The organism is Isoptericola haloaureus, assembly GCF_036689775.1.
Classification (GTDB): Bacteria; Actinomycetota; Actinomycetes; order Actinomycetales; family Cellulomonadaceae; genus Isoptericola; species Isoptericola haloaureus.
The window spans coordinates 57,256-111,285 of record NZ_JBAGLP010000116.1; the positions used below are offsets into that span (position 1 = coordinate 57,256).

Here is a 54,030-nt window from a genome sequence, read left to right on the forward strand (position 1 = left end):
AGCGGCAGGTCCGGCGTGTTCTCCAGCGACTCCTCGGTCAGGCCGGCCCCGGCCAGGACCTGGCGGGCCACCTCGACGTGCCGGGGGGTCCCGTCGTGGCTGGCGGCCGCGAGCGCGAGCTGCTCGGGCGGGAGCTCCAGCCCGGCGCGCAGCATCGCCAGCGCCTGGACCGGCTTCAGCGACGACCGCGGCCAGATCTCGACGTCGGGGTCACCGGCCGCGAGGACGACCGCACCGTCCGGGTCCAGCACGACGAGGTGGCCCAGGTGCACCGACTCCACGAGGTCGCCGCGCACGACCTCCGCCAGGGGGACGGCTCCGCGCGCGACGTTCACCACCCGTTCGACCCCTGCGACCGGCCGGAGCCGCGGCCGGTGCCGTACGGCTTCAGCCGCGGCCGGACGTCGACGAGGTAGACGATGGCGGCGACCACCGCGACGATGCTGAGGAACCCCAGGGAGCTGATCGCGCCGCCGGACGTGGGCAGCGCCAGGAAACCGAGCGCCGTGGCGACACCCAGGATGATCAGCCAGATCGGCTTGGACAGCTTGCCCTCGGCGGTGTACGCGTGAGCGGGCCGTCGCACCGCGTCGACGAGGGCGAAGACCTCGATGACGAAGATGACGACCGCCAGGATGACGAAGACGTAGAACTGCAGGCTCGCGATCACGGGCCCAGGCTACGGCAGCACGTGCAGTCCGTGGCTCCGCGCGGCGGCGGCCACCCGGTCGTCCCAGGCGGCGACCAGACCGCCGTCCCGGGTCACGGCGATCGCGCCGGCGACGTGCACGGCGTCGCCGCCGCGCAGGGGTGCGGGCCCGGCCGCCAGCACGGCGGCCTGCTCGGCCAGCTCCTCGGTGAGCTCCACCCGGTGCAGGGCGGGCCACAGCTCCTCCCACCGGGCGACCGCCTCCTCGTGCGCGGCGGCGTCGAGCACGCCGGCACGCAGGCCGGCCGCCAGCGTCGCGCGGAGCTCCACGTCCGCCAGCCGCGAGGTGACCACGAGGTCGGCACGGTTCCACAGCGCGCTGGCCAGCTCGGAGCCGGCCTCGGGGACGCAGAGCTTCACCAGGGCGCTGGCGTCGAAGTAGACGAGGGCCATCGCGGTCTCCCGTCCCGGTCAGCGCCGGATGCGGCGGACGAGACCCGACAGACCGGACCCGGAGGCGGCTCGGGACGAGCCGTTGCCCGCCCCGGCCGGTTCCGCCGTCGTCGGCACCTGGTGCTCGGGACGCGGCTGGTCCGCCGGGGAGACCAGCCCGTCGCGCACGAGCTGCGTGACCAGGTCGGCGCTCTGCACCCCGCTGAGGCGGGCGACGGGAACGCCACGCTCGGTGATGATGACCTCCTCGCCGGCGCGGGCCTTCTCGATCCACGACTTGAGCTCGGCGCGCAGCGTGCTCACGGGGACGTCCATGAGCGACGACGCTACCGCAGTCCGGCCCGTCGGAGGTAGGTCGGCGCCCCTGGACCTGCTCGTGCCGCTCCCCGCGCGCCCCGCCGGCGCGCGTGGCAGGCTGCCGACGAGGCGACCCAGGGAGGGCGACCCGGTGACGACCGCACGGACCGACGACCCACCGGTGCTGCCCTCGTCGAGGGTCTGGGCGGTCTTCGGCGGGCTCATGCTCGCGATGCTGCTCGCGGCGCTCGACCAGACGATCGTGGCCACCGCCCTGCCGACGATCGTCAGCGACCTCGGCGGCGCCGAGCACCTGTCCTGGGTCGTGACGGCCTACATGCTCGCCACCACCGCGACCACGGTGCTGTGGGGCAAGCTCGGCGACCTGTTCGGTCGCAAGGTGCTGTTCCTGGTGTGCATCGGCATCTTCCTCGGCGGATCCATGCTGTGCGGGACCTCGGGGTCGATGGGCGAGCTCATCGCCTGGCGCGCGCTGCAGGGCGTGGGCGGCGGCGGTCTGATGGTGCTGAGCCAGGCGATCATCGGCGACGTGGTCTCCCCGCGCGAGCGCGGGCGCTACCAGGGCCTGTTCGGCGCCGTGTTCGGCGTCGCCTCGGTGGCCGGCCCGCTGCTGGGCGGCTGGTTCGTCGACAACCTGTCGTGGCAGTGGGTGTTCTACGTCAACGTGCCGATCGGGGTCGTCGCGCTGGTCGTGGTGGCCGTCGTGCTGCCGCCCATCACGCCGCGGGCGCGGCCGCGGATCGACTACGCGGGCATCGTGCTGCTCGCCACGGTGTCGACGGCGATCGTGCTCGTCACCAGCCTGGGCGGGACCGCCTGGGGCTGGGGCTCGCCGCAGGTCCTGCTCACCGGCGCGGTCGCCGTCGTCGGGATCGTCGCGTTCGTGCTCGTCGAGCGGCGCGCCGCCGAGCCCGTGCTGCCGCTGCGCCTGTTCACGAACCGGGTGTTCTCGGTCGCTGCTGTGGTCGGCTTCGTCGTCGGGTTCGCGATGTTCGGCGCCATCACGTACCTGCCGCTGTACCTGCAGACCGTCAAGGGATCCTCCCCGACCGTGTCGGGGCTGGAGATGACCCCGATGATGCTCGGGATGCTGCTGACCTCGATCGGCTCCGGCCAGCTCATCACCCGCACCGGCCGGTACAAGGTGTTCCCGGTCGTGGGTACGGCCGTGACCGCCGTCGGGCTGTTCCTGCTGTCGCTGATGGACCGCACGACCACGACCACGCAGGCCGGCCTGAGCATGTTCGTGCTCGGCACGGGGCTCGGCATGGTCACGCAGGTGCTGGTCATCGCCGTGCAGAACGCCGTCGCCTACCGCGACCTCGGCACCGCCACGTCCGGTGCCACGTACTTCCGCACGATCGGGTCCGCCGTGGGCGTCGCCGTCTTCGGCACCGTCTTCGCCAACCGTCTCGCCGCCAACCTCACCGCCGCTCCCCCGGCGGGCGCCACCGGGCCGTGCGGGCCGGCGACCCTGGAGTCGTCGGTGGAGACCCTGGCCCAGTGCCCGCCGCCGGTGCAGGAGTGGTTCCTCGACGGCTACACCGACACCCTGCAGACGGTCTTCGCGTGGGCGGTGCCGGTCGCCGTCGTCGCCTTCGCCCTGTCCTGGCTGCTGCCCCAGGTGGAGCTGCGCACCGCCACCCGCGAGGCGGACCTGACGGACGTCGCCGGGCAGGCCGCGGGGGACGCCTTCGCGCTCCCGGCCGCGCGCACCTCGCTGGAGGAGCTGCGCATGATCCTGTGGCGGCGGGTGGGGGTGCGCGACCCGCTGCGGGTCTACGCCGTCACGGCCGCCGACGCCGACCTCTCGCCCGAGGAGGCGTGGATGGTCACCCGCGTCTCCCTGAAGCGCCGCCGCGCGGTCTCCGTCATGGCCGAGCGCAGCGGGGCGTCCGTCGCCACCGTGCGGCACGTCGCCACGGGGCTCGCCGCCCGCGGCCTGCTGCGGTTCGACGGGGACACCGTCGTGGCCACGGACCAGACGGACCTCGCGGCGGAGGTGCTGCGCGAGAGCGAGCGGCGCCGGCTGCAGCAGATCGTGCGGGAGTGGCACGACCACGAGCCGGACGTCGAGGAGATCGCCGCCGAGGTCGAGTCGATCCTGTTCCACCAGGCGGCCGACCCGGCCCCCTGATCCCCGGGACCGCCGCACCACCGCCTCGCCGCACCACCGCCTCGCCGCCCCGTTGTGGGCATGAAATCTGCAGCCTCGGCGCGCGTCCGGCTGCAGATTTCACGCCCACAGCGGCGTCGCGCGGCGGGGTCAGAGCTCCGGCAGCGCGGCCCGGGCCTCTCCCCCGGGCACGCCCGCGGCCTCCAGCGTGTCGACGACGGGAGCCCGCAGCAGCACCACCAACGAGGCCACGCCGAGGTCGTCCCCGCCGACCAGCCGAGGGTCCGAGGCGGCGGCGACCTCGAGCAGCAGCGCCCGGGCGTCCTCCATCGACCCTCCGCCCCCGAGCGCCGTCGACAGCAGCCGCACCCCGCCGGCGTAGCGCTCGACGAGATCGGCGGCGGCGGTCACGTCCGGCCAGGAGCCGTCCGGCCCGACGACGGTCGGGGCGCGCCGGGCCAGCACCCGCACGCTGCGCATCGCCCGGTCCAGGAGCACGGCCTGCTCGGCCAGCAGCCGGAACTCGGCCCAGTGGCCGCGGTTGACGCTCACCTGGGCGATCTCGGCGGACCGTCGCGCCCCGTCACGCCACTCGGCCAGCACCGGTTCGCTCGCCCGGCCGCGCACGAGCGCCGCCCCCAGCTCGTCCAGGTCCCGGGCGCGCAGCCCGCGGGCGATCGACTCGAGGGTCTCGGCCAGCTCACCGGTCCCGTTCGCCGCCTGGACCCGCAGCCGGCGCCGCGGGTCCCCCGGCGTCAGGACGGTCACCACCAGGGCGACCAGACCGCCGATCACGGCGTCGGTCCAGCGGCCGAACGCGCCGTCGGCGGCGACGGCGAGCGGCAGCCCCACCACGACGATCGCCTGGACGCCCGCCTGCGTGACGAGCAGCGGCCCGCGGTCGATGAACCGCGCCAGCAGGGCGGAGACGAGCAGCACCACGGTGAGCTGCCACCAGCCGGAGCCGATGACCTCGACGACGAGCTCGCCCATCCCGACGCCGACGGCCACGCCGACGGCGACCTCGGCCACCCGGCGCAGCTCGCGGTCGAACGAGAAGCCGAGACAGACCCAGGCGGCCACCGCCGCGAAGAAGGGCTGGGCGTGCCCGAGCAGGAGGTGCGCGATCCCGTAGGCGGCCCCGGCGGCCAGCGAGGCCTGCACGATGGGCCAGAACCCGGTCCGCACCCGCGCCCAGCCCTGGCGGAGCCGGATCCGCCGCAGCAGGCTCCGCACGGCCGTGCCGGCGGCGGCGCCCGCCCGGCGCGGGTCCGGCCCGGCCCTCACCGCGTGGTCACAGCAGGCTCTGGGCCCCGTCGGTACCCCGCGGGGACAGCCCGCGCATCGTCTCCCCGCGTGCGGCGGGCCGGTCGGCGGAGACGCCCTCGCCGGGCACCACGACCTCCTGGGCGGCGGCGACGGCGATCTGCTCGGCGTCCTCGCCGGCACCCACCGGACCGACGACGGCGAGCGTGGCGTCGGTCGGGACGTTGCGCTTGACCACGGCGAGCGCCACGGGGCCGAGCTCGTGGTGGCGGGCCACGGTCGTGACGTGCCCGACCACCTTGCCGTCCGGGCCGTCACGGCGGACCTCGGCGCCGGCCTCGGGCACCACGTGCTGGGAGCCGTCGAGGTGCAGCATGACGATGCGGCGCGGGGGACGACCGAGGTTGTGCACCCGCGCGACGGTCTCCTGCCCGCGGTAGCAGCCCTTGTGCAGGTGGACGGCGGTGCGCAGCCAGTCGAGCTCGTGCGGGACGCTGCGGTCGTCGACCTCGCGGGCGAGCCGCGGCCGCCAGGCCTCCACGCGCAGCGCCTCGGTGGCCCAGGTGCCGGCCAGGCGCCAGCCCGCGGCCTCGCGCTCGGCCACGGCGTCGGCGAGCTGCTCGCGCGGGACGAGGACCAGACGCCAGTCGCGGTCGGCACCGGGGTGCTCGGCGGCGGGCGGGCCGTAGCGGGTGCCGCCGCCGACGACCTCGGGCCAGGCGTCGCGCCAGGTCACCGGCTCGGTCTCGGTGCCCTCGGCGTCGACGGGCTCCCCGATCGCGGCGTAGGAGTCGGTCACGTCGGTGATCTCGACCCGCATCATGAACTTCATCCGCTCGAGCCAGGCCACCAGGGGCTCGACGTGGTCGCGCTCGGTGATGAACCACGTCGACGTGCCGTCGTCGACGAGCGCCACGGCGTGCTCCGTGCGCCCCTGGGGGGAGAGCACGAACAGCTCGGTGGACGTGCGCGGGGCCAGGTGCTCGACGTCCTGCGAGGTGATCGAGTGCAGCCAGCTCAGGCGGTCGCGTCCGGTCAGCCGCACCACGCCGAGGTGCGACTGGTCGACGACGGCCCCGCCGCGCGCCAGGGCGCGCTGCTCGGCCACCGGGTCGCCGTAGTGCCAGGCGACGCCGGCGTCTGGTCCGGACGCCGCGACGGCGCCGGTGCGGTTCAGCAGGGGGCTGCGGTAGGTCATGCGCGGTCGAGCTCTCCAGACGCGTAGGACCCCATCGGGTGGCCGAAGGCGGCCAGCTCCTCGACCCAGAGCAGGCGGCCCTCGACGTTGCCGTAGAGGCGCTTGGCGGCAGTGACCTCGGCGGCCGTCGAGGTGCGGGCGACGAAGTCCGTGGCCAGGTCCACGCGGCCGTCGCCGACGACGCCGAGGAAGAGCGAGAGCCGCCCCGAGGCGTCGGTGACGAGCACCTCGAGGGGGTGCTGGTTCTCGCCCAGCCCCTCGGGGCGCTCCGAGGCGACGCGCCAGTAGCCGGTCTCGGTGGACCACACGGTGTCGAAGGCGGCGCCCTCGCCGACCTGACCGTCGGTGGTCTCACCGTCCGCGGCGGCGCCGGAGCGGACGGACAGCGTCGACTCGAACCGCAGGTACGGTCCGCCGTCGTGGTCGAAGACGAGCTCCTGGCGGAACTCCGTCTCCTCGATGCCCTCGTACTTGATGACACCGCCCCCGGTCCACCGGCCGACCAGCCAGGCCAGCGGGTACACCTCGGGCGCGAGCCCCTCGGGGAAGGTGAACGGCATCAGCGCTGACCGTGGAAGAGCTTGTAGACGACGTAGGCCGCGAACCAGGTGATCACACCGACGGTGACCACCAGCAGGCTGGTGAAGAAGATCTCGAGCGCGTGGATCGACATGCCTCGATGGTACCCATCGGCGTCGGGCTAGGGTCCACGTATGACCGAGACCACAACGCAGCGTTCGCTCGTCGTCAAGACGACGTCCGGGACGGATCGCCCGGAAGCCGCGAACCAGGCCCTGACGGTGGCCGCCGCGGCCGCCGCCGCCGGGGTCGACGTGTCCCTCTGGCTCACGGGCGAGGCGGCGTGGTTCGGGGTGCCGGGCCGCGCCGACGAGCTGGCGCTCGAGCACGCGGCCCCGGCCGCCGAGCTGCTGGAGGCCGTGCTGGCGACCGGGACCGTGACCGTGTGCTCCCAGTGCGCGGCCCGACGGGACATCGGACCGGAGGACGTCCTGGACGGCGTGCGCGTCGCGGGCGCGCCCGTGTTCGTCGAGGAGTCGCTGCGCCCGGGTGCCCAGGCGCTCGTCTACTGACCGGCGCGGATCAGGAGGAGGCGCGGCGCAGCCGCCGTCCCAGCAGGTAGAGCTCGCAGCCCAGGCACAGCCCGACGGTGGCGTTGAGCGCGGCGGCGACGAACGCGAGCCCGGCGGCCCACGGCAGGACGGCGAGCGCCCCGGCCCAGCCGGCCACGACGCCGACCGCGGTCACGACGAGCCCGACCGTCTGGGCGAAGCGGGGCGGACGGACGTCCTCCAGCTCCTCGGGCGGGGCCAGCCGCGGACGGATCAGCGTCCGGAAGACCCAGCCCTGCCAGGTGGCCTGCGGACCGCGGACCGCGCCGGGAACGAAGCTCAGCGCGACGACGGTGAGCAGCACGAGCGCCGACGTCGTCGTGCCCAGGAGCACGACGACGGCCAGCAGCACCGCAGTGATGCCCGCACCCACGCGGGGGCCGCGGGGGTCGATCCGTGGCGGGGACGAGGTCTCGAGGCTCATGCGGTCCTCCCGGGGACGGGTGCGGCGTCCACGCTACCGAGCGCCTCGCGGGCGCGCGCCGGCGTCATGCCGCCCGAGGCGCGCGCGACCTCGGCACCGGTGCCGTCCAGCACCAGCACGGTGGGGGTGCGGTGCACCTGGGCGCGACGCACCAGGTCGGGACGGTCGTCGACGTCGATCTCGAGGTGCACGACGCCCGGCTCCTCGGCGGCCAGCGACCCGAGCGTCCGGGCGGTGGACCGGCAGGCCGAGCAGACCTCCGCCGAGAGCTGCAGGAACGTCACGCGCTCACCGGGGGCGACCCCCTGGGCGGCGAGCTCGTCGGTCCAGCGTGCGTCGGCGTCGTCATCGCCGGACGGCGCCGTGGCGCGCACCCGGCCCTGCGCCGAGCGCCACGCCAGTCCCAGCACGGTCGTCACCACGAGCAGCGCGACGAGGGCTGTCCACTGTGCGGTCATGCGATGGCCTCCTTCAGATCACCGTCGGGTGGGAACATATCGGTTTGCATGAATGTTCCCGACCGTCGACGACCCGGAGACTACGCGGCCCCGACCGGGACCTCGACGACTGTCCACGACGCCCGTCCACGACGCTGCCCGGCGACGCCGGCCCCCTCAGGAGGAACGATGACCGACGCCCCGACCCGGACCTGGAACGACCTGGTCATCCCGGCACCTGGCACGTACGACCTCGACGAGGGGCACAAGCGCATCGGCTTCCAGGCGATGCACATGATGGTCAGCCCGGTGCGCGGGGAGTTCAGCCGGGGCACCGCGCGCATCCACGTCGCCGAGGACCCGCTGGCGTCGTCCGTCGGCGCGATCATCGACACGACGTCGATCACGACCCACAACGAGGACCGCGACACGCACCTGCGCAGCGCCGACTTCCTGGACGTGGAGAACCACCCGACGATGGAGTTCCGCTCCACCGGGATCGAGTGGCGCGCCGAGCCGGACCCGATCTTCTCCTGGGCGGCCCTCAAGGGACGCTCCCCCGGCCGCAGCGCCCAGGTCGGCCCGGCCGCCGACCGCACCAGCGCGAAGTTCCTCCTGCACGGCGACCTGACGATCCGCGGGATCACCCACCCGATCACGCTCGACGCGGAGTTCGGCGGCGCCGGCGCGGACCCGTTCGGCAACAACATCTTCGGGTTCAGCGCGACCGCGGACTTCGAGCGCGAGAAGTACGGGCTGCTGTGGAACGTGGCGCTGGAGACCGGCGGCGTGCTCGTGGCCAAGACGGTCCGGATCGAGCTGGCCGGCGAGGCGGTGCGCAAGACCTCGTGAGCGCCCCGGACCGGCTACAGCAGCGTGCGGCCCACGACGAACACCAGCATCCCGGTGATCGTCACCGGCGCAGCAGCGGCCGCCACGCCGGCCCGCCACCGCTGCAGCGCCGGCTGGCGCTCGAACAGCAGCCGCAGCGCCGCCGAGACCAGACCGGCCACCAGCCCGACCACGAGCCCGTGGACCGGCTCCACCTCGCGCAGCGCCGACGCGGTACCGGCACCGGCCGCCCCGCCCAGCGCGACGGCGAGCAGCGACCCGATCCAGCCGCCGGCGACGGGCAGCGCCGCCACGGCCGACGCGACGGCCAGCCCGACGGCGCTGGTCACGACCAGCCCTGCGCCGGCGTCCGTGCCGGAGGTGGCCAGCCAGCCGGCGGCCGCGACGGAGACGACGACGCCGGCGGTCATCCCGCTGACGGACTCGACCAGGCGAGGACGCCCGCCGCTGCGGAGCATCTGCGCCACGAACGCCAGCACCAGCGACAGCGCGATGACGGCGGGCAGGTTGCGCAGCACGGGCTCGCCCTCGGTGAACCACGTGACGGCGAGGCCGCCGAGCCCCGCCAGCAGCACCACGGTCGACGTCGCGCCGTCGGCCGGCAGCCGCAGCAGCGGCGCCCAGCCGACCGCCAGCAGCACGACGAGGAGCGCGGACGCGCCGACCGTCCACCAGGGCCCCAGGTAGGCCGCGGCCGCCACGAGCGTGGCGAGCACGGCCGTCGTCACGGCACGGGAGGTCACGGTCACGACGACGAGTCTCCCATGCCAAGACGTTGTGACCTGCGGGGCGCGGCAGGGTACCTTGACGTCAACCCGTCTCGGGAGGAGTGCACGTGGCCGAACTGTTGATCCTGACGCCGGCGACCGGCGGTTCGGTCGAGGTCCTGCCAGCGCTGGGCCTGCTCTCGCACAAGGTGCGCGTGCTGCCCATGGAGCCCTCGGCACTCGTGGACGCTCCCGACTCGGACGTCGTGCTGCTGGACGCCCGCCGCGACCTCGTCGCCGCGCGGACCACCTGCCGTCTGCTGCACGCCACGGGTCTGACGGTGCCGCTGGTGCTCATCCTCACCGAGGGCGGCCTGACCGTCGTCAACCACGAGTGGGGCGCCGACGACCTGCTGCTCGAGTCCGCCTCCCCCGCGGAGGTCGAGGCACGGCTGCGGCTCGTCGTCGAGCGGTCCGCGCACGGCCCGACCGAGGACTCGCCCCAGGAGATCTCCGCCGGCGAGCTGGCCATCGACGCCGGCGGGTACACGGCACGCCTGCGCGGCCGTCCGATCGACCTGACCTACAAGGAGTTCGAGCTCCTCAAGTACCTCGTGCAGCACCCGGGCCGGGTCTTCACCCGCGCCCAGCTCCTGCAGGAGGTCTGGGGCTACGACTACTACGGCGGCACCCGGACGGTCGACGTCCACGTCCGGCGGCTGCGCGCCAAGCTCGGTCCCGAGCACGAGCAGCTCATCGGCACGGTGCGCAACGTCGGCTACCGGTTCGACCCGCCCAAGGAGCCTCGCGAGGAACCCGCCGCGTCCACGGCCGGCGAGTCCTCCGGCGGCGGGACGGACCGCGACGCCCCCGGCTCGCCGCAGGTGTCCTCCGGCGGCTGACCCGGTAGGTTGCGGCCGTGACCGCCATGTCCGACGCCGCCGACTACTCCAGCGCCCTGGTCGACGGACCGTGGCGGCACGAGTTCGTCGCCGCCAACGGCTCCCGCTTCCACGTCGCCTCCGCCGGCCCGCGGCCCACCCACGGCGACCGTGCACCGCTCGTGGTGCTGCTGCACGGCTTCCCGCAGTTCTGGTGGGCCTGGCGCCACCAGATCCCCGCCCTGGCCGAGGCCGGCGTCCAGGTCGCCGCGCTCGACCTGCGCGGCGTGGCCGCCTCCGACAAGCCGCCGTCGGGGCGCGACGTCCCGACGCGCACCCGGGACGTCGCCGGTGTGATCCGCTCCCTCGGCCACGACCGGGCCGTCGTCGTCGGCGCGGGCACCGGCGGCGCGCTCGCCTGGGCGATGGCCGCGCTCCAGCCGGGGGTGACCGCGGGCGTGGCAGCGCTCGGCGCACCGCACCCGGCGCGGCTGCACGTGCCCGGCCGGGGCATCCTCACCCCGGCCGCCCGACGGCTGTTCGCCGCCGCCCAGCTGCCCGGCGTGCTCGAACGGCGGCTGCAGGACGGCGACGGCGTGCCCAGCCTGCTCGACGCGGGGTCCGACCGGCCGCTCGACGCCGAGGCCGTCGCCCGCTATCGCGAGGTGCTGCGCATCCCCTTCGCGGCCCACAGCGCCGTCGACACGCTGCGCTGGCTGTCCCGGACGTCGGCGCACCCGGCGGGCCGGCGGTACCTGGCCGCGCTCCGGCGCAGGATCGACGTGCCCGTGCTGCAGCTGCACGGGGCGGCCGACGGGTTCCTCCGGCGCGAGACCGCCGACCTGGACGGCGCCGCCGTGGCGCGCGACTTCCGGTTCGAGGTCGTCGACGACGCGGGGCACTTCCTCGCCGAGGAGGCGCCCGCGGCGGTGACGGGTCTGCTGCTCGACTGGCTGGCCGACCAGCAGCGCTGACCGTCAGCCGCGCGGGCCGGGGCGCAGCAGCTTCGCCGCCGCCACCGGGTCGGTCTCGCCGACGCCGTTCGACGGGCACCAGCGCGCCACCGGGCACGCGCCGCAGGCCGGACGACGCGCGTGGCAGACCCGGCGGCCGTGCCAGACGAGGTGATGGCTGAGCATCACCCAGTCCTTGCGCTCGAAGAGCTCGCCGACGGCGTGCTCGACCTTGACCGGGTCCTCCTCCCGGGTGAAGCCCAGCCGCCGCGCGAGCCGTCCGAAGTGGGTGTCCACGGTGATGCCGGGGATGCCGAAGGCGTTGCCGAGCACGACGTTCGCCGTCTTACGGCCGACGCCCGGCAGCGCGACCAGGTCCGTCATCCGACGCGGCACCTCGCCGTCGTGCCGCTCCACCAGCGCCTGCGCCAGGCCGACGGCCGAGCGCGTCTTGGCCCGGAAGAACCCGAGCGGCCGCAGGATCTCCTCCACCTCCGCCGGGTCGGCCGCGGCGAGCGCAACGGCGTCCGGGTAGCGGGCGAACAGGGTCGGCGTCGTGGCGTTGACCCGCACGTCGGTGGTCTGCGCCGAGAGCACGGTCGCCACGAGCAGCTCGAAGGGCGTGGTGAAGTCCAGCTCGGCCCGCGCGTCGGGGTAGGTCTCGGCCAGGACGCGGTCGATGCGCCGCGCCCGCCGGACGAGGGCCAGACGGGACTCCCCGGTGGGGGTAGGCTGCTGCGACGTCTCGACCATGCGGGCAGCGTATCCCCAGCCTCCGACGGTGGAACGGGGGCCGAGTCGCGGAACGCGCGGACACTGCCGATCGTTCACCCGGACGTCACTCCGACACGTCGCGTCCAGGCACGATGCCCTGGCGTGAGGCAGACTGAGACCTGGAACACATTTTGTCAGACACGCGCCTCGCCCCGACCGGGCAGAGGCCCGAGAACGTGAGGAATGCTGTGGACGACACCGTCGTGCTCTCCGCCCCCCTGTTCGCCGACATGGACAGCGAGGAGTCGAAGGCGCTCTTCGAGTCGATGATCCCCGTCGAGCTGGGCCGCGGGGACGTCCTGTTCCGCGAGGGCGAACCGGGCGACCGGCTGTACGTGATCGCGCAGGGCAAGATCAAGCTGGGGCGCCGCTCCAGCGACGGACGGGAGAACCTGCTGTCGATCCTGGGCCCGGGCGAGATGTTCGGCGAGCTGTCCCTGTTCGACCCGGGCCCCCGCACGGCCACGGCCTCGTCCGTCTCGGACGCGCTGTGCTACGAGCTGCGTCACCAGGCCCTCGTGCAGTGGGTCGCCGCGCACCCGAACGTCGCCACGACGCTGCTCGGCGCGCTCGCCCGGCGCCTGCGCCGCACCAACGAGACGCTGGCCGACCTCGTGTTCTCCGACGTCCCCGGCCGCGTCGCCAAGGCCCTGCTCGACCTCTCCCAGCGCTTCGGCGAGCCGAACGACGAGGGCGTCCGCGTCGCGCACGACCTGACCCAGGAGGAGCTCGCCCAGCTCGTCGGCGCCTCGCGCGAGACGGTCAACAAGGCGCTGGCGGACTTCGCCACGCGCGGCTGGGTGCGGCGCGAGGGCCGCGCGGTCGTGCTCCTCGACATGGACCGGCTGGAGCGCCGCGCGCGCTGAGTCCTGGTCGTCCGCGGGCGTCGACAGACCCCCGGACGCCGTCACGTTCACGGCCGCTGGGCGGCCTCCACTTCGGGGTGGATGACGGCGTCCGGGGGTCTGTCGTCTCCGCCTGCTGTGCAGTCCGCGGCGAGCGCGGCGCCCGGTGAGCACACACGGGTGGGTGGTGGGGCGTCCCGTCGCGCGGCCGTCAGGCCCGAAGTGGAGGGCGCGCAGCGCCCGTGAACGCGGCCGCGCGCCGGGACGCGTCACCATCCGCCTCAGCAGCGGGACGCGTCACCGCCCGCGTCAGATGTCTCGACTCAGTCGGTGAGCTCGGCGATCAGCTCGACCTCGACCGGCGCGTCCAGCGGCAGCACCGCGACGCCGACGGCGGAGCGGGCGTGGGTGCCCGCGTCGCCGAAGATCCGGCCCAGGAGCTCGCTGGCGCCGTTGAGGACGGCGGGCTGTCCCGTGAAGGACGGGTTGCTGGCCACGAAGCCGGTGACCTTGACGATGCGGACCCCGTCGAGCGTGCCCGTGACACTGCGCACCGCGGCCAGCGCGTTCAGGGCGCAGGTCGCGGCCAGGTCGGCAGCCGTCGCGGGGTCGACGAGCCCGTCCTCGGTGCCGACCTTGCCGACGGTCGCCAGGGTGCCGTCCACGAAGGGCAGCTGGCCCGCCGTGTAGACGTACTGCCCCGAGCGCACCGCCGGCTGGTAGGCGGCGACGGGCGCGGCGACGTCGGGCAGGGCGAGGCCCAGCTCGGCCAGGCGGTCGTCGATGCTCACGCCGGCCTCACTCACCCGAGGGGCGCTTGAGGTAGGCGACGAGGTTCGCGCTGTCGGGACCCGGCACGACCTGCACCAGCTCCCAGCCGTCCGCGCCCCACTGATCGAGGATCGCCTTGGTGTTGTGGATCAACAGGGGGATGGTCGCGTACTCCCACGTGGTAGCCATGCGGCCGATGGTAGCCCGAGCATGTTTCCCGTGAACGTCGGCACGACCCCGCGACCACGACTCCACAGGACCTGCACACGCGCCCCGAGTCCCCGGCGCGACAGCGAGGACCGACCATCTAGGCTGGGAACATGGCGGCTCCTGACTCTCGCGACTCCCGTCGCATCACGCGCACGATCCCGGCCACGCAGATGGTCGCGCTGCTGCTCGCCTTCCTCCTGGCGGCAGGGACCGGCGGCGTGCTGGCGGCGGGCTTCGTGATCCCGGCGGTCGCAGGCGTCAACGCGATGGCCGACAGCACCGTCGAGATCTACGACGAGGTGCCGGCCGAGCTCGAGCCGAGGCCGCTGTCCCAGCAGTCCCGGATCTACGCCTCCAACGGCAAGCTGCTCGCGACGTTCTACTACCAGAACCGCATCGTCAAGCCGCTCGACGAGATCTCCGAGCACATGCAGAACGCCGTGATCGCCATCGAGGACGAGCGCTTCTACGAGCACAACGGCGTCGACGCGCAGGGCATCACGCGCGCCGTGGTGAACAACCTCACCAGCGAGGACACGCAGGGCGCCTCCACGCTCACCCAGCAGTACGTCAAGAACGTGCTCATCGAGGCGGCGCTGCAGGACGGCGACCAGTTCGGAGTCATCGCCGCCCACGAGTCGACGATCGACCGCAAGCTCCGCGAGGCGAAGATGGCGATCGCCCTCGAGGAGCGCATGTCCAAGGACGAGATCCTGCAGGGGTACCTCAACGTCGCCCAGTTCGCGGCCGCGAGCGTTTACGGCGTGGAGGCCGCGGCGCGCTACTACTTCGACACGACGGCCTCCGACCTGAACGTCGTGCAGGCGGCGACGATCGCCGGGATCACCAAGGCGCCCGGGCTGTTCGACCCCACGCGGAACCCCGAGCTGGCCCAGGAGCGCCGTGACCTGGTCATCAAGAACATGTACTCCCTCGGGTACATCTCGCTGGACCAGCGCGACAACGCGCTCGACCAGCCCGTCGAGGAGACGCTGAACGTCACGCCGTCCCCGGCCGGCTGCCAGACGGCGAACAACTCGGCCTTCTTCTGCGACTACGTCATCAAGGAGCTGCTGCTCGACGAGGCCTTCGGAGAGACCCGGGCCGACCGTCAGGAGCTGCTGTACCGCGGCGGGCTGGACATCCACACCACGCTGGACATGAAGAAGCAGCGGGCGGCGTTCAAGACCATCAAGCAGTCCGTGCCCGAGGACGGCAGCAGCGAGAGTCTCGAAGCGTCCATCGTTTCTGTGGAACCCGGGACCGGCAAGATCGTGGCGATGGCGCAGAACGTGCCGTACACGGGCACCAAGGCTGCCAACAACGCCAGTCGTGACACGACGGTCAGCTTCAACGCCGACTACGTGCACGGTGCCTCCGGTGGTTTCTCGCCCGGCTCGAACTTCAAGCCGGTGGTCCTGGCCGAGTGGCTCAAGAGCGGACGCACCCTCAACGACATCGTGAACGCCGACGAACGGACCTGGGACACCGGCACGTTCAACGCACCGTGCAGCCCACTTCCGTCGGAGGAGTGGTCGGTCGGGAACGCCGAAGGCGGCTCCGCCGGACCGATGAGCGTGCTGAGGGCCACCTACCTGTCCGTGAACGCGGCCTATGCCGACATGGGCTCCCAGCTCAACCTGTGCAACCTGCGCAGCACGGCGTACCAGATGGGATTCCGTCCCACCAGCACGAGCCTCCCCACGGAGGACCGGCCGCGGGGGCCGCTGAAGACCACGCAGGTCAAGCAGAGCGACATCAACATCTTCGCGCCGATGCTGCTCGGTACCCAGGAGTCCTCGCCGCTGAACATGGCGGCGATGTACGCGACCATCGCCTCCGGCGGTACCTACTGCTCCCCTGTCGCGATCACCGAGGTCACCGGACCCCGTGGCGAGGAGTACGAGGTTCCGCAGGCCGACTGCGACAAGAACGCGCTGCCCAGCAACGTCGCGGCCACCATGGCCCACGCGATGGAGAATGTCTTCACGCGGGGAACGGCGTACTACGTGGGCGGACTCGACGACGGCAGGCCGGTGGCCGGCAAGACCGGCACGTCCCAGAAGTCGGCGCAGACGTGGTTCTCCGGCTTCGTCCCGCAGCTCGCCACGACTGTCTGGGTGGGATCGGTCGATAACCCCAACGAGGATCACACCGGTCCGGGCACCGTCGCCGGCGAGTACTACGACATCCTGTACGGCTCGACCGTCGCGGCCCCGACGTGGAAGACCTTCATGGACCAGGCTGTGGAGGGGATGCCGGTGGAGGACTTCGGGGCTCCCGATCCAGCTCTCATCGGCACGCCGCCGGCACCGCCGGCTCCGCCGTCGTCGTCGAGCGACGACTCCGACGACGACAGCTCGTCGTCCGACCCCGGCAACAGCGGAGACTCCGGCGGGTCCTCCGACGACGACTCCTCCGGTGGCGGGGACAACCCCGGCAACGGTGGCGGCCAGGGCGGCGGCAACGGCAACGGCCAGGACGACAGCGGGAGCGAGGACTGAGCCCCCGCGCCCTGGTCGGCGGCCTCGCCGCCCTGAGCGTCACCGGACTGGCCTACGCGCACCTCGAGACCAAGCTCTTCGCGCTGCGCCGTGTGTCCGTCCCGGTGCTCGCCCCGGGCGAGCGCGACCTCCGGGTCCTGCACGTCTCCGACCTGCACCTGACGCCCGGCCAGCATCGCAAGATCGAGTGGGTGCGGTCCCTGGCCGCCCTGGAGCCCGACCTCGTGATCGACACCGGGGACAACCTGGCGCACCACGACGCCGTCGACCCGCTGCTGCACGCCCTGGAGCCACTGCTCGACCGGCCCGGTGCCTTCGTCCTCGGGTCCAACGACTACTACTCCCCCACGTTCAAGAACCCGGCGCGCTACCTGCTCCCGGACGCGCGGGGGCCGGTGCGGCACACCCCTGACCTGCCGTGGGAGCGGATGGTCACGGCGATGCGCGAGGCCGGGTGGGCCGACCTCACCAACCGCCGGGACACCGTCGACGTCCAAGGGCGACGCGTCGCCCTGACCGGTGTGGACGACCCGCACCTCGACCGGGACGTCTTCCCGGAGCCGACGGCCGGGACCGACGGCGAGCCGGCCACGCTGCGACTGGGCGTCACGCACGCCCCGTACCGGCGCGTGCTGAACCAGATGCACGCCGACGACGCCGACGCGATCATCGCCGGGCACACCCACGGCGGCCAGCTCTGCGTGCCGTTCTACGGGTCGCTGGTCACGAACTGCGACCTCGACCGCGGGCGAGCCAAGGGGCTGCACGGCTGGCCCGGCCCGCGGCCGGACGAACCGGGTGGCGAGGACTCGACCTGGCTGCACGTCTCGGCCGGCGCCGGGACCTCGCCGTACGCCGCGGTGCGATTCGCGTGCCGCCCGGAAGCGACCTTGATCACGTTCACGGCACGGGGCCGGATCTGAGTTTTCGTTCCGGGGCCATCGTCGGCTATTCTGAGCAGGCTTCCGCACGAGGGATCCGGTTCGCCGGGTCGTCGTGGTGCGGGTGCAGTCCCTCGGGGTGTGGCGCAGCTTGGTAGCGCGCTTCGTTCGGGACGAAGAGGTCGCAGGTTCAAATCCTGTCACCCCGACCAGCCGGAAGGCCCTCTGACCAGCGGAAACGCTGAGAGCAGGGGGCCTTTCGCTTTGCCTCGAGCGCCGCGGAACCGGGGTGCTTCATCAACTGCTTCATTACGGCCCGGGACTCCGGCGCGTCTGGACGGTCTGCGGCGGACCGCTGGCGCGAGTTGCAGCATCCCCACTCCAGGCAACGAGGGCTCGATCGTCCGCGACGATCGAGCCCTCATCCCCGGATGCTCCGTCTGTCACCCGCCATCGTCCGCCTGTCGCACCTGGCCGTTCCCCGGCATCTTGAACAACGGGTCCATGTGCCACTCGGGGTTGACCACCTCCATGCCGGCGAACTCGTTCATGAACGTCGCCCCGGTGTGGATCACCGGGCGCAGCTCGTGGCGGTAGATGCGCTCTGTGGTCGAGGTGTCGGAGTGCCCGACGACATGTGCGATCTGCTCGACGGCCGCTCCCCCGGCAGACATCAGCGAGACGAAGGAGTGGCGCAACTCGGGCGGCGTCCACTCCTTGGCATCCACCGAGGGGACGAGCTTGAGCGCGGACCGGAACGCGCGACGCACGTTCGCGGCGTCGAGCGGAGTGCCGACCGACGCCGTGAACACGTGGCCGGTCCCGGCCCAGTCGGACCCGGCCCTGGCGCGGTCCGCTTCCTGCTCACGGCGACGCCTGCGCAGAGCCTGGACCGCGACGTCGGGGATGGCGAGGGTGCGCCGGGACTTCTTGGTCTTGGTGTCCCCGGATGTCCGCACGGAGCGCCAAACCTCGATCGCGGGTGGGTTCGAGTCGAGGTCGACGTGGTTCCACGTCAGGGCACGCATCTCCTCGGTACGGATGCCGACGAGCATCGACACGACGATGTATGGGTACATCCAGTGCCCCTTGGTCAGCTCGAGGACATCCAGCGCCTGCCTCTCTGTCAGGGACTTCGACTTCCGCCCGGCACGCCCTCTCGGCGTCACTGCGAACTCGACGACGTTCCGCTCGATGAGGTCGCGCGCGACGGCACGCTTGATCGCGCTGTTGAACTGCGCCTTGACGTCAGCGACCGTGCGCGTCGAGCGGGTCTTTGCCAGCTCGGCCAGGAACGCCTCGACGTGCTTGGTCGTCAGTTTCCTGAGCAGCACGTCGCCAAGGCCGTCTACGACGTGCGCGGACAAGTAGGCACGCGTCTTGACCGTGCTCTCATCGACCTGACCTTGGCCGTACCGGAGCCAGTCGTCGACCGCGTCGCGCACGGTGAGTTTCTCGGCGCCCGGCGGGACGCCGTTCTCGTAGGCGCGGACGAGCCTACGCACAGCATCGATTGCCGCCGAGCGCGACTTGCCGTAGCCCGTCTTGCGGACCTCCTTGCCACGGTCGTCGTAGGCGACAACCCGGGTGGCGACCCAGCGTTGCCGCTTCTCGTTCCAATAGACGCCACCTTCGCCCCGCGAGCGACGCGGCGGCTTCTTCGACTGCTCGGTCACGCTGCACCGTCCGAGAGGCTGTCGACGTACTCACGCACCGCCTCGACGGGCACGAGGCGGCGGGTACCGACCTTGACGGTGCGCAGTGCACCGCACCGGATCAGCTCGTAGACGACGGTCCGCCCGACGCGCAGCACCTCGGCAGCCTCCTCGACCCGGTAGAGCAGTGGGGCGACCTGGCTGGCGGTGATCGACTCATTCCTCGACATCTCTCCCCCAAGGGCGTTGTTGCCGGCACCAGCAGTGCCGGCGAGGGAACCTCCCTCACACCCGGGAATGCCTCCCGAGGGCCGTCGGAGTAACAGGCGAACCTGAACTCTATGGGTCGACGACGAACCCGGGCAGACCCGGATGTGTCCATGCGGCGTTACTCCGCGGCCGTGGGACAGGCATTCCTCTGGCGAGGGGCATCCGCCTCGACACCCGTCACGACCGGAGGGATCCAGGGCCATGAGGACCCAGAGAAACAGGGGGTTGCCGTTCGCGCGCCGTTGCGACTCGTGCGACGCCGCCGCCGTCGGGACCGTCACCTTCATCGCCGTCGACCGCGAGCACCGATACGCCGTCTGCCTCGACTGCGCCACCGACGCGCTCACCCACCCCGCCAGGCACGTCCGGGTGCGCTTCACCGTCGCCCGGACCGGTGCCGAGGTGACCCGCGGTGTGAGCGGCGGTGCGGCATGAGCACGCCCACCTTCGATACGGCAGACGTCCTGGCAGCGCTGGAGCGCATGAACAGCGATCAGCGCGCCGAGTGGGTCGCGCTGGTCAAGAACGCTTGCGTGAACCTGTCCAACGCCGAGTACGCATTCGCCGGCGACGTCCCCGACGCGAAGCCCGACCCGGACGCGTGGGCGGCGGACTCGTTCTGGCTCGGCACCTACCAGCTCGGTCGCGCCGTCGACCAGATCACGCCGGACCCGAACGCCGGGAGGACCCAGCCGTGGCCAACCCCGGCGCCCTACGACGCGAACGGACCAAGATCCTCGAAGATGTCCGCGACTCCTTGTGCTGCTACTGCGTCCTCCCGAGTCGACTTCGGCCCACGCCTGGTGCTGACGAGTCCTGAGAAGCGCAGTGGCAAGACGCGCTGCTTGGAGATGATCCACCAGTTGGCGCACAAACCGCCGTCGACGGCGAACGCCTCGACCGCCGCGCTCTAGCTCGAGGAGCTACACGCCGTCGCCCCGTCGTGGTCACCTGGGCTAAGTTGGTCATCTCGCCTAGATCTCCCAGACGTGCATCGGGTCACCGAACGCAGCAGTGAGGTCTCGGATCTCCGGACCAATTGGTGACTGACGTGCCAGGTCGATTACCCCGCCGACCATCGTGCGCAGGGCCTCGTTGTCACCGCTCACTAGCGCGGTGTCGATTCCGGCGAAGAGCGTCTGGATGGTGTCGCGCCGCTCGGTGAACGTGTGCTCCAGATAGGTCCGGATCGTTCGCTCGGAGGCCTTGATGCTGCGGGTTGCGGAGACTCGCTTCGCCTCAATTTCGGCGCGCTTGGTCTTCTCGATCTCGGTGAACTTCCACGCGTCCTGGACCAGCGCGGCGATCTCGCGTACGGCGGCGACCGCGTCGACCGGCACGGCAAGCTGGGCTGCCTTTCCGCGCAGGATCTCACCGATCTGGGCTTCGTTGGTCATTGTTCAGCTCCTCGCCTTGGTGCGGTACTTGACGGCCAGCCCTGCCGACTCGGGGTCGAGTTCGCCCTGTTCGTTGATGACGCGTGCGCCGACGAGTTCGGCGACGCCCTTGACGAGCGCCAGGACAGTGGCGAACAACTCGGCGTGGACGTGAGGGTCGAAGTCGACTGCCTCGAGCTCGTCCATGTGGCGCTCTGCCCTCCGGCGCATGGATCGGAGTGCCACGGTCAGTTCGGACGTGCGTGCGTCGATGCCCGTGAGGATGGACGCCTGGCGCTCCATCTCGGCGACCGCCACGTCAACTCGCGCGGAGTAGGCCGTCGCCTCGGTCAGGGCCTTGCTTCCGCTCTTGTTCAGCTGGATGCCGGCGACGAGGACGCCTGGGCCGACGGTCGCGACGTTGAGCACTGTCGCACCGGCCGCTATACCGCCACCGCCGGCGGCAATCGCGCCGCCACCAAGCGCCGCGAGTGTGGCCTTCTGAGCAGCAGCGCCGCTGAGGGTCTTGATGGCCGTTCCGGTGGAGGCGACGCCGATCTGCTTGACGGCCTGAACCGCCCCGAGCCGTGCGGCGACTCCGAGGCCGACTGCTTGGAGGCCGCCGGAGACCACGTTAACTGCGTTGAGCGACACTACGCCCGGACGGTCGACGACGCGTTGTTGAGCTGCGATTCCTGCCGCGATACCGCGGTCGTGCAACCGAGTCTGCTGTTCGTGCTCGTGGAGCCATCGTGTGAAGCGCTCGCACACGCTTTCGACGGCGTCCTGTTGGGCCTGCCCCAGCCACGCGATGCGTGTGTCGGTGTCAGCGATCCGCTGCTCGTGCGTCGAGAGCGCGTCCTCATACGTCGTCTCCGCCTGGCCGGCGATCGACTTGGCCTTGCTCATGTCGATGACGCCCTTGCCGCCGGCTCCTATGCCAGCCGCGCCGGTCGCTGCAGTGATCGCCCATGCGGCGATCACGATGGGAAGCACCATTGTCGTCCTCAGTTCGGTTCGGCTGTGGGGGCAATCAACAGGTATCGGGCATGGCTCAATGGGAGGGGCGAGGCGCCGAGCGCAGGGCAACTCGTCGCAGGCGAGCTGAGCACGGTCATGCGTCGTCGCGTGTGTAGTTGACGACGAATGTACGGACCCTTCGCTGCTCCGGTCGGAGAGCAGGCGGGCCTGGCCGGTAGATGTCGAGGCCGCGGTCAAGGTCGATTACCCAGCCCGCATCGGACTCGATGAACCGCGGATGCATCTCGGAGGGGTTCTGGAACGTGACCGAGAAGCGGATCCCGGCCGACTTCGCGAAGTCCTGCACCTCTGAGAGACGCCTGAACTGGTTCCGCAGGCCCGAGGGGTCGGACTCCGAAGTGACAAGTTCGACGTCCATCGGGAAGCCGACCCCAGAAGCCGCGATCGCAGCGACGAGCTCGCGCAGGTTGCGGATCTGAGGCAGCGAGTACATGTACTTGTCGGTGATGACGACCCGCCGAGCCCCGCGGAGGTAGGGGACCAAGAGCGTCTCGAAGGAGACCCCGGTCTCGCCGGAGGAGAAGCTGCGACGACCGGCGAAGAGTGGAGGCTCCGGAGGCAGAGGGGACTCACCCGCCTCACCAGGATCCGAAGTCATGCGGTTCTCGACGACGCGGCGATGCATCCGCTCCACGATCGCGAAAGCGGCCAGTGTGGGCAGACCGCCGAGCGCCCCGAGAGCGAAGGAGTGCTTGTCAAGCGGCAGAGAAGCTGCGGTGGACATCGTCTCTCCAGGTCTGCGGCGAGGTCGGCAACGACGACTCTTCTCCGCTGGCTCGTTCGAACGGTGGTTAGTGGCCGGATGAGAAAAAGATAGACGGTTAGTGCGTCCGGCGCAAGAGCCGGGTACGATCGCCTCATGGGGACTCTTCGAGTGACCGTCGCGCCTGTCGCCTTGCGGCCGGTGGTCGACGGACAGGTATCGCAGTTCAGGGTCTCGACCCTGCGTCCAGGAGGGAACTGGCTGAGCGCGGAAGTCTCAGATCCGTCTGACGTGCTGCGACGTGGTCGGGCGCTGGTCGAAGTCGCGCTCACAGACCCAGTGCCCGCGGAGGTCCTTGAAGGGTTGCGGTTGGAGAACGCGGGTGTCGACTACTCCGGCGAGACGCCGAATCTGCTGCTCTCAGTGGTGCTCCCCATCGCGGCAGTCGAGTTGGGCGACGCAGAGGACTGGCCGCTCCTCGCCCCCTGGGATGACGCGGGGGGCGGAGCAGGTCCGCTACTCACCCACGACCCACTGAGAGCGGCATTCGTCGCCTACTGGCGGGAACAGCTGGTACATACGAGTGCCGCGCTGGACTTCTTGCCCACGTACTTCACGATGTCGCAGGCGCGCTCGGTGTACTCCTCCGTGTGGGGCGAGCCTCAGGCAGAGGGCAACTTCCAGCGATGGCTCACGACGGCGAAGGCTGCCGACGGGTCCCCCTTGTGCGAGGAAGCGCTCGATGAAAACGTGAAGCGTCGTACGCAGGAAGAACTTGCGAGCAGGTTGACGAAGGCGGGCCTCAAGGGGCTGTCTGCGGCCGGTGTTGCCAAGGCGTGGACTGATCCGAAGATTGTCGGCGCAAGCTCCGGCGTTACAGCACTCGCTGGCCTTGCTGCGGTGCCCGTCGCCGGGATTGCAGGAGCGATCGTCGGATCTGCTATCGGCTACCAGGCGTCCAAGAGCCCTGGGCGACCCCCGCGCTGGTACAAGCGTTCGACGTCCGAACGGAACCCACTCAAGTCCTGGTATCCCGTCCGTCCTCCTCAGATCGCGCTGCAGAACACCTTCGTCCGTTGACGCCACTGTCCACAGGCGGCTCGAGACGGGGAGTCCCACTCGCACGACTTTGCGCAGGCGGGGTCATACTGTCGCCCAATGGCGGCCGGGCGCTGTACAGCAGAAGGGTCCTTGAGTAGTTCGGGTCTACGCCGCTGCGGTCGCGGGGCCGGCGTGCGATATCCACACGAGCAGATCGGACGCGGCCTCACGGCGTGCTGGCTCGGTACGCCCTAGGTGGTCGACCAGGCCAGAAGCGGCAAGACTGGCGGCGTCGATGAGCTGATCGAACGCGGTGCGCTGCTCGACCCACCACCTGGTCAGGTTGGACGCTGCTTCGGTGAGGGTCGCGAAAAGGCCGAGGTCGACGGCGTCGGGCGGGCGCAGCGGCTCGCCAGCTTCGAGACGTGCCAGGGCCCAGGGCCGCCAGTCAACCCGGCAGCGACGCACGATGGCTCGAGTCGACGGCACACGCCCTGCGGCCACTGCCTGCAGCGCGGCGGCGACGTCGGCGCGCAGGTGCGGTGAGTGGTTGCGACCGATGGCTGCAGCGATCGTCGCCCAGGCGGCGTCTCCGAGGCGTGACTCGATGAGCAGGCACAGCTCGGCGAGCGCGGCCAGTCGTGGATCGAAAGCCGTCGGTTCGCCCCTGCCGTCCAGGAGCGGGACGAGCTCGCTCTTGTGCACATGGGTCGCGTAGGCCTTCTTCGCGCGCCGGGCGACGAGGTTGCGGGCGACGGCGAACGTCCAGCGGCGCTGGTCCTCGTCGCACAGGGTGGTCCACTGGTCGCGCTTGGTCCACAGGATCTCGACGACGTCGCCGACGACCTCGCTCGTAGCATTGGCGAGGTCGCCGAGCTCGTCGCGCACGACGGCGGTGGTTCCGGCAGTGCGAAGGCGCCGGTGCACGTAGCCCTCGACGTCGGCAGCCAGACCGAGCACACGGGCGCCGATCTCGTTGTCATCGCCCATCGAGGCCGCCGGGTCCGCGGGTGGGGCGTGGGTCAGGGTCGTCATGCCTCGGCCTCCTTGCGGTGTGGCATCTGGGATCGCAGGTTTCGTAGCCATCGCCGCCCGGTCGCCTCGGAGCCGGCGAACCCCGCTTCGACGGCCATCCGTCCGGTCGGGCGGACCCCCGCCTTCTCTTGGGCAGCCACCCACGCAGCGAAACCGTCGGCCTTCTCGGCGGCCTGCTCGACATCGGTGCCCGATGGCTCCGCCGCCTGGGCGACCAGGGCGCCCGAGCGCGACTCGCTTGTGTCGGCGCCGGCGACGATCTGCGCCCGCGCGGGAACGCCCGGCCCGTTGGCTCGTGCGGAGACGGCGACAGCGGCAGGTTCAGCGGCGGGTTCGTGGTCGCGTTCCTCGCCGCGCCGTACGGCGATCAACACGAGCATGTGAGTAGTCAGCAGCAGCGACAATGACGGCACCGAGGAGAACAGGGACGCGACCGGACGGGAGAGCTCCATGTGCCCGACGGGAACCGGCTCAGCGTGCAAGAAGTTGCCGGTCCACGAGGCGGCAGCGAAGACGACCAGCAGCACCCAGGCGTACCAGGTGCCGGCAGCGCCGCGGGCGCGGAACCGGAACGCCGCCCACGTGCCGAACAGGATGACAGTGTCGATCGTCAACGGGAACATCCACGCCAGCCGCGAGGTGATGCCCGAAGCGATACCGACGGCCCGCAGTGCGTTGAACGACAGCGTGAACGCCATGACCGCCGCGACCGTGCACAGCAGGACCCCCGGCCACAACGCACCCGCCAGGGGCCGACGCCCGCTCACCGCGCCCGTCCCGCAGTCCGAAGGCCGAGGTCGACGGCGATCCGCTCGAGGTCGGCGATGGCCTCCCCCACGGCATCCGCCGCGAGGCCACGCACCTGCTCCCGGTAGGCGCCGTCGGTGACCCACTCGTCGGCGCCGACGATGTGCTCAGCGAAAGTGTGCGCCGCAGAGCGTAGCGTCGATGCCTTGAGCTCGGCATGCTCGAGGAGCACCTCGACCCTGGACCGTCCGGACGCCGGATCTGCTGACACCAGGTCGACGACCGAGCCGCCCGGGCCGCGCGCCCCGACAGGCATGCGGGCCGGCAGATGCCCGGCCGCGACCAGTGCGCGCTTGTGATCCGAGACGGTCGCCTGACCGATCCCCAGGTACACGGCGACCTGCCGCTGCTTGAGCCCAGCGGCGAGCAGCCCGTGGATCTGCTCTCGCAGTTCGGTCGAGGCCATCGGTTCTCCCTGAAGCCAGCGGATGCGTACACCAGGGGAATGCCCTGAACTCCGGCCCGGAGTAACAGGTGAGATCGCGGCTGGATCTCGCAGGAGACAGTCGGCCGTGATTGAGCCATGCGCCGCCAACCTCCCCGAGTCGGAGTGAACCGCACCTCACGAGCACGCACACCTACCAGCCGGTTGGCGCTGTTCGACCTTCGCGTGTGGGGCTGCGGTTACGACTCCTTCGGACCGGCGCGTCTCAGCGCAAGGGTGGCGCGCCGGCGTGCGACGATGCCGGGATGAGCATTGATGCCTCGAGCGAGCCCGTTTCGCCGCGGTCGGCGGCGGTAACCGATCTCCTCGCCGCACCGGTAACGGAGTCTGTGCGCGCCCGGGCTGATCGGCAGGTGTGGGCCAGGTGGCTCGATGGCATCGACGGCGCCGAAGCAGGGCTCGAGGTTCTGCCCCGTGAACTCGACCGGGCACAGATGTGCCGCCTCGCAGAAATGCTCCTCGGGTCCGATCAGGTCGTCGGCGCATTCGTTGTGACGATGGTATGGGGCCACGGCGACACCGGGTACGGCCCATTCCGCACACGCCAGGCCCTCACCGGCCAGGAGAAACCGCAAGGTTTCGCACTCAGCACAGGAGTGGTGGAGCGGCTGACCGAGTCGGTGGCCATCGCGCGTCGCAATGGGCCCGTGGAGGGTTTCCGCTACTTGGCCAACGACTCACGCGGGCGGATCAAGCACTTGGGTCCGGCGTTCTTCACGAAGTGGCTGTACGCGGCCACGGCACGCGGCGTGCACGACCGTGAAGGGGCCGCACCGGTGCTAGATGATCGGGTGCTGACCTGGGTGAACTCCCACACCGACTTGGCACTACGGCCGTGGCGAACCGACGACTACGCCGCCTACATAGAGGCGCTGACGGCATGGGGAGCGAACGCACAACCGTCACGGACGGCCGTCGGGGTCGAGGGAGCGATCTTCGCAGCGACCGCCAAGGAGTGATCATTCGCCACAGGGCGTAGCCTGCATACGGCCGCGCGTTCTCACTACGCAGACCGAGCACGTCCAGTGCAGAATCTGCCTGTGACTGCCGACTGGATCAGCGCCCTGGCGACGTTCGCCGCCGTCGTCCTCGCTATGCTGCTCGCGCTTCGTGACGGGATACAGCAACGCCGTGCGCGCACGCTGGAGGCAGCCGCGGATCGAGCGCGCACACTCGGCGAACAACAGCTCGCTTGGGAGCGCCGGCGCGCCCAAGCCCAGGGTGTCATCGGCTGGTTTCAATACAGCAGCAGCTCAGGGCGTGCCCTGGAGGCCGGGCCGACGAAGTACCAGAAGGTCGTCCCAAGAGTTCTCGTGGCCAACTACTCGTCACACCCCGTCTTCGACGTGCGTGTAGAGCTCTACAGCACCGATCCTGGGGTCAGCGAGTTGCTCGACGTCACCAGGTGGCAGGTGCTCGGCCCGACACCGGACCGCCCGATGAGGATCAACCCTGAGTTCTTCCACGACAACCAGGACGGCGTCCTCGTTAACGTGAAGTTCCGCGACCTGGCGGGCAACTACTGGCTTCGCAGGCAGGATGCGACGCTCGAGCGGCTTGACACGCACTGGAGACCAATGGCGGATCCGATGCCGACGTCTGGGTGAAATCGCGCCCGGTCGGCTTACGTGATGGCCCCGGCTACTGATGGGCTCCGCACCCAATGCAGGGGACCCCGATCGTGTGTCGTTCAGCGGCCGAACCGCGCGCCCGCAGGAACGTCGTCTCATCAATCGCGCTCGCCGCAGTTTCTGGCTCTCGGTCTGTAGGGCTGCGCCGACCTCGAGGAATCCGCGGCCGACGCCCCGCCCGAGTCAGGCGCTGAAGCGACGTAGAGCACGAAGTCCGACGGCGAGGCCCCAGGATCCTCGGCCGAAGAAGGCGACGGCGAGCGGGCGAGGGACGAGGCTGCGGACGCGAACGCCGACGACGGCATGAAGATCAGGGCCGACAAGGTCCACTGGTTCAACACCGAGCGCACCCACGGATCGATCGACGATCTCACCTCCATCGAAGCCGAAGCGTTCTACTACAGTCAACGAAAGCGCCCAGCGATGCGGCCTGACGCAACCCTCAAAGTCTCCGGACACGCCGGGGCGGCTCACGATGACGAGGAGCGGGCGCCGCCGGTATTTCGGCGGCGCGGCGATCTGGGCGGCCCCCGGCTCGCTGGCGACACCGTTGTGTGCGTCGGTGGAGCGCTGTTGTGTCGTTGTCGTCATGTCTGGGCACCCCATTGCTCAGGACTCTGGTCGACCACGCGTGAAAAGGACACTAACCCCTTGTGATCCGCGCCACATGGCGAGTCGATTGTGGAATCGCTCGGGTTTTCATGAATTCGGATGAGTCGCCGATGCATGGCGACCCGCACCGCGGGCGAGGCGTCCGCGACGACTCGGCGGATCCGGTCCGCCGTGGGCTCGGCCAGCGGAGCCGCCGCGAGAGGTCCGAGCAGACCGCCGACGTCGGCCTCGGCGTGGAAGATCGACTCGAGCTGGTGGGCGAGATCGACGCTCATGACGGACTCCCTCGCCCACCATCTCGCGCAGGTTCTCCCGAACGATTGCGAACTCTGCCCGTCCCGATATGGTCGGGCGGCGTGATCTCGGCACCAGACTCGTCGACGTCGGGCCACGACCAGCGCTGCCAGGCGAACCCGCCGGGCGGGTCCTCGAGCGGGATCTCGCCGTCGGGCCAATAGTCGACGAGGTAGTAGCCGCGACGCTCGGCAATGCGGCTGGCGGCCTCGGCGATGGGTTCGACGTGCTGGTAGTCGCAGGCCCGCGCACGCCATTCGGCGCCGAGTCGTGTGCGGGTCGAGGCGAGCTGGTTGAGCCAGCGGACGGGCTCGGCGAGGTTCGCGCCGTCGTCGTGCGCAAGGCGGTGATACCGCTCCAGCGCCCACAGCTCCTGGACTATTGCGGGGTGCAGGCTCCAGCACGGGGTGATGACCTCACCGAACGCGAAGGTGGCGCACAGCCACTCGACGAACCTGTCCAGGCGCTGCATCGCCGCGGCGCGGGTGGCGACGTCGGCGTCCATCCAGGAGAAGACGCCAGGGTCGTGCTGGACCGGGAACATCGCGTCGACGCGCGCCCAGCCGCCGCCCTTGGCCTTCGCGAACGGTCCCAGGCCGCCGGACCTGCTGAACGGGTCGTTGGCGGGCGGCCCGCCGTCGCCGTGCGACACCTGCGGTGGCCGGCTCACACGTGTCGCGTCTCGACGGGTGCCGGGACCCCAGGCCTGCTCGTTGCCGTCGTAGCCCATCACGCCACCTCGCCGAGAGTCCGGGAGCCGTTCCGGGCCGTGGTCGCGGGCGGGACGGCTTGCCCGTCGTGTTCGGCGTACCAGGTGCGACTCCGGGCGACGGCCTCGGCGTGGGGCCCGTGCCAGTACGGGATGAGGTCGACGAGCATGGGCCGCATCGCCGCTTCGATGACGAGCGCGTGGCCCTTGGGCAGACGGCGCATCTCGCCAGGCTCGACCGTGGCCTGCTGGGCGGTCTGCGTCTGCCAGGAGCGGCTGAAGGGTTCGCGGAGGCTGTAGTTCGCCGAGGTGGTGGTGCGGTCCTCGGCCCCGAGGGTCTGGGAGAGCGCGGACAGCACCTCGGGTGCCTTGACGCCGGGGAGCAGCACGTTGAGGCAGTTGTTCCAGATCGTCTCCTCGACGTCGTCGCCGTAGGCGTCCTGCCCCTGGGAACGGGACTGGAAGACCGCGACGAGCTGGATGCCCTCACCGGACCCGGCCGAACTCATCCGCGCGGCACCCGGCCAGGGGTGGATGTTCGCGAGCTCGTCCAGGACCAGTGTCAGGGGCGGGTCGAGGCGGCCGCCCGGTGAGCGCTGGGCGAGCTCGTGGGCGATGTCGGTGACGTGGTCGAGGAACAGCGAGTAGAAGGTGCCGACCGTGCCGGAGGTCTCCGCGGTGGTCGAGGTGCCGGCCGAGATCATGTAGCAGGTTCCGCGCTCGCGCAGGAAGGCCTCGGTGTCGAAGGTGCCCGGGAGCCGGTGGCCGGCGTCGTCGGTGAGGCGGATGGCGAGGCGGTCACGCACGTGCGGGTCCATGAGCGGAACGAACGCGTTCTCGACGCCGAACCACTTGTTCGCCTTCATCCGCACTTCCTCGCCCATGACGTAGCGGATCGTGGTGTGCCAGTCGCCCTGCTCGCCCGAGGTCGAGCAGTACTGGGGCAGGTGGGCGGCGCGTTCGAGTACCTGCATGGCCTCCTTGCAGGCGTCGGGGCTCTTGGACCACCGGTAGACGTCGGCGATGGTCCGTCCCGAGATCGCCGCCGCGTACAGCAGAGCCATGACGATGCCGCCCGCGCTCGTGGCCCACACGGCGTTGTCCCCACCCAGGCCCGAGGAGCCGACCAGGAGCTTGGCGCGCTTCATCGCGATGCGCGGGACCTCGCAGCCTTCCAGCGGGCTCCACCGGATCGTGTGCGGGCGGCCGCCCGACGCCTCGAGATTGAACACCTCGACCGGTCCGCGCTCCGCCCGGCATCCGGCGGTGGCTTCGAGGTTGTCCGTGCGTGTCGACGTCGTGACGCACGCACCAGGCGCGGCGAGGATGGCCGGGACGACGACGCCGACACCCTTGCCCGACCGGGCCGGGCCGAGGACATAGACCGGGCGCTCCAGGCCGACCCAGACCTCCTCGCCGTAGGTGTGTCCCAGCAGGAACGCGACGTCCTCGGGGTTCACGGTGCGGCCCTCGCTCTGCGCTTCGGCGGTGAACGTCGGGCGGACCGTCTCGGCCGACGCGAGGTGGACGACCGCACCGACCTGCTCGGCGACCTCCCTGCCGCGTGCTAGGTGTACTGACTCGGGACGTTGTTGATGCGGTCGATGGGGCGGAGGCCTCCGATGCCGGTGTGGGGTCGTTCCAGGTTGTAGTGCTTGAGCCAGGTCGGCAAGGCTGCTGTTCGTTCCTCGTTGCTCTGGTAGGCCCGGGTGTAGGCCCACTCGGTGGCCAGGGTCCGGTTGAGGCGTTCGGCCTTGCCGTTGGTCCAGGGGCAGTGCGGTTGATGAACTTCAACCGGATGCCCAGCACGGCGGCGGCGTCGCGGAACGCGAACGACTGGCGGTAGTTCTTCGCGTTGTCGCTCAGGACGCGCTCGATGGTGATGCCGTGGCTGGCGTAGAACTGCGCTGCCCGGGTCAGGAACCCGGCGCAGGTGGCGCCCTTCTCGTCAGCGTGGATCTCGGCGTAGGCCAGCCTGGAGTGGTCGTCGATCGCGGAATGGACGTAGTCGTAGCCGATCCCGCGCCCACGGACCTCTTCGCGGCGCCCGTGGACTCGCCACCCGCCCCCGTGGGGGACGCGGCCGAGCTTCTTGACGTCGATGTGCAGCAGCGATCCCGGATGCGGGTGCTCGTAGCGGCGGGCAGTGCGACGTGAGGCGCGGATGACCTGCCCGGTGATCGGGTCGCACTGGCCGAGCAACGGGGTCTGGTGGCGGGCCAGAACCCGCCCGACGGTCGAAGCCGGCACCCCGACCCGGCGCGCCAGGTCGACCGGCCCGCGCCTGGCCAGGTGCCGCCAGATCCGGATCCTTGCCTCGACGCACGCGCTGGTGCGGTGCGGGCACGAGAGCGGGCGGGAGGACCGGTCCACCAGCCCCGCCCGTCCTTGCTGGCGATAACGACGCCACCACCGCCACGCCGTGGTGCGCGAGACACCCATCTCCGCGGCCACATGCGCCACCGGACGTCCGGCTGCGATCCGTCGCACCATCGTGAGTCTTCCAGCGGGCGTCAGACGGGCGTTAGCGTGGGACACGAGAGACCTCCGTTGGTACGAGCCGGGTTCCTAGACAGCTCCCACTCGACCCGGAGGTCTCTCGCCATGTCAACAACCTGCTGGGTCAGTACAGCTAGGCCATCGCGGGCGAGCATCTGATGGCGAAGCTGCGCCCCCGAACGCCGGTAGCCGAACCACCAGACCAGCGCGACGGCCGTGGCTACCAGCCCCACGATGCCGGACGGGACGATGACGATGACGATGACCGACCATGGGCCGACGACGATCGCAGCGATCACCGCAGCGCACGCGTAGGCGAGCCAGGCAATGCCAAGCGCCTGGGCGACCTCGGTGTCGTTGAGCGCAGCCATGCGCCGGTAGGCGCCGCCGTACCGCCGCAACCACCACGCGAGCCCCGTCGACCGGGTCCGATGCTCGACGCGCTCGAGCCAGGCTCGGCCGTGCTGCTGGACCTCGCCGGTTGCGCCCGAATCCCCGTCGTCGAGTCGGCCGAACAGCGTGGCCGCGGAGCCACCGAGCCGGTCGGAGCGCTCACGGCGCTGCGGAACGTACCCCTGGCTGGTCACGACGGCCCTCTCGACGGCGATGCGCGCCCGCGGATGCGGACTTCACCCCACACATCGCCGTGGTACGCCCAACCTGGCTTCCGATATCGAAGCTGCCACCTCGACCCGGGCGTGGAAGCCAAACGGGCCGTCCCATCCAGGCGGGCCCCTGAGATCGCCAATGCTGTCTTCGAGGCGACAGCCCATGTACCGTTCCGACGTGCCGACTTCGTCCCCACCCGCCAGCAGCTTCCTCGCGACTCGGGTCGTCCATGTGGCCGCCCCGAGTCGGCTCCTGCGGTTCAGCGCGTTCTTCGCGAACGGATGGCAAAAGCCGATTCCTTCGGTCATCGTCGTCGCTCCGGACACCGCCGATGACGCGGCGGCAGTTCTAGTCGACGAAGTCGTTCAGGCCAATCACAACCGGCAAGTCCTCAACCGGAGCGGCGACCGGCTCGGCTGGGCTTCGTCCGGGCTCGTCCTCGCGGCCGTCGTCACCTTCTTCGTGGCCTTCGCGTTCCCCTCGGCAACGAACATCATCCTGGTCGCAGCTGGCGCTTTCGTCGTGGCCGGAGTTGTCGTGGGAATCATGAACGGGCTGGAATACCGGCGAGTGCTCACGTTGCTGAACGCACCCCGGATCCTCTCGGATGATCACGACGTCCTGCGTCGGATCGACCTGCTACCTGGCGCGGATGCCATCGCCCCGGCCCGCTTCGACGTCCCGGTCATCCTCACGGCCGCGTTGGCCCTCCCGGACCGCGACCAGAAGGCCGTCCATGCACTGCTCTGGGAGTACGCCGGGCTCCTGGAGGAAGAAGCGCGAGTACTCGACGAAGCCGACGAGGACGACATCGTTGCCACCATGGAGGAGCTCATCCCGAAGCAGCACCTCGTTGAGGAGCAGCTCAACCTCCGCCTCGGCCGCTCGACAACTCATTGAGCCGAATGCCAGCCAGTTCTTCCGCAACGGACGAGGTCCACACCTCGGGTCTTCTTCGATTGTGCCCTGCTGCCGTCAACGACCCTCGCGACCAGTTCGTGTTGACGAGGTTGCATGCCGTGGCGGCACGCGCCATCGTCGCCGGTCAGTTGATGCGCACAGCCCGCACGACGTCCCGCTCGGTCAGTTCATGCACTGTCGCTTGCAGGGACCGATGGGGCGGGATCGTGGCGAGGTCGAAGATCGCCTCCCACGACGCTTCGATCTCAGCGCGCAGGTCGAGCGGCCAGAGAGCGAGCGCCACGCGGTCGAAGCAACGAGTGCGCTCGTCCCACGCGTCCCACTCGACGTCGAACCGACGTCCCCACTCGGCATCGGTCTCACCGGGAAGCGGAGCGATGTTGATGCACCGGTTGAGTACCTGGTGCCAGTCGATGTAGTCCGACAACAGCACCCGGTCGCGTGCGACCCGGAGGGTCAGCAGAACGGAGCCCGGAACTTGGCGAGCGTGTTCGACGACGGCGGTACGCGGTGTTCGAGCCCAGGCCCAGAGCATGCCGTTTCCGGTGGTCGGAAGTCGGTGGCGCATCTGCTCGGCCATCCAGCCGTAGGCCTCGCTGAAGTCCGGATCCCCCAGCATCGGGTCGCCGCACAGGACACCGTCACGGGCTAGCACCTGGTACGCCTCGCGGGATTGCAGGGTCACCAGCGTCAGCATTCCGCTGGTCAGGTCTGGCGTCCTGAGCCGGGGGACGGTGACGACCCGGGCCAACCGGTGCGGCAGTCGTTCGTAAGGGCGCAGAGACGCCACCGATGTGCGATGAACGCCCGACACGGTCACCGTGCCGACCTGTCAGGCAAGGTCCGGGCGTGGACGCGGAAGCGGCGGAGATTCATCACGGCCGACGGTACGGGCTGCCGCCGACGCTCATCGTCGAAGGTCATCGGATCCAGCCCATGTCGGCGGCATGCGATACGTTCTGTCCAGGTCAAGAGCGGCCAGCGACACGCCCTCCGCGTGCTGGTCCGGCAACCGCGTGACCTCGCGCACGGTGCCTCGGAGGGAGACCGGCCCGACGGTGACCGTCGTCGGGAAGTGCGAAGGGAGTACTTGTGGTCCAGGACAAGGTTCTGCTCGAGAGCGGTCGGGTGGAGCGACGCCCCGATACCCAGACCGTCCAAGCTCTGGCGACCCGCGGCGCCAGCGCGATCACCGTCGGACAACTGTGCACGGCATGCCTGGTGGGCGACTGGCCGATGTCGATGTTCCGGCAGGCCCAGACCTTGTGCGACACGTGCACGGCCTTGGACCGCGAGGTCGCCAGAAGGTCCGGCTTGGCGGAGGGAACCCGCGCCGGACGCTTCCCCGGACAGTCGGCGAGAATCGGTGGTCTGAACGACCAGCACGATCCAGACTGGGAGCCCATCCGGCAGGCGCACGACTACCGGCGGGGAGAGTTGGCAGGGGTCTTCCTGCGCGCTCGTTCGCTCGGCGTCGTCCAGCTCGAGGAGCGGCACCTCGGCCAGGCGCCGATCGAGGTCATCCCGATCGACGTCCTGCGCCGTCACGACCTGATCCCGGCGGACATGCCCGGCCGAGTCCGCAGGTTCGCCGACTGGTTGCAGGCACTCGACCCGGAGGGATACCGACGGCGGTCTGCCACCCTGTCCGACGTAGACACCCTCAGCAATGTGCTGATCGCCCACGAGCGAAAGCGGCAGCGCGCCCGGTCCCGCGCCGAACTCGACCGAGCCGTCCGGGACGCCGCACGCCTCTCGCGTGCGCTGGCCAACTCCGCAGTGGGGGTGATCGGGTCTTGGCGCTGCGGCGGGTAGGCACCGATGTCGGTGTCTCGTCTCGATATGGACTCGAGGACCCGAGTCAGCCCTCGCGGCCGGCGCTGGTGTCGATCAGGGCGTAGGCGGTTGGGCCGGCGATAGGGGCGACGAGGACCGGTGTCGACTCCCCGATGTGCCAGACACCAACGCCCTGCGGCAGCGACGCGAGCAGGTCGGCCTCGGCCTGGGTGGGGCGCACGATCTCGTCGAGCAGCGCCATCGAGGCCGCGGACTGCTTGTAGAGGATCTTGATCGCCGACTTGGTGATGATGCCCTTGACCTGGTTGCGGTGCGCCGAGCCGGCCTCGCCAAACTGGGTGATGTCGGCGAGCTCGTGGAAGATCAGCCAGTTGGAGCACCGCCACTGGCTCGTCATACGCAGCCGCTCGTCCATCGCGCGGGCCTGGGCGCGGTTGCGGAGCTCGTCCCAGCCTTCCTCAGACACCACGCACCGCCAGCGGCCGTCACCCGAGCGCAGGGTCGCGTCGATCCACGCCGAGGTCGCGGCCTGGGCAATCGCCCGCAATTCCGGCGCGGCGCCGACGATGGCGGACGTGTCGACGACGGTGATCGGCGCCACCGGGTCGAGAGCCACGGTGGAGTCGCCGTCGAACATACCGGCCAACGGCCCGCGGACGAGGCGGCCAAGCACCAGACGTAGCGCCGTGGGCGCCTCGGCTCCGGCGTCGCCGAGTTCGTCGCGCAGGGTCGACGGCGGCCGCTCGAGCCAATCGACGACGGCCGCGACGGTCGCCACCACGTCGCCAGAGTCGATGGCTTCGACGACGCGGTCCAGGACGGTGCGCTCGAACTCGTCGAGCACCCGGCCTGGTCGCAGGGTCGTGCAGATCGACTCCAGGGCGAGCGATCGCCTGGAGCCGACGAGCCCACGCCACGTGGCCGGGTCGACGTCGGGCGGGCGGGTGCCTTCGTCGAGCGGGTTGATGACGTTGCCGCTGCCCGGTCCGACGGCGACGACCTGCCCGCTGAGCGCCCGAGCCAGCGGCACCCATTCGCCCTTGGGGTCGGAGGAGACGATGACCTGGCGGCCCCATCCGATCTCGCGCAGCATCGCGGTCTTGACGCAGAAGGACTCCTTGACTTCCTACGCGAGCTCCTCGAACTCGCGCGCGACACCGTCGCGGCCGAGAAGGCCGTCAACGAGGTGCCCCGCGAAGAGCAGGGCAAGGCCGCACTCACCGAACTCTTCAGCGCCCTCAAGACCGACGGCACCCCGGTCATCGTCGAGAACATCGTCAACCGCATCGACGAGGTCCTCCGCGGCGTCCGATTCGAAGGCTGGCAGTCGACCATCCGAGGCGACAAGGAAGTCCAGCAGGCACTCCGCAAGACCCTCTACGTCCAGTTCAAGATCCGCGACGCCGACGTCTTCGAGAAGGCCCTCGGTTACGTCCGGGAATACTACTGATGATGGAGGCCAGACGCCGCGTGATGAGTACGAGCACACCGTGAGTTCACTCTCGGTCGCCCAGAAGACCTATCTGGAAGCGATCCTCGACATGAGCGGCGGCTACGTGCTGGACTTCTCTGACGCCAGCTTCGCCGAACACCTCGCAAGCGCCGGCATCGATATAAACGCCGCGCGATACACGGCCGAGGGACCGTCCAAGGCCAGACGCCTACGGGCACTATGGCAGGTCGGCTCGGATACCGAGGTCTCTGCGACTCTGCGGGTGCTCGCGGAATATATGGAAGCGAAGAACCTGATCGGCTCCTGGAACGCGAATGTCTCCGACGAGCAGATCACGAAGGTCCGGCAGATCGCTGACAGCCTCGCGACCGAAGGCGGCAACGCCAGCACATCGACGCAAGCGTCGGCCGTCGCTATCACGACCGAGGCGACCGTCACCGACAACCGGGTCTCCATCGAGATCCACGAAGACATCCACACTCACATCAAGCCGTACCTGGCCGTCGGCCACTACTTCCACGCAGTCGAAGAGGCGTACAAGGTGGTACGCGAGAAGCTCCGCCAACTCACCGGCTTCGAGGGCGCAGACAAGGTCTTCAGCCAGAACGCGCAGAGTGACAAGTACCTGCGAGTCCTGTTCGGCAAGGACGAGCCGAGCAGCGACGTGGAGAGGGACTTCTTCCGCGGAGTCGGCTATCTCCACCTGGGGGTGCAGTTCCTCCGCAACGAGAAGGTCCACACGCCTGCGACCGATGTAGAGCCGAACCTCGCAGTCCACTACATCTCGCTCGCCAGCCTCGCCTACGACCTCATCACGCGATACATCAGCGACGAGACCGTCGCCGAGATCGAGGCGCTCGTGCAGCGCACAAGAAGCGGATACAACGCGCGCCGCTTTTACGAGGTCTTTGACGGCGGCAAGTGGATGGAAACGATCGAACTGCCCAGCTCCATGCGCTCTACAGCGGTTCGCCGAGCCCTCCGGGATAAGTGGCTTAGGGAAGTCGACTTCACGCGCAGCTATGACAACAGTAACGTCATGCTGATGCGCTTCGAGTTGATCGTCGATGTCCTGACAGTCGACGACATCGACGACCTCTTGAGTCGCCCAACCAAGGACGTCTACAGCAACGACCAGATGGCTGGGCTCGAACAGTTCCTCGAGTTTGTCGAGCAGAGAGACCCAGCGAAGCTCTCCCCCAAGGCCCGGGAGACGCTTGCCAGGCTTCGCGCCCAGAGCCAATGAGACCTTCTCGACCCCGTCGACGACGACGGCCGCCTACTCTCCGCACTGGCCGACGCATTGGAGGAACTCCCTGCCCTAGTGCTCACCAAGTATCCGGCCGAAGACCGCACCACGGCCGCCCAGTTGGTCGAGGACAGAGCACGCGATCGACCTAGGGCCGAGCAAGAGGCGCATGGCTGCATCCGCGTCCGACCCTCCCGAAGTAGGCTCTCACGAGTCCTGGCGAGGCGACCCCCTGCTTCATTAACTGCTTCACGAAGCGTCCGGTCACGCGCGGACGCCCACGAACCGCCATGGGCAAGATTCCGCCGCTCCGCGCGCGCTTCTGCAGATGCTTTCTTGATTCGGGACGAAGAGGTCGCAGGTTCAAATCCTGTCACCCCGACCAGCCGAGAGGCCCTCTGACCAGCACGGTCAGGGGGCCTCTTGTCATTCCCTGGCAGGCTCCTCCGGAGGCGGCTCTCCCGGCGTGCCGTCCGCCCAGACGGCTCGCAGCACCCGGACCGCGTCGTCCAGGTCGATCCCCGCTCCGCGCCCGGCCCGCGCCAGACCCTGCGCACTCTCGACGACGGCGCGCGGCGCGGCACCTGCGGTCGCACTGACCCGGGTGCCGGACCCGATGCGGCTGACCAGCACCCCGTCCGTCTCCAGCGAGCGGTAGGCCTTGGCCACGGTGCCGGCCGCCACCCCGAGGTCGGCGGCGAGCTGTCGGACCGAGGGCAGCCGCTCGTCGGCGCCGAGCTGCCCCGTGGTGACGAGGCCCCGGATCTGGTCGCGGATCTGGTCCGCCGGTGGCGTGCTGCCGGTCAGCGCGATGCGCAGCGCCACCGCTCAGCCCTCCGTCACGGGTGCGGGAGCCGCCTCACGCTGCCGCGCGGCGCGGCGGGCAACCAGCGCCGCCAGCAGCAGGAAGAACCACACGAACCAACCACCGGCCTGGACGACGTCCCCGGCCAGCCGCAGGGGTTCCGCGAGCGGCGCGAACGCGCTCTGCAGCGATCCGGTCTCGGACGAGGAGCCGCGCACCATCAGCGCGCCGCGAAGCGAGTGGAGGACCGCGGACAGGTGCAGCAGCAGCGCGCCGACGACGACCCCGAGGACGGCGCGTGAGCGCCAGGTCCGCTGGGCCACGTCCGTCTCGTGGTCGCCCACCACCGCCGGACGCGCGACGAGCACGAGGTCGAAGTACGCCAGCAGCAGCAGGACGGCGATCAGCACGAGACACGGCACGGAGTAGTACCAGCCGTAGATGTGCGTCCCGACGGCGGTCTCCCCGGCCTCGATGAGGAACATCCGGTAGTGCCCCTGGTCGTCGGGCCGGGAGACGAGACCCAGGGCGACCGTGAGGACGACGACCACGGCCAGTGCCATGGACGCCGCGACGAGCCACCACGGTCGGACGAAGGTCAGCAGAGTCCGCCGGGCCAGGACCGCGGAGCGACCGGACCGACGACGACGGACCGGAACGAGGAACACGGCCAGGGCGATCAGTCCGGCGATCAGCGGCCCGGTGTAGAGGGTGGCGCCGTACAACCCGCGCAGCGTGTCGGGGATACTCACGAAGGGCCCGATGCCGCTCCACTGCCGCGCGGCCAGGAAGGCCAGGGCGAGCGCCAGGCCGGAGAGCACCACCGCGCGGACGCCCGTCGTGACCTGCAGTGCGCGGGCGGACCGCCGACGGACGACGAGGACCACGAGGGCAGCTAGAAGCCCGACCGCCTCCTGCGAGAACGTCAGCAACAGGAACAGCGGCACGGCGAGGACCTCCGTCGGTTCGATCGGTGGGACCCGTGTGTACCAGTCAGTTGATACACCTGTCCAGGCGGGTGCGGCTGCTCAACGGCCGCCGCTAGGGTGTGGCCCGTGTCCGCACCGCCCCCGTCGACCTCCCGTGACCGCCTCCACGGACTCCTGCGCCTCGTCCTGGTGATCGGCACCGGCCTCGCGGTCGCCGACGGCTTCCGCTGGGGGAACCGGCTCTACCTGTCGACGCAGTTCGCCGACGTCGACCTCGCCTCCGCGGCCGACCTGGCCGCGCACGCCCGGGACGCCCTGACGCACGGCCTGGTCTGGCTCGTCGTCGCGGCCCTGGCGGCCGTCGCCGCGTGGCTCCTGCACCCGCGGTCACGGCCCGCCGCGTAGAGTGCGCCCCACACCGTCGTGGAGGATCCATGCCCGTCACCAGTGCCGATGTCGCACGCGCCGCCGGCGTGTCCCGGACCACCGTCAGCTACGTCCTCAACGACACCCCCGGCACGAACATCTCGACCGCGACGCGCGACCACGTCCTGGCCACGGCAGCCGACCTCGGGTACGCGCCGTCGGCCGCCGCCCGCGCACTGCGCCGCGGGCAGAGCGACCTGGTCGTGTGCGTCCTGCCCGACTGGCCCACGGGCCCCGTCGTCGACACCGTCCTGGACCTGCTGACCGACAACCTCGCCCGGCGCGGGCTCTTCCTGCTGGTGCACCACCACCGCTCGACGCGACCGCTGCGCGAGCTGTGGAAGGCCGTGACACCGCGGGTCGTCGTCGGCCTCACGCACTTCCCCACCGAGGACCTGCGGGCGCTGCGCCAGGCCGGCATCGAGGTCGTGGGGGCAGGGTCCGTGGACGACGGCGGGCACCCCGGCATCGACGCCGGGAACCAGCGGGGCCTCGGCGAGCTGCAGGTGGAGCACCTCGGGGCGCACGGGTACCGACATCTGGCCATCGCCACCACGCCGGACGATCGGCTGCGCGAGTTCGCCGAGCTGCGCACGGACGGCGTGCGCCGGGCCTGCGCGCAGGCCGGACTGCCCGAGCCGCAGCTCGCCGTCGTCGACCCCGGCGTGCCGGCGGCGGAGGTCGTGCGGCGGTGGTCGCGTGACGGCGTCGACGCGGTCGCCTGCTACAACGACGAGGTCGCGCTCGCCGTGCTGGCCGGGGCACGCGCGGCGGGCGTCGAGGTGCCCGGTCGCCTCGCGGTCGTCGGGCTCGACGACGTGCCGGCCGCCGCGCTGGCGGATCCGCCGCTGACGACGATCGCCCAGCCCAGCGCCGCGCAGGCGCAGCACCTGGCCGCGAGCGTGGAGGCCGTGCTGGACGGCAAGCCCCTGCCGCCCGGGCCCACGGAGCCGAGCCGCGTCGTCGTCCGCGCGTCGACATGATCCCCGCGAGACCGCTGTGGGCATGAAATCTGCAGGTCTCCGCCGGGGTAACCTGCAGATTTCACGCCCACAGCGTCGAGGGGGTCATCCACCGACCGGCATCAGGGCGCCGGGTACTGCTCCACGTACTCCGGGACGCCGACGGTCGACGGCGGCACGGCGTCACCGACGCCGTTGACCACGTGGTTGATGGTCCCGGCCGAGAGGTTGACCGTCATGACGTGGTGCAGCGTCACGCCGGGCGTCTCCGGGACCTCGAAGCCGTTCTCGGTGACGATCTCCGGGTTGTTCTGGTTGAACACGTAGACCCCGCCACCGTGCAGCGTGTGCTCGGTGACGTCGTCGGCCACCTTGTACCCGGCCCATCCCAGCGTGCCGTCCGGACGGGTCCAGTGGGCTTGAGTCGGCGGGTCGTAGGGCAGCTCGTTCTGGTAGAGCACGGTGGTGCCGCGCTCGCCGTTCCACACGGTGTTGAACTCCTGGAAGTGCTCGACGAACAGCCCGGTGGCGGTGACGTCGTCACCGTTGATGCGCACGCCGGTGCGGCCGATGTTGGTGTTCCAGCGCACGGTGTCGCCGTTCACGCCGTTCTCGCCGCCGGTCGGGAAGCCCTCGACGCCGTGGTCGCCGCGCCAGACCCAGGTGTGGTCGATGAGCACGTGGTCGGAGTTCACCTCGAGCGCGGTGTCCGTGGACCCCACGTGCGGGCCGCCGACGCGGAAGTAGACGTCCGACAGCGTGGTCGGGTTCGCCGGGTCCGCGCGGTGGCCGTGCTCGCCGTCGGCCTTGCCGACCTGCAGCAGCAGCTCGGACTCCGTCTCGCCGGCGTCGATCGTCACACCCGCGACGACGACGCCGGGGACGTCGGCGACCTTCATCGGCACGGCGCCGTCGACGGCGGTCAGGGTGGCGTGACCCATGCCGAGCACGACGGTGTCGGGACGCTTGACCTCGATGGTCTCCGCGATGTCGTAGACGCCCGGCGTCAGCAGCAGATGCTTGCCACGGGCCAGGTTGGTGTTGATCTCGCGGACCGAGTCGCCCGGCCGGGCGACGAAGAAGTCCTCGATCCCGACGGTGCGCCCGGCGGTCGTGCCGTCGGCCCAGCTCACGCCGCGCGTGCCGCTCTGCGCCGCGGGGACGCGGACGTTCCAGCGCCCGTCGTCGTCGACGAAGAGGTACGGCTTCTCCCGGCTCACCGGTGTGGTGTCGAGCGTCGTGTACGGCGGGTCCGGGAACGCGGAGTCGTCCGGTGCGCCGACGACGCCGGAGAACACCTGGTTCCACACGGCGTTGGACCACTCGGGCATCTCGCTGTTGCGGGTCAGCCACTGCTGCTGGGACCCGTTCAGCGGCGCGGTGTCGAACCGCGAGTCGGCGATGAAGCCGCCCGAGGCGTACTGCGGACCGTCGGTGCAGTAGTCCATGAGCGAGACGAACCCGTCGACGTCGAGGCGGCGCATCGACACCGCCTGCGAGACGGCCCAGAAGTTCGCGGACGCGCGGCAACCGTCCTGGCCCGCGCCGTCGACGGTCAGGTGCAGGTTCGACAGGGTGCGCCAGAAGTTGACCAGCGCGATGCAGTTCGGGCTGCCCGGGATGTCGTTCAGGCAGCGGTTGTAGACCTCGATCGCCCCGTGCACGTCGACGTCGCCCGGGGCGGCACCGAGACCCGCGACCTCGGTGTAGTACCCGACACGCGCCTGCAGCGGTTCCTCGGCCGAGCCGTAGCTGCCCGGCGTGAACAGGACGCTGTAGCGGTCGGTCGACATCTCGGCGTCGGTCTGCTGGTCGGCGAGCTCGTCGAGCGTCGCCTCGATCTCGGCCTGCGGGGTCGAGGGGTCGAAGACCGTGACGTTCGGGCCGAGGTCCGGGTCGTACGGGTCGACCTGCTGAGGCGGGGACGCGGCCACCGGTCCGGCAGCGCCGGCGGTGCCGAGCAGAGCGGCCACGGTGACTCCCAGGGCCAGGGCGCGGCGGGACCTGCCGCGCGGGGACGGGACTGACATGCGAGTTCCTCTCCGTCGAGACTCGTAGTGACTCGTGTCACCGCATCGCACACTAGGGCCCGCGCCCCGGTCGGCGCAAGCATCGGCCGAGCCCGGACGGACGCCGAGGGGGGCCGTCATCGCACGTCAGGGCGCGAGAACCGCTCCGTGCTCGTAGCATCGCCACCACGGGACCGACGACCAGGAGGACGACCATGGCCGACGACGCGGCGACGCCGCTCTCGCAGCGCACCGCCGGGACAGCCCGCCGACTGTGGGGGCTCGTCTATCTGCGGGCCGCCGCCTATCTCGTCGTCGGCGTCCTGCTGCTGATCAACCCCGACGAGGGGATCACCTGGCTGCGCTGGCTCGTAGGACTCGTCATCGTCGCGCAGGGCGCCCTCCTCGCGATCGAGAACCGACCGGCGAAGGAGTCGGGACCGGCGGCCCAGGAGGTCACCGTCCGGTTCGTCGCCGGGCTCGCGAGCGTGGTCGCCGGCCTGCTGGTGGTGCTCTGGCCCTCCATGACCGCCGACCTGCTCGTCCTCGTCGTCGGTGTCTGGGCCTGCGCGGCCGGCGTGATGGGTGTCGTCGCCGGCCTGCGCGGCCGCACCGCGCGCACCATGGCCTGGGACTGGCAGCTCGTCAACGCGGTGCTGTGGGTCGTGCTCGGCGTCGTCCTGCTCGCCCAGCCCGCCGAGGGCGCGACGACGATCGCCCTGCTGCTCTCGCTGTACCTGCTGCTCTCCGGTGCCGTGCTCCTCGTCGGCGCGCTGGCGACCAGCACCCGGCAGAAGGACCTCGACGCCGCCACCTGACGTCCCGCACCCGGGACCGCCCGGGACCGCACCGGCGCACCCCGCCCGGACGTGGCACGCTGGGCCGAGAGCCGGACATCCACCGAGGAGGACCGATGGACCCGATCGTCGTCGTCGGAGGTGGGCTCGCTGCCGCCCGCGCCACCGAGGGCCTGCGCCACGGCGGCTACGACGGCCCTCTCGTGGTGGTGGCCGGCGAGTCCGCCGTCCCGTACGAGCGCCCGCCCCTGTCCAAGGAGTACCTGCGCGGCGAGGCCGAGAAGTCCGACCTGCGCCCCCTCGACGCCGACTGGTACGCCGACCAGAGCGTCGACCTGCGCACCGGCACCAGCGCCACCGGGCTCGACGTCGGCGCGCGGTCCATCACGACGGCGCCCGGCGGGTCCCAGCGGTACTCGCGGCTGATCCTGGCCACCGGCTCGCGCGTGCGACGGCTCGACGTGCCGGGCGCCGAACTCGACGGCGTCCACTACCTGCGCTCCGTGCGCGACGCCGACCGGCTCGCCGAGGCGCTCGACGACGACGGCCCGGTCGTGGTGGTCGGCGACGGGTGGATCGGCATGGAGGTCGCGGCGTCGGCCCGCCAGCTCGGCCGCGACGTGACGGTCGTGGGCCGCGGCCCGCACCCGCTGGCCTCCCTCGGCGACGAGGTCGCCCGGATCTTCACCGGGGTGCACGAGGACAACGGCGTGCGCCTCCTTCACGGGCGATCCGTCACGGCCCTGCGCAGCGACGACGGCCGGGTCCGTGGCGTGGAGCTCGACGACGGCACCGTGCTCGACGCCCGCACCGTCGTCGTCGGCATCGGGGTCACGCCGGAGGTCGGGCTCGCCGCCGAGGCGGGCATCGACCTCGTCGACGGGTTCGGCAGCGGGATCGCCGTCGACGGCACGCTGCGCACCTCCGCACCGGACGTGTGGGCCGTCGGCGACATCGCCGCCGTCCCGTCGCGCCGTTACGACCGGCTGCTGCGCATCGAGCACTGGGCCGTCGCCGACGAGACCGGCAAGCACGCCGCCCGGTCGGTGCTGGGCTCCGGCGAGCCGTACGACGTGCTCCCCTACTTCTTCTCCGACCAGTTCGACCTCGGCATGGAGGCCAAGGGCCTGACCGAGGGCGAGGTCGTGATCAGCGGGTCCGCCGAGGACCGCGAGTGCGTCGTGTTCTGGGTCGACGGCGAGCGGGTCAACGGCGCGATGGGGGTCAACGTCTGGGACCGGATGGACGACGCCGAGGAGCTGATCCGGTCGACCGCGCCGGTCGACCGGCGCGAGCTGGAGCGCTTCGTCGACTGACCGTCCTGCACCAGCAGCATCGAGCGTCTCTGTTCCTCAGGAATCGGCGCGCGATTCCTGAGGAACAGAGACGCTCGATCGGCGACGGGCCGTCGGTCAGCCGAAGGTGAAGGTGTACACCGACACCCCGGCGGGCAGCTCCAGCTCCACGACGCCCTCGGTGTGCTCCTCGCCGCGCAGCACGTCGTAGAGCGTCGGGTTGCCCGCGACGTCGATCTCCCGCTCGGCCCGCACGGCACCGTCGTCGGCCAGCACGCGAGCGGTCACGGTGCCTTCGCCGCCCAGCACGGAGTACACGTCGGTGGACCGGTAGGCCAGCCGCAACGTCGCGTCGTCGGACGTCGCCGTCGCGCCCTGGAAGTCGACGTCCCATCGACCGTCGAGGGAGAAGGTGTCCTCCGGCTGCTCCACCGGCGCCTCGAAGCGACGTTCTCCGCTGCCGTAGCCGGTCGGCCCGGCATAGTTGAAGACCTTGTTGAGCGCGAGGTACGTCTCCGGCGTCGTGTCGGAGTCCGGGGTCGTGTCCTCGATGTCCGTCGGCGCCGGGAGCGCGACGTCGGGGTCGGCCTCGCGCAGCAGGTCGCGGATGTGCTGCTCGGTGGTGGCGTAGTCGCCCTCGCCGAACTTCAGGTAGCGCACCGTGCCGTCGGCGTCGACGAGGTACTCGGCGGGCCAGTACCGGTTCCGGTAGCCGGTCCACGTCGAGTAGGCGTTGTCCTGCGCGATCGGGTGGTCGACGCCGAGGTCCTCGGCGCCCGCGATCACGTTGCGGGTCTCCCGCTCGAACGCGAACTCGGGGGTGTGCACGCCGATGACCTCGAGCCCGGCGTCCTCGTAGCGGTCGTACCAGGCGTTGACGTGCGGGAGCGCCCGCTGGCAGTTGATGCACGAGTACGTCCAGAAGTCGACGAGCACCACCGTCCCGCGCAGGTCCTCGAGGTCCACGGGGGTGTTGTCCGGCGTGTTGAGCCACTGCGTGATGCCGGTCAGCGGTGGGGCGGTCCCGCACTCGGCCAGCTCGGTGTCCCCGCTGGTGCAGTTGGACAGCTCGCGGTTGGCGTCGGTGACGATGCCGCCGAGCTCCAGGGCGTCCTGGACGTCCTCGTTGGCGTCGATCTGCTGCTGCAGGGTGCCGGTGTAGTCCGGCAGGGCCCGCTGCAGCTGCGCGGGCAGGTTCAGCGCGAGGGCGCCGGCCAGCGCGATCATCACGACGCCGCCGCCGATGCGGATCCCGCGCTGGTGCCGCTGGAACCCGCGCACCCGCTCGGCCACGCGCCGTCCGGCCAGGGCGAAGACCAGCAGCGGGATCGCGGCGCCGACGGCGAAGCTCACCGTCAGCGCGACCGTCCCGGGTCCGATCTGCCCGGTGGCGCCGGCCACGGTGATCGCGGCCAGCACGGGTCCGGCGCACGGCACGTACAGCACGCCCAGCCCGAGACCCAGGAGGAAGGCACCGCGGTCCTGGCGCGGGGAGCGCCGCGACCCCAGGGCGGCGATGCGCTGGAAGGGCCGCTCGAGCATCCCCTCGAACCGGGGCACGATCATGCCGACGCCGATCGCGGTGAGCAGCGCGATCCCGAGCCAGCGCAGCAGGTCCTGCGGCAGCCCGAGCGCGCCGAGGATCAGCGAGCCGAGCAGCGTGAAGACGCTGAAGCTGACGACCAGGCCCGCGATCACCAGGAAGGGACGCCAGGACCGGGGCGCCCGCGGACGCCGACGGCGAGCACCGGCGGCGGTCGGCCCGGTCAGGATCGCGCCGGCCTCCCCGAGCGTCGGCTCGTCGCCGTCGGAGAGCGTCAGGACGGCCGCCCCGCCGCTCCCCCGCGGCGGACTGCTGGAGACGCGGCCGGCACGGTCGACCCGGACGGCGGTCGGCGCACCGGCGAAGAGGGCCGGGTCGACGCCGGCACGCCCCGGCGTGTCTCCGGAGTCCGCGGAGGACTCACCCGTCGCGGCCCGGTCCCGCGCCCCCTCGACGCCGCCGGCGAAGAAGATGACCGGCAGCATCGGCAGGATGCACGGCGAGATGCCGGTGACGAGGCCACCGAGCAGACCGATGAGGATGAGCGTCTCCATGCCCGGGGTTCGGAGCCGAGAGCGTCCCGGACGGGTCGAGCCGCGCCGTTCAGCCCCGCACGGTCGTGGTGACGCTGGTCAGGACCGGTGAGCGGGGCGTCGAGCCGAACCCGAAGCGGACCGGCGGGTCGACGTCTGCGAGCGCCCCGAGCTCCTCCCCCTCCCAGGTGGCGTGGACCTGCGTGACGGCGTGGACGTCCGTGGCCCCGTAGGTCTCGAGCCGCCCGTTCCCGGCGCTGCCCCGCGTCCGGACCCCGTCGAGCACGAGCCGGGCGACCGGGTCGGTGAGCACGGTGAACGACGGCGCGGTGGCGAGCCGCTGCGGGACCAGCCGGAGCAGTCGGCCCAGCGCGGTGCGGTGCCCGACGGCGGCACGCAGGCGGAGCGGACCTGCCTCGGCGGTGAGCCACCCGCCCGGCGCCGGGGTGCCGCCGTCGGCCGGGGTGCCGCCGTCGTGCCCGACCCGCACCGGCGTCTCGACGACGTCGTCGAACCCGTAGGTGGTGGCGACGAAGTCGGCGACGTGTCCCGGGGCCAGCAGCAGGCGGCGCCCGGCGGCGTCCTCCACCATCGCGTCGGCGAAGGCCCCGAAGGGCGAGCGGTCCCACATCCCGACCACGACCCGCGTCCCGGACGCCGTCCCGACGCCGAGGATGCGCCCGTCGAATCGCCAGATGTCGCTCATCCCCCGATGATGCGGGCTCGCTCCGGGGGCCGCGAGATCACAGATCGGCAAAGTTCCGATCCGAACCCATCCGGACCCGTCCCCCGTTCCGAACCCCTGGATGACGAGCCCCGGAGACGTCGGGGCGACGAGGCAAGGAGAGAACGATGAACGCATCCACTCGCACCCGCACCGCCGCCGCCGGCTTCGCCACCCTGGCTCTGCTGGCCCTCGGCGCGTGCTCCTCCGACGACACCGGCGACGACATGTCGGGCTCGGAGGACACGATGACCGAGGAGTCCATGGAGGAGGACATGGAGTCCGAGGACGACATGGCCGAGGAGGACATGGAGTCCGAGGACGACATGGCCATGGACCCGGCCGCGAACCTCGTCGGCCCCGGCTGCCAGGACTACGCTTCGCAGGTGCCGGACGGCGCCGGCTCGATCGAGGGCATGTCCACCGAGCCCGTCGCCGTGGCCGCCTCCAACAACCCGCTGCTGACCACGCTGGTCTCCGCCGTCAGCGGTGAGCTCAACCCCGACGTGAACCTCGTCGACACCCTCAACGGCGGCGAGTTCACCGTGTTCGCCCCGGTGGACGACGCCTTCGCGGCCGTCGACGCCGAGACGATCGACACGCTGTCCACCGACGCCGACCTGCTGACCTCGGTGCTGACCTACCACGTCGTCGAGGGCCAGGCGCTGCCCGAGGACATCCCCGGTGAGCACACCACCGTCCAGGGCGACACCGTCGAGGTGACCGGCGAGGGCGACGAGCTCATGGTCAACGACGCCAACGTCATCTGCGGCGGCGTCATGACGCAGAACGCCACCGTCTACCTCATCGACTCGGTCCTCATGCCGTCGATGTGATCCCACCTCCCCGGATCCCGGACGCGCAGGGGGCGATCGGGGCCCTGGGCCTCCACCCGCACCGGCCCGTCTCGTCGCACGACGAGACGGGCCGGTGTCATGCGTGGCGGACCGTCGCCCCACCGTTCGAGCGGGTCGGTGCCGGACGGGAGGGCATGGTCGGGACGCCCCTGCACTCGCACGCTCGCTCCGGGTCATCCCACGGGCTGGCCTGGTCGGGACGCCCCTGCACCCGCACGCTCGCTCCGGGTCATCCCACGGGCTGGCCTGGTCGGGACGCCCCTGCACCCGCACGCTCGCTCCGGGTCATCCCTCGGGCTGGCCTGGTCGGGACGCCCCTGCACCCGCACGCTCGCTCCGGGTCATCCCTCCGCGAGCACGACGACCGGGTCCGTGGTCGGCTGCTCGGAGCCGCCGGCCGGTTCGACCGACACCGCCAGCCCGACGCCGTCGACGCCCTGCAGCAGCTGCTCGACCGACCCCTCCTGCGGGTCCAGCAGACCGGCCGACGTCACGCCGCCCTCGGCACCGACCAGCCAGAGCTGGTAGGTCGAGTCCGAGCCGACGTCGGGCAGGTCGCTCGCGCTGAACAGGAAGTCCTCGCCCGCGACGAGCACGGACGCCTGGCCACCACCGGCGACCTCGCTGCGCAGCAGCTGCGCCGACGGGTCGGCCATCATCTGTGCGACGGTGTCGACCTGCTGCTGCAGCTGGTTCTGCTCGACGGTCGCCTGGATCGCGACGGTCGTGGGCACCGCCACAGCGACCACGGCGGCGGCTGCGGCCGCGACCAGACCCCAGCGGCGACGACGGCGGGCCATCGGCACGACGTTCCCGTCGCCGGAGGGATGAGCACGTCGGGTCTCGCCGTCGGGGCCGGGCCACGCGCCGTCGTCGACCGCGGAGCGCTCGCCCGGTGCCGCCGTCGTCCCCTGCGCGATGCGGGACATCACGGCGTCGCGCAGCTCAGGAGGCGGCTGGGTGTTGACCGTGAAGGCCGCGACCACCTCGCGGTACTCGTCCAGGGCCCGCCGGGCCGCCGGGTCGGTGTCGAGGAGTCGCTCGACCGTGCGGCGCTCCAGGTCGTCGACGGCGTCGAGCGCGTAGGCGGGCAGGAGGTCCCAGGCGTCGTGCGTGCTGTCAGCCATGGTTCACCCCCAGGCAGTTGCGGAGCCGGATCAGGCCGTCCCGGATGCGGGTCTTGACGGTCGGCAGGGCGGCCCCGAGCCGCTCCGCCACCTCGCGGTAGGTGCGCCCGCCGTAGTAGGCGTCGACGACGGCCTCGCGCTGCGTGCCCGTCAGCGAGTCGAGGCAGCGCCGCACCGCGGCACCCTCGAGGCGACGCTCGACGTCCTCGGAGACGACGTCGTAACCGGAGCCGGCGACGCTCGAGTCGAGGTCGCGCTGGTCGCGGTCGCGGCGCGCCTGCTCGGCACGGACGCGGTCCACCGCCCGGCGGCGGGCCAGGGTGACGACCCAGGTGCGCGCCGAGGCGCGGGCGGGATCGAACTTCGCTGCGGTCTGCCACACCTCGACCATCACCTCCTGCGTCACCTCGGCGGCGTGGTCCGGGTCGCGAAGCACACCGATCGCCGTGCCGTACGCGGCGGGAGCGAGTGCGTCGTAGACCGGCCCGAACGCGTCCGGCGTCCCTGCGGCGCACGCCACGAGGGCGTCGTCGAGCGGCGTCGTCTCGGGTGATGGCACTCGGACAGTGTGCCCCACCGACGGCTCGCGGTCGATCCGCACCCTTTCCCGTCGTGTGTCCCGGACGTTCCGGGACATGAGTGGTTCGGTGCCGAGGCCGTTTCGGATGGGCGAATCACCCGTCGAGCGTCTCTGTTTCTCAGGATTCACGCGCTGATTCCTGAGAAACAGAGACGCTCGACGGGTGCCTGTGGATGACGACGGCGGTCGCCGGCGCCGTTCTGGTTGGCTCGACGGGTGCCCGGCCGCCCCCGCCCCCTCTCCCCGCGCCTGCTCCGCCTGGCTGCGCAGCAGGAGGGGCTGCTGTCGGTGCGTCAGTGCATCGGCTCCGGGATGAACCACGAGCAGATCGCGGCCAGGGTCCGCAGCAAGGACTGGGAACGCCCGGCACGCGGCGTCGTGGACACCGGCCACCCCGCCACCCGGGACCGGGCCGACGACCCGATCGCGCACCGGCGCCGCCGGGCCGCCGTGCTCGGGCTCCTCGCGCACCCGGGGTCGGTCGTCACCGGCGTCTGCGCCCTCGTGCTGCACGGCGTCCAGGGCGCTCCGATCGAGGTGACCCCGGAGGTGGCGATGCCGACCGGGGCGCCGCGAGCCGCGCGGCCGCCGGTCCGGCTGCGACGCTCACCGGTCCCGGTGTGGGTCGACGTCGACGGGTTCCGCTGCGTCCCCGTCGAGGTGGCGCTGGCCCAGGCCGTCCCCGAGCTGCGCCGTCGGCCCGCCGTGGCCCTGTTGGACTCCGCGCTGCATCGCGGTCTCCTGACGCCGAGCGGCCTGGTGGCGGCGCACCGAGCGGCCGCAGGTCGCCGGGGCGTGGCGCGCACGCGCTCGTGGTGGGGACTGGCCGACGGCCGGGCGGAGTCGCCGGCCGAGACGTGGGCGCGCCTCGACTGCCTCGACGCCGGGTTCCCGCCGGACGCGCTCCAGCTCGCCGTCGCCGGCCCTGCAGGCGACGTGTTCGCCCGGGTCGACCTCGCCTGGCGGCTCCCCGACGGCACCGCGCTGCTGGTGGAGATCGACGGGCGCGACGTCCACTCCGCACCGGAGGCCGTCTACCGCGACCGCGTCCGGCAGAACCGGATCGACACGTCACGGACCGTCGTCCGTCGCTTCACCGGCGCCGACGCCTGGCACGGACGCGTCGGGGCCGAGGTCGCGAGGGTCCTGCGTCCGGCCGGGTGGCGACCCGCGCCGCTGCCCGCCGGCACCGTGCTACGGGTCGATGCCTGATCCTGCTCCGGCCCGTCGAGCGTCTCTGTTGCTCAGGAATCAGCGGCTGATTCCTGAGCAACAGAGACGCTCGACGTCAGGAAGCGCGCCGCGCGCGGACCGCGTCGGCCAGGACCGTCAGGAGCTCCGCCGTCGTGCCCCAGTCCATGCACTTGTCCGTGACCGACTGGCCGTAGACGAGCTCGTCGAGCGGCGCCGGCTTCTGCGCGCCCGCCTCGAGGAAGCTCTCCAGCATCAGCCCGGTGATGCCCCGCTCACCGTCGGCGAGGCGTGCCGCGATCTCGCGCACGACCTCGGCCTGGCGCACGTGGTCCTTGCCGGAGTTGCCGTGGGAGGCGTCCACGACCACGCCCTCCTCCACGGCACCGCCCAGACCGGAGGTGCGGGCCACGGCCAGCGCGTCGGCGACGTCGGAGACCCCGTAGTTCGGACCGCCGCGGCCACCGCGCAGGATGACGTGGCAGTCCGGGTTGCCCGCGGTCTCGACGGCGGCCGCCCGACCCTCGGCGTCCGCCCCGAAGAACGTGTGCTCGCTGGCCGCGGTGATGCAGCCGTCCACGGCGATCTGCACGTCCCCGTCCGTGGCGTTCTTGAACCCGACCGGCATCGACAGTCCCGACGCGAGCTGACGGTGGACCTGCGACTCCGCGTTGCGCGCGCCGATCGCACCCCACGTGACGGCGTCGGCGATGTACTGCGGAGAGGTCGGCTCGAGGAACTCGCACGCGGCCGGGACACCGGCGTCGAGCACACCCAGCAGGACCTCGCGGGCGAGCCGCAGGCCGTGGTGGACGTCGTGCGAGCCGTCCAGGTGCGGGTCGTTGATGAGCCCCTTCCACCCGACCGTGGTGCGCGGCTTCTCGAAGTAGACCCGCATGACCACCACGAGCTCCTCGGACAGCTCGCGTGCCAGCGGCGCGAGCCGGCGGGCGTAGTCGAGGGCGGCGGCCGGGTCGTGCACCGAGCAGGGCCCCACGATGACGACGAGCCGGTCGTCCTCGCCGCGCAGCACGTCGCGCACCTCGCGGCGCGAGGTCGTCACGAGGTCGCTGCGGGCGGTGCCCAGGGGCAGCCGGGCGCGCATGGAACGCGGTGCGGGCAGCGGGTCCAGCGCACGGACGCGCAGGTCGGAGGTCTCGGCCATCAGCTCAGTATCTCGCTCGACGTCGGTGGTGCGCGCGGAAGGGGTGGTGTCGGAGGTCGTGGTGCTCATCGTCGCGGGGCTCCTGGTCGTGGGGTCGTGGTCGGCGGTCCGGCGGCGTCGCCGCACGCGTTCCGATCCCGACCGGAGGCCCGTCCGACGACGAAGGGCCCGGACGCGCGGTGCGTCCCAGGCCCTGTGCTGGCTCCGGTGGAAGGTGTCGGTCAGGCGCGAGCCCGCCGAGCTCCCAGCGGAGCCGGCGTAAAGCGCCAATACCAACGGATGTCCACGGCCATGACAGTACGCCCGCCGTCGGGCCGCGTCCACCGGCGTCCACCATCCGGGCTCACGGGCGCGCGAACAGGGCTCCCCCGGCGGGGTCGGCACGGAAGGTGCGCTCCAGGGCGAGCCGTTCGCGCGCCGAGTCGGCGAGGTCCTCGGGCAGCCCGTCGTCGGGGAACCAGCCGACCGCGAGCGACTCGTCGTCGGCCACCCGGGCGCCGGCGGCGGCCTCGGCGGACACGGGACGTGCGCAGAACAGCGAGTCCAGGTACGTGGTCCGGTCGCCGTTGGGGTAGGTGACCACGGGCGTGCTGAACACCGCGGCGAGCGCCGTGACCTCGATCTCCACGGCGGTCTCCTCGAGGACCTCGCGCACGATCCCGACGGCGGGCTGCTCGCCGGGGTCGAGGATGCCGCTGGGCAGGGCCCACTCGCCCGTGTCGGCGCGCCGCCCGAGCAGCACGCGACCGTCGTCGTCCCGCACGACGGCGGTGACCCCGGGCAGCCAGAGCAGGTCGGTGCCGACGCGGGCACGCAGGGAGACGACGTGGTCGGGGATCGGCATGCGGCGAGCCTATCCCCGCGGTCTCAGGCGCGGGCGTAGCGCGCCACGAAGTTGCGCAGGACCCGCATCGGCTCGGTGACGGGCCGGGCCGACGCCCGCGCGACGACGGCTCCCGCCTCCTCCGGGTCGAAGTACCCGTGGTGCCGGTAGACGCGGACCCGTTCGGTCAGCCCCGCCAGGTCGAGCTCCGGGTGGAACTGGGTGGCGTAGACGTTCTCGCGGACCTTGAACATCTGCACCGGCGACCACGGGGAGAACGCGAGCCGCACCGCGTGGGGCGGCAGCTCACGGATCGCCTCCTTGTGACCGACGAACGCGGCGAACGCGGGCGGCACCCCCGCCAGGAGCGGGTCGTCCGCGCCCTCCTGGGTGAGCTCGACGGTGACGACACCGACGTCCTCGCCGTAGTGGCGGTCCACCACTCCCCCGATGTAGGTGCCGAGGGTCCCGACGCCGTAGCAGGCGCCGAGGAACGGGAAGTCACGGTCCACGACCTCGTCGAGCAGACCCGCCATCTCCCGCTCCACCCGGTGCTGCACGTCCGACTTCACGTCGTCGGGGTCGGACGAGTTGAACGGGCCGCCGCCGACGATGACCCCCGAGTAGGCGTCGAGGTCGACGCGCGGCATCGGGTCCGCCTCCAGCCGGACCCGGTGGAGCTGGTCGGGGGCGAGCCCGCCGAATCGGCACATCGCCTCGTACTCCCCGTCGGCGGCGACGTCCTCGG

At 71.3% G+C, this 54,030-nt stretch carries 61 protein-coding genes, 1 tRNA gene, 1 pseudogene and 1 riboswitch (2 of these 64 cut by a window edge); of the genes and pseudogenes, 24 read left to right on the forward strand and 39 right to left on the reverse strand.

All coding sequences use genetic code 11. The annotated features are described in order from the left end of the window. The 4 genes in view from V5O49_RS05695 to V5O49_RS05710 are tightly spaced (at most 18 nt apart) and all read right to left on the reverse strand, a layout consistent with a single transcriptional unit that may run on beyond the window. Positions 1 to 338: the 5' portion of an asparaginase gene (locus V5O49_RS05695; RefSeq protein WP_332901386.1), read on the reverse strand. Its footprint begins 664 nt before the window's first position; 338 of the gene's 1,002 nt are visible here — the first part of the coding sequence; it begins with the start codon at positions 336 to 338; its stop codon lies off the left edge, out of view. Continuing rightward, complete coding sequence (locus tag V5O49_RS05700) at positions 332 to 670, reverse strand: DUF2516 family protein (protein WP_278235455.1); 339 nt, start codon at positions 668 to 670, stop codon at positions 332 to 334. Before V5O49_RS05700 ends, V5O49_RS05695 begins: the two co-directional genes overlap by 7 nt. Before the next feature lie 9 nt (positions 671 to 679). Continuing rightward, complete coding sequence (locus V5O49_RS05705) at positions 680 to 1,102, reverse strand: type II toxin-antitoxin system VapC family toxin (RefSeq protein WP_278235456.1); 423 nt, start codon at positions 1,100 to 1,102, stop codon at positions 680 to 682. 18 nt (positions 1,103 to 1,120) lie between these two features. Further along, positions 1,121 to 1,417, reverse strand: a complete 297-nt coding sequence (locus V5O49_RS05710; RefSeq protein WP_278235457.1) for a type II toxin-antitoxin system Phd/YefM family antitoxin — start codon at positions 1,415 to 1,417, stop codon at positions 1,121 to 1,123. Between the two features lie 133 nt (positions 1,418 to 1,550). On the opposite strand from V5O49_RS05710, the gene V5O49_RS05715 reads away from it, so the two are divergent. Continuing rightward, positions 1,551 to 3,557, forward strand: coding sequence for an MDR family MFS transporter (locus V5O49_RS05715; protein WP_332901387.1), 2,007 nt, complete (start codon positions 1,551 to 1,553; stop codon positions 3,555 to 3,557). A gap of 129 nt (positions 3,558 to 3,686) precedes the next feature. Here the strand turns inward: V5O49_RS05715 and V5O49_RS05720 are convergent, their stop codons facing one another. From V5O49_RS05720 to V5O49_RS05730, 3 genes are read right to left on the reverse strand one after another with little or no spacing between them, the layout of a single operon-like run. Next, positions 3,687 to 4,823, reverse strand: coding sequence for an FUSC family protein (locus V5O49_RS05720; protein ID WP_332901388.1), 1,137 nt, complete (start codon positions 4,821 to 4,823; stop codon positions 3,687 to 3,689). A gap of 7 nt (positions 4,824 to 4,830) precedes the next feature. After that, positions 4,831 to 6,000 (reverse strand): CAF17-like 4Fe-4S cluster assembly/insertion protein YgfZ, encoded by a 1,170-nt coding sequence (gene ygfZ, locus V5O49_RS05725; protein WP_332901389.1) that lies wholly within the window; start codon positions 5,998 to 6,000, stop codon positions 4,831 to 4,833. After that, complete coding sequence (locus V5O49_RS05730) at positions 5,997 to 6,560, reverse strand: heme-binding beta-barrel domain-containing protein (RefSeq protein ID WP_332901390.1); 564 nt, start codon at positions 6,558 to 6,560, stop codon at positions 5,997 to 5,999. Before V5O49_RS05730 ends, ygfZ begins: the two co-directional genes overlap by 4 nt. Positions 6,561 to 6,713: 153 nt before the next feature. On the opposite strand from V5O49_RS05730, the gene V5O49_RS05735 reads away from it, so the two are divergent. Beyond that, entirely contained in the window at positions 6,714 to 7,091 is a 378-nt protein-coding gene (locus tag V5O49_RS05735) for a DsrE family protein (RefSeq protein WP_332901391.1), read from the forward strand. Positions 7,092 to 7,101: 10 nt separating this feature from the next. On the opposite strand, the gene V5O49_RS05740 is transcribed toward V5O49_RS05735, so the two are convergent. Both V5O49_RS05740 and V5O49_RS05745 read right to left on the reverse strand, forming a co-directional pair. After that, the gene (locus V5O49_RS05740; RefSeq protein WP_332901392.1) at positions 7,102 to 7,554 is read right to left on the reverse strand and encodes a DUF4395 domain-containing protein; all 453 of its coding nucleotides are present in this window, start codon (positions 7,552 to 7,554) and stop codon (positions 7,102 to 7,104) included. Beyond that, positions 7,551 to 8,012, reverse strand: a complete 462-nt coding sequence (locus tag V5O49_RS05745; RefSeq protein ID WP_332901393.1) for a thioredoxin family protein — start codon at positions 8,010 to 8,012, stop codon at positions 7,551 to 7,553. The genes V5O49_RS05740 and V5O49_RS05745 overlap by 4 nt, the downstream gene beginning before the upstream one ends. Before the next feature lie 168 nt (positions 8,013 to 8,180). On the opposite strand from V5O49_RS05745, the gene V5O49_RS05750 reads away from it, so the two are divergent. Next, positions 8,181 to 8,843, forward strand: a complete 663-nt coding sequence (locus V5O49_RS05750) for a YceI family protein (protein WP_332901394.1) — start codon at positions 8,181 to 8,183, stop codon at positions 8,841 to 8,843. 14 nt (positions 8,844 to 8,857) lie between these two features. On the opposite strand, the gene V5O49_RS05755 is transcribed toward V5O49_RS05750, so the two are convergent. Next, positions 8,858 to 9,592: a hypothetical protein gene (locus V5O49_RS05755; RefSeq protein ID WP_332901395.1), complete on the reverse strand. Its 735-nt coding sequence runs from the start codon at positions 9,590 to 9,592 to the stop codon at positions 8,858 to 8,860. 86 nt (positions 9,593 to 9,678) lie between these two features. On the opposite strand from V5O49_RS05755, the gene V5O49_RS05760 reads away from it, so the two are divergent. Further along, on the forward strand, positions 9,679 to 10,452 hold the full coding sequence (locus V5O49_RS05760; protein WP_332901396.1) for a winged helix-turn-helix transcriptional regulator: 774 nt from the start codon (positions 9,679 to 9,681) through the stop codon (positions 10,450 to 10,452). A gap of 26 nt (positions 10,453 to 10,478) precedes the next feature. Next, entirely contained in the window at positions 10,479 to 11,405 is a 927-nt protein-coding gene (locus V5O49_RS05765; protein ID WP_332901765.1) for an alpha/beta fold hydrolase, read from the forward strand. Positions 11,406 to 11,408: 3 nt separating this feature from the next. On the opposite strand, the gene nth is transcribed toward V5O49_RS05765, so the two are convergent. Further along, positions 11,409 to 12,137 (reverse strand): endonuclease III, encoded by a 729-nt coding sequence (gene nth, locus V5O49_RS05770; RefSeq protein WP_332901397.1) that lies wholly within the window; start codon positions 12,135 to 12,137, stop codon positions 11,409 to 11,411. A gap of 209 nt (positions 12,138 to 12,346) precedes the next feature. Between nth and V5O49_RS05775 the strand changes: the two genes are divergently transcribed. Continuing rightward, a complete protein-coding gene (locus V5O49_RS05775) occupies positions 12,347 to 13,024 on the forward strand; it encodes a Crp/Fnr family transcriptional regulator (RefSeq protein ID WP_278235469.1) in 678 nt (225 codons plus the stop codon). A 302-nt stretch (positions 13,025 to 13,326) separates the two neighbouring features. Here the strand turns inward: V5O49_RS05775 and V5O49_RS05780 are convergent, their stop codons facing one another. Beyond that, positions 13,327 to 13,794: a RidA family protein gene (locus V5O49_RS05780; protein WP_332901398.1), complete on the reverse strand. Its 468-nt coding sequence runs from the start codon at positions 13,792 to 13,794 to the stop codon at positions 13,327 to 13,329. Between the two features lie 7 nt (positions 13,795 to 13,801). Continuing rightward, positions 13,802 to 13,963 carry a Sp36 family protein gene (locus V5O49_RS05785; protein WP_171245625.1) on the reverse strand — a complete coding sequence of 54 codons (162 nt, stop codon included), beginning with the start codon at positions 13,961 to 13,963 and terminating at the stop codon, positions 13,802 to 13,804. A 131-nt stretch (positions 13,964 to 14,094) separates the two neighbouring features. Here V5O49_RS05785 and V5O49_RS05790 point away from each other — a divergent pair, with 131 nt between their 5' ends. From V5O49_RS05790 to V5O49_RS05800, 3 genes are all read left to right on the forward strand, one after another. Beyond that, complete coding sequence (locus tag V5O49_RS05790) at positions 14,095 to 16,488, forward strand: transglycosylase domain-containing protein (protein WP_332901399.1); 2,394 nt, start codon at positions 14,095 to 14,097, stop codon at positions 16,486 to 16,488. Then, the gene (locus tag V5O49_RS05795) at positions 16,485 to 17,411 is read left to right on the forward strand and encodes a metallophosphoesterase (protein WP_332901766.1); all 927 of its coding nucleotides are present in this window, start codon (positions 16,485 to 16,487) and stop codon (positions 17,409 to 17,411) included. Before V5O49_RS05790 ends, V5O49_RS05795 begins: the two co-directional genes overlap by 4 nt. Positions 17,412 to 17,504: 93 nt before the next feature. Beyond that, positions 17,505 to 17,581: transfer RNA gene (locus V5O49_RS05800), tRNA-Pro, on the forward strand. A gap of 231 nt (positions 17,582 to 17,812) precedes the next feature. Here V5O49_RS05800 and V5O49_RS05805 read toward each other — a convergent pair. Next, on the reverse strand, positions 17,813 to 19,045 hold the full coding sequence (locus V5O49_RS05805; protein ID WP_332901400.1) for a site-specific integrase: 1,233 nt from the start codon (positions 19,043 to 19,045) through the stop codon (positions 17,813 to 17,815). Then, a complete protein-coding gene (locus tag V5O49_RS05810) occupies positions 19,042 to 19,254 on the reverse strand; it encodes a helix-turn-helix domain-containing protein (protein WP_166850833.1) in 213 nt (70 codons plus the stop codon). Before V5O49_RS05810 ends, V5O49_RS05805 begins: the two co-directional genes overlap by 4 nt. 241 nt (positions 19,255 to 19,495) lie before the next feature. Between V5O49_RS05810 and V5O49_RS05815 the strand changes: the two genes are divergently transcribed. Continuing rightward, the gene (locus tag V5O49_RS05815; protein WP_332901401.1) at positions 19,496 to 19,729 is read left to right on the forward strand and encodes a hypothetical protein; all 234 of its coding nucleotides are present in this window, start codon (positions 19,496 to 19,498) and stop codon (positions 19,727 to 19,729) included. Beyond that, entirely contained in the window at positions 19,726 to 20,208 is a 483-nt protein-coding gene (locus tag V5O49_RS05820; protein ID WP_332901402.1) for a hypothetical protein, read from the forward strand. The genes V5O49_RS05815 and V5O49_RS05820 overlap by 4 nt, the downstream gene beginning before the upstream one ends. Positions 20,209 to 20,268: 60 nt before the next feature. On the opposite strand, the gene V5O49_RS05825 is transcribed toward V5O49_RS05820, so the two are convergent. The 3 genes from V5O49_RS05825 to V5O49_RS05835 all read right to left on the reverse strand — a co-directional run bounded on the left by V5O49_RS05825 (position 20,269) and on the right by V5O49_RS05835 (position 22,435). Beyond that, positions 20,269 to 20,691 (reverse strand): hypothetical protein, encoded by a 423-nt coding sequence (locus V5O49_RS05825; protein WP_332901403.1) that lies wholly within the window; start codon positions 20,689 to 20,691, stop codon positions 20,269 to 20,271. A 3-nt stretch (positions 20,692 to 20,694) separates the two neighbouring features. Further along, complete coding sequence (locus V5O49_RS05830) at positions 20,695 to 21,669, reverse strand: hypothetical protein (RefSeq protein WP_332901404.1); 975 nt, start codon at positions 21,667 to 21,669, stop codon at positions 20,695 to 20,697. Positions 21,670 to 21,784: 115 nt separating this feature from the next. Further along, a complete protein-coding gene (locus V5O49_RS05835) occupies positions 21,785 to 22,435 on the reverse strand; it encodes an MIT C-terminal domain-containing protein (protein WP_332901405.1) in 651 nt (216 codons plus the stop codon). A 135-nt stretch (positions 22,436 to 22,570) separates the two neighbouring features. Here V5O49_RS05835 and V5O49_RS05840 point away from each other — a divergent pair, with 135 nt between their 5' ends. Then, on the forward strand, positions 22,571 to 23,494 hold the full coding sequence (locus V5O49_RS05840; protein WP_332901406.1) for a hypothetical protein: 924 nt from the start codon (positions 22,571 to 22,573) through the stop codon (positions 23,492 to 23,494). 126 nt (positions 23,495 to 23,620) lie between these two features. On the opposite strand, the gene V5O49_RS05845 is transcribed toward V5O49_RS05840, so the two are convergent. The 3 genes from V5O49_RS05845 to V5O49_RS05855 are packed head-to-tail and all read right to left on the reverse strand — an operon-like array spanning position 23,621 to position 25,703. Next, positions 23,621 to 24,490 carry a hypothetical protein gene (locus V5O49_RS05845; protein ID WP_332901407.1) on the reverse strand — a complete coding sequence of 290 codons (870 nt, stop codon included), beginning with the start codon at positions 24,488 to 24,490 and terminating at the stop codon, positions 23,621 to 23,623. Continuing rightward, positions 24,487 to 25,257 (reverse strand): DUF2637 domain-containing protein, encoded by a 771-nt coding sequence (locus tag V5O49_RS05850; RefSeq protein WP_332901408.1) that lies wholly within the window; start codon positions 25,255 to 25,257, stop codon positions 24,487 to 24,489. The genes V5O49_RS05845 and V5O49_RS05850 overlap by 4 nt, the downstream gene beginning before the upstream one ends. Next, the gene (locus V5O49_RS05855; protein WP_332901409.1) at positions 25,254 to 25,703 is read right to left on the reverse strand and encodes a hypothetical protein; all 450 of its coding nucleotides are present in this window, start codon (positions 25,701 to 25,703) and stop codon (positions 25,254 to 25,256) included. The genes V5O49_RS05850 and V5O49_RS05855 overlap by 4 nt, the downstream gene beginning before the upstream one ends. 284 nt (positions 25,704 to 25,987) lie before the next feature. On the opposite strand from V5O49_RS05855, the gene V5O49_RS05860 reads away from it, so the two are divergent. Together V5O49_RS05860 and V5O49_RS05865 are read left to right on the forward strand one after the other, a co-directional pair. Beyond that, complete coding sequence (locus tag V5O49_RS05860) at positions 25,988 to 26,701, forward strand: 8-oxoguanine DNA glycosylase OGG fold protein (RefSeq protein WP_332901410.1); 714 nt, start codon at positions 25,988 to 25,990, stop codon at positions 26,699 to 26,701. An 81-nt stretch (positions 26,702 to 26,782) separates the two neighbouring features. Next, the gene (locus V5O49_RS05865; protein ID WP_332901411.1) at positions 26,783 to 27,349 is read left to right on the forward strand and encodes a hypothetical protein; all 567 of its coding nucleotides are present in this window, start codon (positions 26,783 to 26,785) and stop codon (positions 27,347 to 27,349) included. A gap of 207 nt (positions 27,350 to 27,556) precedes the next feature. On the opposite strand, the gene V5O49_RS05870 is transcribed toward V5O49_RS05865, so the two are convergent. The 6 genes and pseudogenes from V5O49_RS05870 to V5O49_RS05895 form a co-directional block, all read right to left on the reverse strand. After that, positions 27,557 to 27,964 (reverse strand): hypothetical protein, encoded by a 408-nt coding sequence (locus tag V5O49_RS05870; RefSeq protein ID WP_332901412.1) that lies wholly within the window; start codon positions 27,962 to 27,964, stop codon positions 27,557 to 27,559. Next, positions 27,961 to 28,260, reverse strand: coding sequence for a hypothetical protein (locus tag V5O49_RS05875; protein ID WP_332901413.1), 300 nt, complete (start codon positions 28,258 to 28,260; stop codon positions 27,961 to 27,963). Before V5O49_RS05875 ends, V5O49_RS05870 begins: the two co-directional genes overlap by 4 nt. After that, complete coding sequence (locus V5O49_RS05880) at positions 28,257 to 29,009, reverse strand: hypothetical protein (protein WP_332901414.1); 753 nt, start codon at positions 29,007 to 29,009, stop codon at positions 28,257 to 28,259. Before V5O49_RS05880 ends, V5O49_RS05875 begins: the two co-directional genes overlap by 4 nt. Further along, positions 29,009 to 30,448 (reverse strand): type IV secretory system conjugative DNA transfer family protein, encoded by a 1,440-nt coding sequence (locus tag V5O49_RS05885; RefSeq protein ID WP_332901415.1) that lies wholly within the window; start codon positions 30,446 to 30,448, stop codon positions 29,009 to 29,011. Before V5O49_RS05885 ends, V5O49_RS05880 begins: the two co-directional genes overlap by 1 nt. A gap of 107 nt (positions 30,449 to 30,555) precedes the next feature. Beyond that, positions 30,556 to 31,526, reverse strand: a pseudogene (locus V5O49_RS05890) (IS481 family transposase). Further along, positions 31,502 to 32,074 (reverse strand): hypothetical protein, encoded by a 573-nt coding sequence (locus V5O49_RS05895; protein ID WP_332901416.1) that lies wholly within the window; start codon positions 32,072 to 32,074, stop codon positions 31,502 to 31,504. Before V5O49_RS05895 ends, V5O49_RS05890 begins: the two are co-directional and overlap by 25 nt. Before the next feature lie 199 nt (positions 32,075 to 32,273). Between V5O49_RS05895 and V5O49_RS05900 the strand changes: the two genes are divergently transcribed. Then, positions 32,274 to 32,996, forward strand: a complete 723-nt coding sequence (locus tag V5O49_RS05900) for a hypothetical protein (RefSeq protein WP_332901417.1) — start codon at positions 32,274 to 32,276, stop codon at positions 32,994 to 32,996. 145 nt (positions 32,997 to 33,141) lie between these two features. Here the strand turns inward: V5O49_RS05900 and V5O49_RS05905 are convergent, their stop codons facing one another. Then, positions 33,142 to 33,837, reverse strand: a complete 696-nt coding sequence (locus V5O49_RS05905; protein WP_332901418.1) for a DUF3841 domain-containing protein — start codon at positions 33,835 to 33,837, stop codon at positions 33,142 to 33,144. Positions 33,838 to 33,983: 146 nt separating this feature from the next. Further along, positions 33,984 to 34,101: riboswitch (SAM riboswitch) on the forward strand. An 8-nt stretch (positions 34,102 to 34,109) separates the two neighbouring features. Between V5O49_RS05905 and V5O49_RS05910 the strand changes: the two genes are divergently transcribed. Continuing rightward, the gene (locus V5O49_RS05910; protein WP_332901419.1) at positions 34,110 to 34,832 is read left to right on the forward strand and encodes a hypothetical protein; all 723 of its coding nucleotides are present in this window, start codon (positions 34,110 to 34,112) and stop codon (positions 34,830 to 34,832) included. A gap of 46 nt (positions 34,833 to 34,878) precedes the next feature. Here the strand turns inward: V5O49_RS05910 and V5O49_RS05915 are convergent, their stop codons facing one another. After that, positions 34,879 to 35,907: a hypothetical protein gene (locus tag V5O49_RS05915; protein WP_332901420.1), complete on the reverse strand. Its 1,029-nt coding sequence runs from the start codon at positions 35,905 to 35,907 to the stop codon at positions 34,879 to 34,881. A 93-nt stretch (positions 35,908 to 36,000) separates the two neighbouring features. Here V5O49_RS05915 and V5O49_RS05920 point away from each other — a divergent pair, with 93 nt between their 5' ends. Together V5O49_RS05920 and V5O49_RS05925 are read left to right on the forward strand one after the other, a co-directional pair. Continuing rightward, positions 36,001 to 36,264 carry a hypothetical protein gene (locus tag V5O49_RS05920; protein WP_332901421.1) on the forward strand — a complete coding sequence of 88 codons (264 nt, stop codon included), beginning with the start codon at positions 36,001 to 36,003 and terminating at the stop codon, positions 36,262 to 36,264. Between the two features lie 40 nt (positions 36,265 to 36,304). Then, entirely contained in the window at positions 36,305 to 37,513 is a 1,209-nt protein-coding gene (locus V5O49_RS05925) for a TIGR02391 family protein (protein WP_332901422.1), read from the forward strand. 429 nt (positions 37,514 to 37,942) lie between these two features. On the opposite strand, the gene V5O49_RS05930 is transcribed toward V5O49_RS05925, so the two are convergent. Together V5O49_RS05930 and V5O49_RS05935 are read right to left on the reverse strand one after the other, a co-directional pair. Continuing rightward, the gene (locus V5O49_RS05930) at positions 37,943 to 38,341 is read right to left on the reverse strand and encodes a GntR family transcriptional regulator (protein ID WP_332901423.1); all 399 of its coding nucleotides are present in this window, start codon (positions 38,339 to 38,341) and stop codon (positions 37,943 to 37,945) included. Between the two features lie 3 nt (positions 38,342 to 38,344). After that, complete coding sequence (locus tag V5O49_RS05935) at positions 38,345 to 39,268, reverse strand: hypothetical protein (RefSeq protein ID WP_332901424.1); 924 nt, start codon at positions 39,266 to 39,268, stop codon at positions 38,345 to 38,347. Between the two features lie 108 nt (positions 39,269 to 39,376). Here V5O49_RS05935 and V5O49_RS05940 point away from each other — a divergent pair, with 108 nt between their 5' ends. After that, positions 39,377 to 39,655, forward strand: a complete 279-nt coding sequence (locus V5O49_RS05940) for a hypothetical protein (RefSeq protein WP_332901425.1) — start codon at positions 39,377 to 39,379, stop codon at positions 39,653 to 39,655. 29 nt (positions 39,656 to 39,684) lie between these two features. Beyond that, positions 39,685 to 40,659 (forward strand): LacI family DNA-binding transcriptional regulator, encoded by a 975-nt coding sequence (locus V5O49_RS05945; protein ID WP_332901426.1) that lies wholly within the window; start codon positions 39,685 to 39,687, stop codon positions 40,657 to 40,659. Positions 40,660 to 40,760: 101 nt separating this feature from the next. Here the strand turns inward: V5O49_RS05945 and V5O49_RS05950 are convergent, their stop codons facing one another. Then, positions 40,761 to 42,668 (reverse strand): adenylyl cyclase, encoded by a 1,908-nt coding sequence (locus tag V5O49_RS05950; RefSeq protein WP_332901427.1) that lies wholly within the window; start codon positions 42,666 to 42,668, stop codon positions 40,761 to 40,763. Between the two features lie 194 nt (positions 42,669 to 42,862). Here V5O49_RS05950 and V5O49_RS05955 point away from each other — a divergent pair, with 194 nt between their 5' ends. Both V5O49_RS05955 and V5O49_RS05960 read left to right on the forward strand, forming a co-directional pair. After that, positions 42,863 to 43,465 carry an HdeD family acid-resistance protein gene (locus tag V5O49_RS05955; protein WP_332901428.1) on the forward strand — a complete coding sequence of 201 codons (603 nt, stop codon included), beginning with the start codon at positions 42,863 to 42,865 and terminating at the stop codon, positions 43,463 to 43,465. 95 nt (positions 43,466 to 43,560) lie between these two features. Beyond that, positions 43,561 to 44,760 (forward strand): NAD(P)/FAD-dependent oxidoreductase, encoded by a 1,200-nt coding sequence (locus V5O49_RS05960; RefSeq protein ID WP_332901429.1) that lies wholly within the window; start codon positions 43,561 to 43,563, stop codon positions 44,758 to 44,760. A gap of 96 nt (positions 44,761 to 44,856) precedes the next feature. Here the strand turns inward: V5O49_RS05960 and V5O49_RS05965 are convergent, their stop codons facing one another. Beyond that, positions 44,857 to 46,836: a cytochrome c biogenesis protein DipZ gene (locus V5O49_RS05965; protein WP_332901430.1), complete on the reverse strand. Its 1,980-nt coding sequence runs from the start codon at positions 46,834 to 46,836 to the stop codon at positions 44,857 to 44,859. 49 nt (positions 46,837 to 46,885) lie between these two features. Continuing rightward, entirely contained in the window at positions 46,886 to 47,521 is a 636-nt protein-coding gene (locus V5O49_RS05970) for a hypothetical protein (RefSeq protein ID WP_332901431.1), read from the reverse strand. 146 nt (positions 47,522 to 47,667) lie between these two features. On the opposite strand from V5O49_RS05970, the gene V5O49_RS05975 reads away from it, so the two are divergent. Next, the gene (locus V5O49_RS05975; protein WP_332901432.1) at positions 47,668 to 48,375 is read left to right on the forward strand and encodes a fasciclin domain-containing protein; all 708 of its coding nucleotides are present in this window, start codon (positions 47,668 to 47,670) and stop codon (positions 48,373 to 48,375) included. Positions 48,376 to 48,737: 362 nt separating this feature from the next. On the opposite strand, the gene V5O49_RS05980 is transcribed toward V5O49_RS05975, so the two are convergent. Together V5O49_RS05980 and sigK are read right to left on the reverse strand one after the other, a co-directional pair. After that, positions 48,738 to 49,523 (reverse strand): anti-sigma factor, encoded by a 786-nt coding sequence (locus V5O49_RS05980; protein ID WP_332901433.1) that lies wholly within the window; start codon positions 49,521 to 49,523, stop codon positions 48,738 to 48,740. Further along, positions 49,516 to 50,082, reverse strand: a complete 567-nt coding sequence (sigK, locus tag V5O49_RS05985; protein ID WP_332901434.1) for an ECF RNA polymerase sigma factor SigK — start codon at positions 50,080 to 50,082, stop codon at positions 49,516 to 49,518. The genes V5O49_RS05980 and sigK overlap by 8 nt, the downstream gene beginning before the upstream one ends. 237 nt (positions 50,083 to 50,319) lie before the next feature. On the opposite strand from sigK, the gene V5O49_RS05990 reads away from it, so the two are divergent. Further along, the gene (locus V5O49_RS05990) at positions 50,320 to 51,315 is read left to right on the forward strand and encodes a type IV toxin-antitoxin system AbiEi family antitoxin domain-containing protein (RefSeq protein WP_332901435.1); all 996 of its coding nucleotides are present in this window, start codon (positions 50,320 to 50,322) and stop codon (positions 51,313 to 51,315) included. 76 nt (positions 51,316 to 51,391) lie between these two features. On the opposite strand, the gene V5O49_RS05995 is transcribed toward V5O49_RS05990, so the two are convergent. The 3 genes from V5O49_RS05995 to V5O49_RS06005 form a co-directional block, all read right to left on the reverse strand. After that, on the reverse strand, positions 51,392 to 52,459 hold the full coding sequence (locus V5O49_RS05995) for a 3-deoxy-7-phosphoheptulonate synthase (protein WP_332901767.1): 1,068 nt from the start codon (positions 52,457 to 52,459) through the stop codon (positions 51,392 to 51,394). A 343-nt stretch (positions 52,460 to 52,802) separates the two neighbouring features. Continuing rightward, a complete protein-coding gene (locus V5O49_RS06000; RefSeq protein ID WP_332901436.1) occupies positions 52,803 to 53,303 on the reverse strand; it encodes an NUDIX hydrolase in 501 nt (166 codons plus the stop codon). A 23-nt stretch (positions 53,304 to 53,326) separates the two neighbouring features. Continuing rightward, positions 53,327 to 54,030, reverse strand: partial view of a glutamine amidotransferase gene (locus V5O49_RS06005; protein WP_332901437.1) — the 3' portion only. The gene runs 31 nt beyond the window's last position; 704 of the gene's 735 nt are visible here — the last part of the coding sequence; its start codon lies beyond the right edge, outside the window; it ends in the stop codon at positions 53,327 to 53,329.

Excerpts from the sequence above, each read along its gene's own strand:
- V5O49_RS05730 (WP_332901390.1), bottom strand. The coding sequence starts at position 6,560 with ATGCCGTTCACCTTCCCCGAGGGGCTCGCGCCCGAGGTGTACCCGCTG.
- V5O49_RS05825 (WP_332901403.1), bottom strand. The coding sequence starts at position 20,691 with ATGACCAACGAAGCCCAGATCGGTGAGATCCTGCGCGGAAAGGCAGCC.
- V5O49_RS05810 (WP_166850833.1), bottom strand. The coding sequence starts at position 19,254 with ATGTCGAGGAATGAGTCGATCACCGCCAGCCAGGTCGCCCCACTGCTC.
- V5O49_RS05915 (WP_332901420.1), bottom strand. The coding sequence starts at position 35,907 with ATGCTGCGCGAGATCGGATGGGGCCGCCAGGTCATCGTCTCCTCCGAC.
- V5O49_RS05750 (WP_332901394.1), top strand. The coding sequence starts at position 8,181 with ATGACCGACGCCCCGACCCGGACCTGGAACGACCTGGTCATCCCGGCA.
- V5O49_RS05945 (WP_332901426.1), top strand. The coding sequence starts at position 39,685 with ATGCCCGTCACCAGTGCCGATGTCGCACGCGCCGCCGGCGTGTCCCGG.
- V5O49_RS05970 (WP_332901431.1), bottom strand. The coding sequence starts at position 47,521 with ATGAGCGACATCTGGCGATTCGACGGGCGCATCCTCGGCGTCGGGACG.
- V5O49_RS06000 (WP_332901436.1), bottom strand. The coding sequence starts at position 53,303 with ATGCCGATCCCCGACCACGTCGTCTCCCTGCGTGCCCGCGTCGGCACC.
- V5O49_RS05955 (WP_332901428.1), top strand. The coding sequence starts at position 42,863 with ATGGCCGACGACGCGGCGACGCCGCTCTCGCAGCGCACCGCCGGGACA.
- V5O49_RS05840 (WP_332901406.1), top strand. The coding sequence starts at position 22,571 with ATGGGGACTCTTCGAGTGACCGTCGCGCCTGTCGCCTTGCGGCCGGTG.
- V5O49_RS05870 (WP_332901412.1), bottom strand. The coding sequence starts at position 27,964 with ATGACGACAACGACACAACAGCGCTCCACCGACGCACACAACGGTGTC.
- V5O49_RS05830 (WP_332901404.1), bottom strand. The coding sequence starts at position 21,669 with ATGGTGCTTCCCATCGTGATCGCCGCATGGGCGATCACTGCAGCGACC.
- V5O49_RS05820 (WP_332901402.1), top strand. The coding sequence starts at position 19,726 with ATGAGCACGCCCACCTTCGATACGGCAGACGTCCTGGCAGCGCTGGAG.
- V5O49_RS05965 (WP_332901430.1), bottom strand. The coding sequence starts at position 46,836 with ATGGAGACGCTCATCCTCATCGGTCTGCTCGGTGGCCTCGTCACCGGC.
- V5O49_RS05950 (WP_332901427.1), bottom strand. The coding sequence starts at position 42,668 with ATGTCAGTCCCGTCCCCGCGCGGCAGGTCCCGCCGCGCCCTGGCCCTG.
- V5O49_RS05845 (WP_332901407.1), bottom strand. The coding sequence starts at position 24,490 with ATGACGACCCTGACCCACGCCCCACCCGCGGACCCGGCGGCCTCGATG.
- V5O49_RS05785 (WP_171245625.1), bottom strand. The coding sequence starts at position 13,963 with ATGGCTACCACGTGGGAGTACGCGACCATCCCCCTGTTGATCCACAAC.
- V5O49_RS05735 (WP_332901391.1), top strand. The coding sequence starts at position 6,714 with ATGACCGAGACCACAACGCAGCGTTCGCTCGTCGTCAAGACGACGTCC.
- ygfZ (WP_332901389.1), bottom strand. The coding sequence starts at position 6,000 with ATGACCTACCGCAGCCCCCTGCTGAACCGCACCGGCGCCGTCGCGGCG.
- V5O49_RS05835 (WP_332901405.1), bottom strand. The coding sequence starts at position 22,435 with ATGTCCACCGCAGCTTCTCTGCCGCTTGACAAGCACTCCTTCGCTCTC.
- V5O49_RS05875 (WP_332901413.1), bottom strand. The coding sequence starts at position 28,260 with ATGAGCGTCGATCTCGCCCACCAGCTCGAGTCGATCTTCCACGCCGAG.
- V5O49_RS05860 (WP_332901410.1), top strand. The coding sequence starts at position 25,988 with ATGAGCATTGATGCCTCGAGCGAGCCCGTTTCGCCGCGGTCGGCGGCG.
- V5O49_RS05745 (WP_332901393.1), bottom strand. The coding sequence starts at position 8,012 with ATGACCGCACAGTGGACAGCCCTCGTCGCGCTGCTCGTGGTGACGACC.
- V5O49_RS05960 (WP_332901429.1), top strand. The coding sequence starts at position 43,561 with ATGGACCCGATCGTCGTCGTCGGAGGTGGGCTCGCTGCCGCCCGCGCC.
- V5O49_RS05995 (WP_332901767.1), bottom strand. The coding sequence starts at position 52,459 with ATGGCCGAGACCTCCGACCTGCGCGTCCGTGCGCTGGACCCGCTGCCC.
- V5O49_RS05855 (WP_332901409.1), bottom strand. The coding sequence starts at position 25,703 with ATGGCCTCGACCGAACTGCGAGAGCAGATCCACGGGCTGCTCGCCGCT.
- V5O49_RS05880 (WP_332901414.1), bottom strand. The coding sequence starts at position 29,009 with ATGGGCTACGACGGCAACGAGCAGGCCTGGGGTCCCGGCACCCGTCGA.
- V5O49_RS05705 (WP_278235456.1), bottom strand. The coding sequence starts at position 1,102 with ATGGCCCTCGTCTACTTCGACGCCAGCGCCCTGGTGAAGCTCTGCGTC.
- nth (WP_332901397.1), bottom strand. The coding sequence starts at position 12,137 with ATGGTCGAGACGTCGCAGCAGCCTACCCCCACCGGGGAGTCCCGTCTG.
- V5O49_RS05815 (WP_332901401.1), top strand. The coding sequence starts at position 19,496 with ATGAGGACCCAGAGAAACAGGGGGTTGCCGTTCGCGCGCCGTTGCGAC.
- V5O49_RS05980 (WP_332901433.1), bottom strand. The coding sequence starts at position 49,523 with ATGGCTGACAGCACGCACGACGCCTGGGACCTCCTGCCCGCCTACGCG.
- V5O49_RS05790 (WP_332901399.1), top strand. The coding sequence starts at position 14,095 with ATGGCGGCTCCTGACTCTCGCGACTCCCGTCGCATCACGCGCACGATC.
- V5O49_RS05710 (WP_278235457.1), bottom strand. The coding sequence starts at position 1,417 with ATGGACGTCCCCGTGAGCACGCTGCGCGCCGAGCTCAAGTCGTGGATC.
- V5O49_RS05740 (WP_332901392.1), bottom strand. The coding sequence starts at position 7,554 with ATGAGCCTCGAGACCTCGTCCCCGCCACGGATCGACCCCCGCGGCCCC.
- V5O49_RS05975 (WP_332901432.1), top strand. The coding sequence starts at position 47,668 with ATGAACGCATCCACTCGCACCCGCACCGCCGCCGCCGGCTTCGCCACC.
- V5O49_RS05765 (WP_332901765.1), top strand. The coding sequence starts at position 10,479 with ATGTCCGACGCCGCCGACTACTCCAGCGCCCTGGTCGACGGACCGTGG.